This window comes from Streptomyces sp. NPDC060049 (assembly GCF_042736715.1).
Taxonomy (GTDB): domain Bacteria; phylum Actinomycetota; class Actinomycetes; order Streptomycetales; family Streptomycetaceae; genus Streptomyces.
In genome coordinates this window covers 252,918-310,588 of sequence record NZ_JBHWVV010000008.1, presented here as the reverse complement: position 1 = coordinate 310,588, position 57,671 = coordinate 252,918, and the positions used below count along the sequence as shown (strand labels likewise).

Below are 57,671 nucleotides of genomic sequence, written 5' to 3'. Positions count from 1 at the left end.
GGCTGGCTTGCGGGGCCCTGGACGTGCCCGTCCTGGAGGCCCTGTGCCTCTCCGCCGGGCGGTACTGGTCCTACTGCTGCCCGGACGAGCGGTGCTGTCCCGCCGAGGGAAGCGCGCTGGCCGCGCCCGGCACCTCGGTGATGGCCGCCGCGGCCACCTTCGCGGGGCTGCGGGTACGGGGCTCCCTACGGGAGATCGAGGGCAGGCTGACTCCGCTGCGCGGGAAGGTGGCCGAGGAGATGGAAGGAGCCCTGGACCGGGCGGCAGCGGCCCTGGTTCCGAAGATGCTCGACGGCGCCACCCGGGAAGAGGTCGGCGCGGAGACCGTCCTGCTCGCCCGGGCGCTGATGCGGCGCATGACCCTCGCCCCGCCGGTCGAAGGCGGCACCCGTGCCGACGACTGGGACGACGCGCTGCTCGGCCACGAGGAAGCCGCCACGCTCATCCTCGGACTCCAGGACCGGGAGATCCGGGACGTCGCCGCCGAGTGGATGGAGAACGACGAGGCGGCTCCCGCCCTACGCCTGTGGCGAGCGCTGGCAAGGCGGTGTGTCGGGGCTTACGGGGAGCACGCGGCGGCCCCGCTCACCCTGGCCGGCTGGGTCTCCTGGTCCACCGGGGACGAGCCGACCGCCCGGGTCGCGCTGGGGCTGGCGCTGCGTGCCGACGACGAGTACCGCTTCGCGCAGCTGCTCCACCACGCCTGCAACGAGGGGATCGATCCGGAAGGCCTGAGGCAGTGCCTGCGGGAGGAGCGGCGACGGCGCGAGCCGCGCCGGGGACGTCTCTCCGCCGGTTCCCGACGCGATGTCACCAGGCCGCCCGGCCGTCGGAGCCGGACGGCCCGCCGCGAGTCCGGCCGCACCGCGGGGAGCGGACAGTGAACCGGGGCGTTGGCCGACGCGGGTCCCCGTACCGGGATCACGACCAGGGCCGGGAGGGCGCCAGGGCAGGGTGGCCGAGGCGGTGGGCATGGGGTTCGGCGATCGCGTGCGCCTTCCCGGGCCGACGGCCGGCACGGCGGCCGTTCCCCCGACGGGCGCAGCCGCCGTCGAGGCCCGTGACCCGGGCGGGGCCATGGGCGTTGGCCTGGGAGGCGGTGAGGGCCCGGCCGCGCCGCCGCCCAGCCGACCCGACCGGAGCGCAGACAAGGCGACGCATGTTGCACCCCGTACCCCCCGCCCGCGTACCCCCCTCGCCTCCGCCCTCCCGCAGGCCCGACCTTCCGCCCGTGCACGGCGCCGTCGTCTGCGTCGCGGCGCCGTGCCTGGTCGTCTCGCCGGAGCACGGCCAGCTCACCGGGCGCGGCATCGACGGGGTGTACCGCTCCGGGCGCCGACTGCTGTCGCGTTGCGTGCTGCGCGTCGCCGGCCGGGACCCGGTCGCGGTGCAGGGCCGCAGCCTCGGCGCCGACCGGGCAGCCTTCACCGCGACCGTCCGGACCGGAGCCGAGGCCGGCCCCGACCCCGACGTGGGGGTGGAGCGGGTCCGGCACGCCGACGGCACCGAGCGGATCACCCTGCGCAGCTTCACCGCCCGGTTGCTGCGCTTTCCCGTGGAGATCCTGCTCGGCACCGATCTGGCGGAGCTGGCCGAAGTCGCCGCGGGCCGGGCGGGTCCCGAGCTGCCCGCCGCGGTGCACGCCGCCGGGCTGCGCTGGACCAGCGGCGGGGCCCAGGCCGTCACCGCGGCCGAGCCGCCTCCGGACGACGCGGTTGCCTCGGCCGGACTGCTGCGCTGGCAGCTCGAACTGCGTCCGGGCGAGACCCGCACCATCGAACTGCGGACCACGGGGGACCGCGGGGCGCGTGCCCCCGCCGGACAGGTGGCCAATCCGCTGGCCGACGACGCCCGCGCGGAGGGCGACGACCCGAGGGCCGGGGCCTGGTTCCGCACCAGCCTCCAGGACCTGGGGGCGCTCCTGCTCAGGGACGCGAAGGACCCGGCCGACGCCTATGCGGCGGCCGGGGCGCCGTGGCGGCTCGGACTGGCCCCGGCGGAATCCCTGTGGGCCGCCCGTATGGCACTCCCGCTCGGCACGGGGCTGGCCGCCTCGACCCTGCGCGTCCTGGGCCGCACCCAGACCGGTGGCCGGGGCGCCGACGCCGGAAAGATCCCGGGACCGCTGCGCGGGGCCGGGCCGCAGTTGCCCCCGGGCTGCACCGGGACCGAGGCCACACTCGCCTTCCCGGCGGTGCTCGCCGAAGCCCGGCGCTGGGGGATGCCCGAGGCGGAGGTGGCACAGCTGCTGCCGGCCGCCGAGCGGTGCCTGGAGTGGCTGCGGGGAGCCCTGGGGGAGGACGGCTTCCTCGCCGACCCCGAGCCGGGGCCGCGCCGCTGTGAAACCCAGGCACACGCCCACCGGGCCGCGCTGCTGGGCGCCGACCTGCTCGACGGGTGCGGGCGGCCCGGAGCCGAGGAGTGGCGGGACAGAGCGGCCTCCCTGCGGGAGCGGTTCGCAGCCCGGTTCTGGATCGACGGCCCGGACGGCGGCCGGCCCGCGGCGGCCCTGCATCCCGACGGACGGCCGCTGCCCCGGCTGACGGGGGCCGCAGCGCACCTGCTGGACACCGGGCTGCTCGGCGGGGGCCGGGTCGCGCCCGGACTGCTCGACCGGGTCCGCACCGAACAGCTGGCACGGCTGCTCGGGGCCCCCGCCATGGACTCCGGGTGGGGACTGAGGAGCATGGCGGTCCGTGAGCCGGGGCACAATCCGTTCGGCTACCGCTCGGGCGCGGTGCGGCCGTACGAGAGTGCGGTCGCGGTGGCAGGACTGGCCCAGGCAGGCTTCGAGAAGGAGGCCACCGGACTGCTCCGGGGGCTGGTGGACGCCGCTGAGGGCTTCGGGTACCGCCTTCCGGAGATGTATGCGGCCGAGCAGCGCACCACGGGCAGTGCTCCGCTTCCGCATCCCGCGGCCTGCCGTCCGGCGGCCGTCGCGGCCGCCGCCGCGATCCACGTCCTGACCGCCCTGGCCGGAATCCGGCCGGACGCACCGGGGGGCACGGTCGCACTCGCTCCGCTCGCAGGGGCTCCGCTCGGCGAGCTGCGCCTCTCCGGGCTGCGGGTCTCGGGGGAACCCTTCGCCGTCAGGGTCAGCCGGCTGGGTCTCGGCATGGTGGAGGAGGCGGCCGATGTGCTCCAACTGGGGGGCTAAGGGCTGTCCCGTAATCCCCGGCGGGCGCACGACGACAGCTACGGCACCTCGCCGCGTTGTCGGAACGCCCGAATACGCCCAGTGTGCGGACGCTCCTCCGCCTTGCGGGGCACCGCATCTGACGCCGCGCGCTGATCCACCGGGGATTACGGGACAGCCCGTAGGGGGAGCCCTGTGCCCAGGTGCGGGCCTCGCACTCCGGTCCGTGCGCCGGGCCGCGGCTTCCGGTTCGATGGCTCGAGGATCACCAAAGCTCTGTTTATCGTCAGGCAGACGACTATGATCGCGGCATGTCGCCCTACGACCCGTCGGCCTTCCCGCCCTTCGCCGTCACCGTCGACCTGGTCGTGCTCACCGTGCGGCGCCACGCGCTCTGCGCGCTGGTGGTCCGGCGGGGCGAGCAGCCCTTCCAGGGACGCTGGGCGCTGCCCGGCGGATTCGTGCGGGGCGACGAGGACCTCGCCGCGGCCGCGGCCCGCGAGCTGTCCGAAGAGACCGGCCTGTGCGCCCACGACCCGGCCGCACCCGATGTGGGCAACGGCGCGCATCTCGAACAGCTGGCGACCTACGGCGATCCGAAGCGCGATCCGCGCATGCGCGTGGTCAGCGTGGCGCACCTGGTGCTGGCTCCGGATCTGCCCGCGCCCCGGGCCGGCGGTGACGCCAACAGCGCGCGCTGGGCCCCCGTCGACGAACTCCTCTCCGCCGCCGGACAGGACGGCGGCGGACTCGCCTTCGACCACGAGACGATCCTCGCCGACGGAGTGGAGCGGGCCCGCTCGAAGATCGAGTACTCCTCCCTGGCCACGGCCTTCTGCCCGCCCGAGTTCACCGTCGGCGAGCTGCGCCGGGTCTACGAGGCGGTCTGGGGCGTTGCCCTCGACCCGCGCAACTTCCACCGCAAGGTCACCGGAACCCCCGGGTTCCTGGTGCCGGCCGGAGGGACGACGACCCGTCAGGGCGGCCGCCCCGCACAGCTTTTCCGGGCGGGCGGGGCCACGCTGCTCAACCCGCCGATGCTGCGCCCGGAGGTCTGACTCTCCGGCAAGTACGCCCGGGCCCAGGTGGGGAGCCGGGCCGGCCCGCTGCTCGGAGCCGACACGGACGATTCCCGACGGTAGGTGCGCTGAAAATCGGACATATCGCGTTATCTTGTTAGCGGTAATCACCCTGCCGCAGAGCGGTCTCACCCCCCGCGAGAGAAGCGATGCTCCAGGCCATCGGACTCACCAGCACCTCCCGTCGCGGCCTTCCACCCCTCGTGGACGACCTCACCTTCGAAGCCCATGCCGGGAGCGTGACCGCGCTGCTCGGCGACCCCGGCTCGGGCAAGACCACCGCGCTGCGGCTCATGCTCGAGCTCGAACCGGGCCGTGGAGTCACCTACTTCCGCGGGCGCCCCCTGCACCGGATCCCCCATCCGGGCCGCGAGGTCGGCGTACTCCTCGGCGACCTTCCCGGCAACCCGTCGCGCACCGTACGCAGTCAGCTGCGGATGCTCTGCGCCGCGGCCGGCGTGCCGGCCTCCCGGGCCGACACCATGCTGGAGGTCGTCGGCGTCGCCGGTCTGCGTGACGAGCGGCTCGGTTCGCTCTCGCTCGGCATGGAGCGCCGGGTCGCCCTGGCCGCCGCACTGCTCGCCGACCCCTGCACGGTGCTCCTGGACGAGCCCGCCGCCGGACTCTCCCCCCGCGAGAAGAGCTGGCTGCACGGGCTGCTGCGCGGCCATGCCTCCCTCGGTGGCGCGGTGCTCTTCACCACTGACGACGCCAAGGAGGCCGCGCGCAGCGCGGACCGGGTTGTCAGCATCGAGGCGGGTCGGCTCGTCGCGGACCAGGACGCCGCCGACTTCGCCCGGACGCGGTTGCGGCCGCGGGTGGCCGTGCGCACCCCGCACGCCGCCCGGCTGGCCGACGTACTGGGCCGCGAGGCCCGGGCGGCGCAGCGCGCGGTGGAGATCGTCGAGGAGAGCGGCAGCCGCCTGTCCGTGTACGGCAGCAACTGCGCCGAAGTGGGCGAGGCGGCCTTCCGGCACGGCGTGCTCGTCCACCAACTCGCCGACGAGACCGGCGACGCCGGCGCGCCGCCGTCGCTGCCGCGCGCCCGGGCCGCCTCGGGCGCCGACGCCGGGGTGGCGGACACCGAAGGGCCACCGGCCGAGTCCGGCGCCGGAGGCGACGGCCAGGGCCGCGATCGCACACGCTCCGTGCGGTCCCGGGCCCGGCGTCCCTCCTCCGCCGTGCGCCGGGTCGGCGGCCCCCTGCGGCCCCTGCGCTACGAACTGCACCGGGTCTTCGGCACCGCCGCCCCGGCCCTCACCGCGGCCTTCGTCCTCGTCGCGTCCGTGGTTACGGCGCTGGTGCTTGCCCGGGCCGGCCACACCGGGCAGAACCGTTTGCTCGCGGCCTGGCCGGAGTTGCTGCCCCTGCCGCCCGCGGCTCTGGGGGCCGGCCTGCTCGGCGCCCTGGCCTTCGGCGAGGAGTACCGCTACCCCGCGCTCGCCGCCGACCGCGGCACCGTTCCGCGTCGGCTCGGGCTGCTCATCGCGAAGCTCGGCGTCAGCGGGCTTCTCGCGCTCCTGTTCGGCGCCCTCGCCGTGACCGCCGACGCCGCCGCCCTGGCGCTGGTCTTCGGTGGCGGCCCGTTGCGCGCACCGGCGGAGTGGGTCTCCCCGGCCGCGAGTTGGGCGGGTCTGCTTATCGGCTGCGCCTGGTCCGGCGTGCTGGCCTCCGGAGTCTTCCGGTCCGCTGTCGCAGGCTTGGCCGCGGTGCTCGCCGTACCGGTGATGGTCGTACCGCTGGTGCGCAAGGCGCTGGACGGGCCGTCCGCGTACCCGGTGACCGGACTGGCCGAAAGGCTGCGCGGTCTCGCCTGGGCGCAGTGGCCTCCGGAGGCCGACCGCCTGGTCCTCGGGGTGCTTCGGGTGATGGCGCAACCGGTCGGCACGGCCCTGGTGTTGTCGCTGATGGTCCTGTTGTGCGCCTATGGGTTCACAGGACTGCGCGGCCGCGTTCGTTTGTGAAGGATCGTTGCTGATCGATCCGATGCAGGAGAAGTCCCAACGGGACCGATGCGGTTCACATCGCGCCTCGCGGATCGCAACTCCACGTAAAAGGCCCGGTTCTTTATGATAAGTCGTCAATTGCGTAGGTGGCACCGATCACCCTTTCGTGTGCTTTTCACCAAAGACCTCAAGGGTCGTGGAAGCACGGCCGACAAAGGATTCGTGAGTACCCTTGCGCACACCATGATGACCGCCGCCCGCCATGCCGATTCCGGCCTCGCCGGCCCGGGCGAACTCGACCGCTACCCCTACCCGGAGGCCTCCGGGGCCGACCGCGTGGGAGTGCCCCACTGGGACGGATCCGACGTCGAGTTGAGCCGCGTCGGCCGCCGCGCGGCAGGCAGCCGCGGCCGCGGACTGCACGGCCAACTCGTCCAGCAGCTCGGCCAGATGATCGTCTCGGGCGACCTCGGAGCGGACCGCCCGCTGGTCCCCGAGGAGATCGGCCAGCGGTTCGAAGTCTCCCGCACGGTCGTCCGCGAATCGCTGCGGGTCCTCGAGGCGAAGGGCCTCGTCAGCGCTCGCCCCAACGTCGGTACCCGGGTCCGTCCGGTCGCCGACTGGAACCTGCTCGACCCCGACATCATCGAATGGCGCGCCTTCGGCCCGCAACGCGACGACCAGCGCCGCGAACTGGGCGAACTCCGCTGGACCATCGAACCGCTCGCCGCCCGCCTCGCCGCCGGCCACGGCCGCCCGGACATCCAGCAGCGCCTCGCCGACATGGTCGAGATCATGGGCCACGCGCTCGGTCAGGGCGACTCGATCACCTTCGCGCGCGCGGACAACGAGTTCCACTCGCTCCTGATCCAGGTCGCGGGCAACCGCATGCTGGAGCACCTGTCCGGCATCGTCTCCGCCGCCCTTCAGGTGTCGGGCAACCCCTTCGTCGCCTGCGACCGCCCCAGCGAGACCTGCGTCGCGCACCACGCGCGCATGGTCGAGGCCATCGCCGCCGGTGACGCGATCGGCGCCGAGAACGCCATGCGGCAGCTCCTGACGGTGCATCCGGAGGTCGAGCGCGTGGTTCCCGCCCCGCGCGAGCACTGACGGGCGCGCACGGCGGCGCTCACGGAAGGGTGCTCACGCAAGAGCGTGCGGAGGCGTCGAGGTCGTCGGCCTCCGTCCGGCCCCTGGAGCCTCGGACGGGCCCCGGAGGGTCCGGGACGGAGGAGGGGGAGGGGCCCGGCGGCATCGGCGGCGCCCGCGTCCGGCCCTTCGCCCCGGGCCCCGCCCCGAGACCGCCGGGGCGCCGGTTTCGGGTAGTCGTCCGACTTGCCAAAACATGGCGTGTCCGGACACACCGGACGTACATAAATCGCGGTATGACCGGCATGGCATCAAAGGGGGTGTGACTCGGGCCACGAAGATTGGGCGTAACGCTCTGCGAGGTCACGCGATGACCTAAGAGGTGATGGCCGACGGAGGGAACACAGCAGCCCTTGCGGGTGCTGTGCAGCTCCCCGGCCCCTGCCCGCGCCCCCGGCCCATCCCCAGTCGGTGGTCGTCGGCTCCGGTCCAGCACCACCAGGCCCGGGGTCGGAAGCCGTTTCCATCGTTCCGAGAGGTTGTTCGTGTCGGCCAGCACATCCCGTACGCTCCCGCCGGAGATCGCCGATTCCGAGTCTGTGATGGCGCTCATCGAGCGAGGCAAGGCCGAGGGGCAGATCGCCGGCGATGACGTGCGTCGGGCCTTCGAGGCTGACCAGATTCCTGCGACCCAGTGGAAGAATGTTCTGCGCAGCCTCAACCAGATCCTCGAGGAAGAGGGTGTGACGCTGATGGTCAGTGCCGCGGAGTCGCCCAAGCGCGCCACCCGCAAGAGCGTCGCGGCGAAGAGCCCCGTCAAGCGGACGGCCACCGAGCCCGTAGCCAAGACGGCGGCCGCGACGACGGCGGCCGCGCCGGCCGCGGACGTGGCGGCCCCGGAGGCCGAGGCGCAGGCCCCGGAGACCGTGGACGCCCTCGCGGAGGGGACCGCGACCGAACCCCCCGCCAAGAAGGCGGCGGCGAAGAAGACCGCGGCCAAGAAGGCCGCGCCCGCCAAGAAGGCCGCGGCCAAGAAGACGGCGGCGAAGAAGACCGCCGCCAAGAAGGACTCCGACGACGGCGACGAGGAGACCGCGGGGGAGGGTCCCGCCGCCAAGGCCGAGTCCGAGGAGGAAGAGGAAGGCGCCGAGAGCAAGGGCTTCGTCATCTCGGACGACGAGGACGACGCCCCGGCCCAGCAGGTCGCCGTGGCCGGCGCCACCGCCGACCCCGTCAAGGACTACCTCAAGCAGATCGGCAAGGTCCCCCTTCTCAACGCCGAGCAGGAGGTGGAGCTCGCCAAGCGCATCGAGGCCGGACTCTTCGCAGAGGACAAGCTCGCCAACTCCGACAAGCTCGCGCCCAAGCTCAAGCGCGAGCTGGAGATCATCGCCGAGGACGGCCGCCGCGCCAAGAACCACCTGCTGGAGGCCAACCTCCGCCTCGTGGTCTCGCTGGCCAAGCGCTACACCGGCCGCGGCATGCTCTTCCTGGACCTGATCCAGGAGGGCAACCTGGGCCTGATCCGCGCCGTCGAGAAGTTCGACTACACCAAGGGCTACAAGTTCTCCACCTATGCCACGTGGTGGATCCGGCAGGCGATCACGCGCGCGATGGCCGACCAGGCCCGCACCATCCGCATCCCGGTGCACATGGTCGAGGTCATCAACAAGCTGGCCCGCGTCCAGCGCCAGATGCTCCAGGACCTGGGCCGCGAGCCCACTCCGGAGGAGCTGGCCAAGGAACTCGACATGACCCCCGAGAAGGTCATCGAGGTCCAGAAGTACGGCCGTGAGCCGATCTCCCTGCACACCCCGCTCGGCGAGGACGGCGACAGCGAGTTCGGTGACCTCATCGAGGACTCCGAGGCGGTCGTTCCGGCCGACGCCGTGAGCTTCACGCTGCTGCAGGAACAGCTCCACTCGGTGCTCGACACGCTGAGCGAGCGCGAGGCGGGCGTGGTCTCCATGCGGTTCGGCCTCACGGACGGCCAGCCCAAGACCCTCGACGAGATCGGCAAGGTCTACGGGGTCACCCGTGAGCGCATCCGCCAGATCGAGTCGAAGACCATGTCGAAGCTCCGTCACCCCTCCCGGTCCCAGGTGCTGCGCGACTACCTGGACTGACCCGCTCCGGCCGGCCGGGCGTTCCCCGCAGGTCGTCGCCGGTGGCCGCGCGGGTGCGCGCGGCCACCGGGCGACCCACTCTGGGTGGAGTAATGCACACTCGGAGTCAGGAGGCCTCATGCGTCGTCCCTTTGCCCGTGTCCTGGCGGGTGCGCTGACCCTGGTGGCGGGAGCGGCGGCGGCGCCGCTGAGTCAGGCGCCGCGAGCCGCGGCGGACAGCGTGGTGATCGGCGGAAAGCCGGTGAAGGTGGCCGATGCCCCGTGGGTGGTGGCCCTCGCGAGCCGTGACCGGTTCGGGGGTACGCGGGGCGGGCAGTTCTGCGGGGGTGTCCTCGTCGCTCCGACCAAGGTGCTGACCGCGGCGCACTGCCTGGCGCGCCAGGTGCTCGGCGGCCCGGTCGACTCCGTCCGCGACTTCCGGGTGATCACCGGTCGTACGGAGCTGCGCGCCGCGGAGGGACGGGAGATCGCGGTGCGTTCCGCCCGGGTGAATCCCGACTACGACCCGGGCAGCAACGCCGGCGACCTGGCCGTACTGGAACTGGACGAAGCCGTACCCGCGCAGTACGTGCTGGCGATGGCCGGCCCGGGACATCCGGCGTACGGCGCGGGGACGGACGCCGCCGTGTACGGCTGGGGCGACACGAGCGGATTCGGTGACTACGCGTACGCGCTGCGGGCGGCCAGGGTGACGGTGCTGTCGGACGAGGTGTGCGGACGGGCCTACCCGGGGGACGCGGACGGACAGTACCGGGCCGACTCCATGGTGTGCGCGGGGGACCGGGAGGGCGGCAAGGACGCCTGCCAGGGCGACAGCGGCGGGCCGCTGGTGGCCCAGGGGCGGCTCATCGGGCTGGTGTCCTGGGGGCGCGGCTGCGGGCGGGCCGACAGTCCGGGGGTGTACACGCGGATCGCCCCGCTGCTCGGCTTCGTCGCAGAGTTCACCCCTGGCCCACAGGCGGGCCGGGGGAGCCGCGCCCGTCCGGATGTCCACGCGGGCCTGGGGGAGGGCGTACGGCCCGCTCAGGGGCCCGGAAGGGGCCTTTCGCCGGACATCCGGCCGGAGCCGCGGCACTGAGCCTGATCCGCGTGCGGGCATGAGGACGGGCGGTGCCTCTGGGTCTCAGAGGCACCGCCCGTCGACCGGCCTGGCCGGTCCTGGCTCGTCGGATGCGAGGTATAGGCCTTGTGTCAGCGGTCCTCGGGTTCGGCGGCGGCGGCCGCCGGAGCGGACGTAAGCCGCTCGGTCTCATCCTGTATTTCCGCGGCGATCTTCTTGAGTTCCGGCTCGAACTTGCGCCCGTGGTGGGCACAGAAGAGCAGTTCACCGCCGCTGAGCAGGACGACGCGCAGATATGCCTGGGCGCCGCAACGGTCGCATCGGTCAGCGGCCGTCAGCGGGGTCGCGGGTGTCAGAACAGTAGTCACGTCGCCTCTTCTCTAGCTCGACGAGCTGTCGTACCAGGGTCAACATCCAACCAGGCCGAAAACGTTCCCGCTCGCGGCTTTTCCTCGAAACTTCCTTCCGAAGCTGGCCGGCTGTTGCCGGTTGGCGGCGAAGGAACCGTATGGCGTTGCTTTACGGTTTCGCGTTGTCAGGTCGTTCGCTTGTAGCAGTTCTGCCCTCTCCGGCTGAGTGCCGGTTGTTCATGAGGACGTGCCCGAACACTAAATGGTTCATGCGCGGAAGGGAACGTGATGTTTCCTTCACCCTCTCGGGGGATCGAACACCCGTGCGCATCTGGACTAGGCTGCGGAAGGGCGTGGGGTGGCGTTGCATCGGCTCTACCAGGCCTCGGTACCCTTCCAGCGGCAGCCGAGCCACCCCTGCGCCCGACCGGGCCAGACGAAGAAATTCAGCGAGGAGCGAACTGCGTGACCGCCGACACGTCCGTGCCTTCCAGCGCACTGCTGACCGGAGCAGACCGGGACGGCTCCAACTACACCGCGCGGCACCTGCTCGTCCTCGAAGGCCTCGAGGCCGTCCGCAAGCGCCCCGGCATGTATATCGGGTCCACCGACAGCCGTGGCCTCATGCACTGCCTCTGGGAGATCATCGACAATTCCGTCGACGAGGCCCTGGGCGGGTACTGCGACCACATCGAGGTGATCCTCCACGAGGACGCCTCCGTGGAGGTCCGGGACAACGGCCGCGGCATCCCCGTGGACGTCGAGCCCAAGACCGGCCTCTCGGGCGTCGAGGTCGTCATGACCAAGCTGCACGCCGGCGGAAAGTTCGGCGGTGGCTCCTACGCCGCCTCCGGCGGCCTGCACGGCGTCGGCGCCTCCGTGGTCAACGCGCTCTCCGCCCGCCTCGACGTCGAGGTCGACCGGGGCAGCTCCACGCACGCCATCAGCTTCCGCCGCGGCGTCCCCGGAATGTTCACCGAGCAGGGCCCCGACAGCCCCTTCGACCCCGCCAACGGCCTGCGCAAGGTCAAGCGGATCGCCAAGGGCAAGACCGGCACCCGGGTCCGGTACTGGGCCGACCGCCAGATCTTCCTCAAGGACGCGAAGCTCACGCTGGACACGCTGTACCAGCGCGCCCGCCAGACCGCCTTCCTCGTCCCCGGCCTGACCATCGTCGTCCGCGACGAGCGTGCCCTGGAGGGGTCGGGCAAGACCGAGGAGACCTTCCGCTTCGACGGGGGCATCAGCGAGTTCTGCGAGTACCTCGCCCAGGACAAGGCCGCCTGCGACGTCCTGCGCCTGACCGGCACGGGCACCTTCAAGGAGACCGTCCCGGTCCTCGACGACCGCGGCCACATGACCCCCACCGAGGTCACCCGCGATCTCGGCGTGGACATCGCCCTGCGCTGGGGCACGGGCTACGACACCAACGTCAAGTCGTTCGTGAACATCATCGCCACCCCCAAGGGCGGCACCCACATCTCCGGCTTCGAGCGCTCGATCACCAAGACGGTGAACGAGGTGCTGCGCTCCGCGAAGCTGCTGCGCGTGGCCGAGGACGACGTGGTCAAGGACGACGCGATGGAGGGCATGACGGCCGTCGTCACCGTCCGCCTCGCCGAGCCGCAGTTCGAGGGCCAGACCAAGGAGGTGCTCGGCACCTCCGCGGCGGCCCGGATCGTCGCGGCGGTCGTCGCCAAGGAGCTCAAGGCGTTCCTGACCTCCACCAAGCGCGACGACAAGCAGCAGGCCCGCGCCGTGATGGAGAAGATCGTCGCGGCGGCCCGGACCCGGATCGCCGCCCGCCAGCACAAGGAGGCGCAGCGCCGCAAGACCGCGCTGGAGACCTCCTCGCTGCCCGCCAAGCTGGCCGACTGCCGCAGCGATGACGTGGAGCGCAGCGAGCTCTTCATCGTCGAGGGCGACTCGGCGCTGGGCACCGCGAAGCTCGCGCGCAATTCGGAGTTCCAGGCGCTGCTGCCCATCCGCGGCAAGATCCTCAACGTCCAGAAGTCGTCGGTCTCGGACATGCTCAAGAACGCCGAGTGCGGGGCGATCATCCAGGTCATAGGAGCCGGCTCGGGGCGGACCTTCGACATCGACGCCGCCCGGTACGGGAAGATCGTGCTGCTCGTCGACGCCGATGTGGACGGCGCGCACATCCGCTGCCTGCTGCTCACGCTCTTCCAGCGGTACATGCGGCCCATGGTCGAGGCCGGCCGGGTCTTCGCCGCAGTGCCGCCGCTGCACCGGATCGAGCTCGTCCAGCCGAAGAAGGGCCAGGACAAGTACGTCTACACGTACTCGGACAACGAGCTGCGCACGACCCTGCTGGAGTACCAGCGCAAGAACATCCGCTACAAGGACTCGATCCAGCGCTACAAGGGCCTCGGCGAGATGGACGCGGACCAGCTGGCGGAGACCACCATGGATCCCCGCTTCCGCACCCTGCGCCGGATCAACATCGGCGACCTGGATTCGGCCGAGTCGGTCTTCGACCTGCTCATGGGCAACGAGGTGGCCCCGCGCAAGGAGTTCATCACCAGCTCCGCCGCCACCTTGGACCGCTCGCGGATCGACGCCTGACCCGAGGCCGGACCACGGGTGCCCTCCGGCGGCACCGCCGGATTCCTGGCACACCGGTGCTCTTCACTCCATCACCTGATGGAGTGAAGAGCACCGGTACACCAGTCCGGAAAGCGTCCCTCCCGCACATCCTTGTGGGCACGCGGCCAATGCGGCGGCGGACAAGGAGAGTTCGGTGGACAAGCACGAAGGTCGTGATGCCGGAACGATCCGGCTGGACGACCCCTGGTACGACGCGCTCGCCGTCGGATGGGGCGAGGGCGCGGGTGCCGGCGCAGGCGAAGGCTCCGGCGGATCGGCCGGTGAGGGCGCGGAAACGTCACCGCCGCGCTCCGGACCCGGCGGTCCGCACGCGCCCGGCGCCTCCGACATCTACCTCGAAGTGCAGCGCAGCGCCGCCTTCCAGGAGGTGCGCAGCCGCTACCGGAGGTTCGTCGTCCCCGCGACCGCCGGCTTCTTCCTCTGGTACGTCGCCTACGTGATCGCGGCCACCGCGGCGCCCGGGATGATGGCCCGGCCCGTGGCCGGTTCCGTCAACGTGGCCCTGCTGGCGGGCCTCGGGCAGTTCCTCAGCACCTTCCTGCTGACCTGGGCCTACGCCCGGCACGCACGGCTGCGGCGCGACCGCGCGGCCCTGGACCTGCGCTGGACGGTCTTCGAGCAGGAGCAGGTCCGCCGCGCCGACGCCGGGGAGCGCACCCGGGCGCGGGGGGCGGGCCGGTGACCACCGAGCACCAGACGCTGGCGCTGCTCCTGTTCGGCGTCTTCATCGCCGTCACGCTGGGCATCACCACGTGGGTGAGCCGCAACCGGCACGGTTCGGCGGAGGAGTTCTATGCGGGCGGGCGGCTCTTCTCCCCCATGGAGAACGGTTTTGCCATCGCCGGCGACTACATGTCCGCCGCCTCCTTCCTCGGCATCTCCGGCCTGATCGCGCTCTTCGGTTACGACGGCCTGCTGTACTCGGTGGGCTTCCTCGTCGCCTGGCTGGTGGTGCTCTTCCTCGTCGCCGAACTCGTCCGCAACTGCGGCCGCTTCACCCTCGCCGACGTGGTCGCCGCGCGCATGAGCGAGCGGCCGGTGCGGATCGCCGCGGGGACCTCCTCGGTCGTCGTCTCCGTGCTGTACCTCGTCGCGCAGATGGTCGGCGCGGGCAGCCTGGTCGGCCTGCTGCTCGCCGATTCGGGCCGGACCGCACGGACGCTGACGGTGATCGGGGTCGGCGCGCTCATGGTGATCTACGTGTCCTTCGGCGGCATGCGGGCCACCACCTGGATCCAGATCGTCAAGGCCGTGCTGCTGATGGGCGGTGCGATCACGCTGACCGTGCTGGTGCTGCTGCGCTTCCACGGGAACTTCGACCAGCTGCTCAGCACCGCCGCCGAGCGCAGCGGCCACGGGAGCCGATTCCTGGGCCCCGGGCTCAAGTACGGAGGCGACTGGACGGCCCGCTTCGACTTCATGAGCCTGGGACTGGCGCTGGTCCTCGGTACGGCCGGGTTGCCGCACATCCTGTCGCGCTTCTACACCGTGCCGACGGCGCGGGCGGCCCGCCGGTCGGTGGTGTGGGCGATCGCGCTGATCGGCGGTTTCTACCTGATGACCATCGTGCTGGGCTTCGGGGCGGCGGCGCTGCTCGGGCCGGAGCAGGTCAGGGCCTCCAACGCCTCGGGGAACACGGCGGTTCCCCTGCTCGCGGCGTTCCTGGGCGGAGGGGCCGAATCGACGGGTGGCGCCGTGCTGTTCGCTTTCGTGGCGGCCATCGCCTTCGCGACCATCCTCGCGGTGGTCGCGGGGATCACCCTGGCGTCCTCGGCCTCCGTCGCGCACGACCTGTACGCCTCCCTCAAACGCCGCCACGCCCGACAGCGCAGTGAGGTGGCGGTGGCCAGGGTGGCCGCCGTCGGGATCGGGGCGGTGGCGATCGCACTGGGGCTGCTGGCGCAGGACCTGAACGTGGCGTTCCTGGTGGGGCTGGCCTTCGCGGTGGCGGCCTCGGCGAACCTGCCGGTGCTGCTGTACTCGTTGTTCTGGCGAGGCTTCACCACGCGGGGTGCCGTCTGGTCGGTGTACGGCGGGCTCGTGCCGGCGGTACTGCTGGTGCTGTTCTCTCCGGTGGTCTCCGGCAGCCCCGAAGCGCTCTTCCCGGGGATGGACTTCCAGTTGTTCCCGCTCCAGAACCCGGGCCTCGTGTCGATCCCGCTGGGCTTCCTGGCGGGCTGGCTGGGCACGGTCACCTCGGCGGAGGAACCGGACGAGCGGCGGCACGCGGAGACGGAGGTCCGCTCCCTGACGGGGGCCGGGGCGGTATGACACCCGGGGTCACCCCGACGCCGGGGGCTGCCAGGAGTAGCGGTGCTCGGGGCGGCCCGTCTCTCCGTAGCGCAGGGCCAGGGTGACGCGGCCGGTGCGGTCGAGGAGCTTGAGGTAGCGCTGGGCGGTCTGACGGCTGATGCCCGCGCGATCGGCGATCTGCTGGGTGGAGAGGGGCCCTTCGGCGGCGCGCAGGATCCCGCGGACCAGCTCGGCGGTCGTGGGGGAGTGGCCCTTGGGCAGGTCGTTGGGGGCGCCGGCCGCGGCGAGGGCGCCGAAGATGCGGTCCACCTCCGCCTGTTCGGCCTCGCCGCCCGTGTCCAGGGTGCGGCGCAGGGCACCGTAGGCCTCCAGGCGGGTGCGCAGGCCCGCGAAGGTGAAGGGCTTGACCAGGTACTGGAGGGCGCCGAGACGCATCGCGGCCTGGACGGTGGCCAGGTCGCGGGCGGCCGTCACCATGATCACGTCGGTGAGCTGCCCGCGTTCGCGCAGGCGGCGCACCAGGTCCAGGCCGTTGCCGTCCGGGAGGTAGTGGTCCAGGAGGATCAGGTCCACCGGGCGGGAGTCGAGGAACGCGAGGGCCTCCGCCGTCGAATGGGCTCGGCCCGACACGCGGAAGCCGGGAACCTTCGCCACATAGGCCGCGTTGATCCGGGCAACACGCATGTCGTCGTCGACGACCAATACGTCGAAATCACCGCACGTGCCGGACATCCCGCTCCGGGCCTCGTTCATCGCAGGGCCTCCGGGAGCACGACGGAGAATTCCGCCCCTCCGTCCGCTGCCTCGCCGACCCGGACCGTGCCGCCCTGCCGCTCCGCCAGGCGCCGCACCAGCGCGAGACCGAGCCCGCGCTCACGGTGGGCCCGGGGCTGCTTGGTCGACCAGCCCTCGGTGAAGATCTCCTCGCGGCGCGCTTCCGGGACGCCGGGGCCGCTGTCGCGGACCAGCAGTACCGCCGTGCGGCCTTCCGCCCGGATGTCGACCTCGACCAGCGGCGCGAGCGAGCCCACGGCCGCGTCCAGGGCGTTGTCGACCAGGTTGCCGACGATGGTGACCAGCCCGCCCGGGTCGACGAGGCGGTCGGGCAGCAGGGCGCGGTCGGCCAGGCGCAGCGGGACGCCGCGTTCGGCCGCGACCGTGGCCTTGCCGACCAGCAGCGCGGCGAGCAGCGGGTCGTGGATCTTCTCGGTGACCTGTTCGGCGGTGCTGCGGTGCACCCCGACGACCTCCGTCACGAACTCCACCGCCTCCTCGTACAGGCCCAGCTCCAGCAGTCCGAGGAGGGTGTGGAGCCGGTTGGCGTGCTCGTGGTCCTGGGCCCGCAGGGCGTCGATCAGGCCCTTGGTGGAGTCGAGCTCGCGGCCCAGGTGCTCCAGCTCGGTGCGGTCGCGCAGGGTGGCCACGGCGCCGCCGTCCTCGGTGGGCATCCGGTTGGCGACCAGGACCCGTGGGCCCTGGACGGTGAGCAGGTCGTGGCCGGTGACGCGGCCCGCCAGGACGTCGGTGGTACGGCCCGCGCCCAGTACGTCGTCCAGCGCGCGCCCCGCGACGGCGCCGGCCGTGTCGGGCGCGAGGCCCAGCAGCCGGGCAGCCTCGTCGTTGACCAGCCGGACCCGGCCGTCCCGGTCGAGGGCGATCACGCCCTCGCGGATGGAGTGCAGCATCGCCTCGCGCTCGGCGAGGAGGCCCGCGATGTCGGAGAAGGCCAGGTCCCGGGTCTGGCGGTGGATCCGGCGGGAGAGCAGGTAGGCGGCGAGGGCCCCCGCCGCCAGGGCGCCGCCCGCGTACGCGAGCAGGCCCGGGATGGCGCCGAGCAGGCGGTCGCGGACGCTGTCGTAGGCGATGCCGACCGAGACGGCACCGACGATCTCGCCGTCGGCGGCGAGCAGCGGGACCTTGCCCCGCGCGGAGCGGCCCAGCGTGCCCTGGTCGATCTCCATGACCTCGCGGCCCGCCAGGGCGTCGCCCGGGTCGGTGGAGACGGGCCGGCCGATCCGGTCGGGGCTCGGGTGCGAGCGGCGGATCCCGGCCGGGTCGATGACGACCACGTACTGCGCGCCCGTGGCCCGGCGGATCCGTTCGGCCGAGGCCTGTACAGGGCCGTCCGGGGCCGGGCCGGAGCCGAGGAGGCCGGCGGCCAGCGCCGGGTCGGCCGCCGCGCTCTGGGCGATGGCCAGTGCACGCCGCATGGCCTGGTCGTCGAGCTGTGCGCTCAGAGGGGCCAGGAAGAGCCCGGTGGCCAGGGCGAGCACCCCGGCGGCGATGGCCAGCTGGGTCAGCAGGATTTGCGAGACGGCCCGTCTTGGCAGCCCGAGGCGCCGAGCGCTCATGTGGAGGAACCGCATGAGTAGGCACCGTAGGGCGCTTCGGGCGTAAGTGGAATTCACCTCCTCTACGCAAATGGCTTGCGTTATTTGCGGCCAGCTTGCGCAAGCGATGACAGCGGGAATGTGGTGTCAAAGCCGTAGACGACTCGGCAGAGCTCTGCAATTCTCGCGCTGCACACCGCAAATTTCTATCTCCCATGGTTCAGAAAGTTCATGTCGAGGGACGAGGACATATGAGAAGGCACACCTGGAGATGGCAGGCCCTGGCCGCCTTGATCAGCACGGCCTTGCTGATGCTGGGCTGGCCCGCTCTCGACGCCGCGGCCGCCGGCGGACCGAGCGCCTCGGCGGGCCGGCCCGCCACCGCGAGCAGTACCAACGGCGGCTACACGGCCGCCAACGTCACCGACGGCAACCAGTCCTCGTACTGGGAGAGCGCCGGGGGCGCCTTGCCACAGTGGGTGCAGACCGACCTCGGATCCACCACCCGGATCGACCAGGTGGTGCTCAAGCTCCCCGCCGCCTGGGAGAGCCGCAACCAGACCCTGTCCGTCCAGGGCAGCGCCGACGGCACCAGCTACAGCACCCTGGTGAGCTCGGCGACGTACACCTTCGGCCAGGGCGGAGGGAACGTGGTCACCATCGGCTTCCCCGCCTCCCAGACCCGGTACGTGCGGATCGACATCACCGCCAACACCGGCTGGCAGGCCGCCCAGCTCTCCGAGCTGGAGGTCCGCGCGCCCGGTGCGTCAGGAGCCAACCTGGCACTCGGCAAGACGCTGACCGCGAGCAGCAACACCCAGGCCTACGTGGCGGGCAACGCCAACGACGGCAACACGGCCAGCTACTGGGAGAGCGGCAACAATGCCATGCCCCAGTGGATCCAGGCCGATCTCGGCTCCTCCGTCCGCGTGGACCGGGTGGTCCTCAGGCTGCCCGAGAACTGGGGTGCCCGCACCCAGACCCTCACGATCCAGGGCAGTGCCAACGGCACGGACTACACGGACCTGACGGCGTCCAAGGCGTACGAGTTCAACGCCGCCGGCGCGAACGCGGTGACCATCGCCTTCGACGCCACCACCACCCGCTACCTGCGCGTGTGGATATCGCTGAACTCCGTACAACCCGGCGGACAGCTCTCCGAGCTGGAGGTCTACGGTCCGACGACCGGCGACACCCAGGCGCCGACCGCCCCCGCCGCGCTCGGCTACAGCGAACCCGCCACCGGTCAGATCAAGCTCACCTGGAACGCCTCCACCGACAACACCGGCGTCACCGGCTACGACGTCTACGCCAACAACCAGCTGCGCACCAGCGTCGCGGGCAACGCCACCACCTACACGGACACCCAGCCCGCCTCCGCGAGCGTCACGTACTACGTCCGGGCCAAGGACGCGGCCGGCAACCAGTCGGCGAACAGCAACAGCGTCACCCGCGCCGGCGAAGCCGGTGACACCCAGGCCCCGACGGCCCCGGGCTCCCTGGCCCTCACCGAGCCGGCGTCCGGCCAGATCAAGCTGACCTGGCAGGCCTCCACCGACAACGTCGGCGTCAGCGGCTACGAGGTGTTCGCCGACAACGTGCCGCTCACCACGGTCGCCGGCAGCGTCACCACCTACACCGACAGCCGGCCGGCCGGCGCCACCGTGAGCTATTTCGTCCGCGCCAAGGACGCGGCGGGCAACCGCTCCGGCGACAGCAACTCCGTGACCCGCAACGGCAGCGGGGGCGGCGGCTCCAACCTGGCCGTCGGCAAGCCCATCACCGGCTCCTCCGTGATCCACACCTTCGTCGCGGAGAACGCCAACGACAACAGCACCAGCACCTACTGGGAGGGCGCCGGCGGCGCCTACCCCAGCACCCTGACCGTCGCGCTCGGCGCTAACGCCGACGTGGACCGCCTGGTCCTCAAGCTCAACCCGGACAGCAGCTGGGGCGCCCGCACCCAGAACATCCAGGTCCTCGGCCGCGAGCAGAGCGCCCCGGGCGTCACCGGCCTGGTCGCCGCCAAGGACTACGTCTTCAACCCTGCCTCCGGCGCCAACACCGTCACCATCCCCGTGAACGCCCGCGTCGCCGACGTCCAACTGCGCTTCACCTCCAACACCGGCTCCTCCAACGGCCAGATCGCCGAGTTCCAGATCCTCGGCGTCCCGGCGCCCAATCCGGACCTCCAGGTCACGGCCCTCAGCGCCAGTCCGGCGTCGCCCGTCGAGTCGGACGCCGTCACCCTGTCCGCCACCGTCAAGAACAGCGGCCCGGCTCCGGCGCCCGCGACCGCCGTCTCCTTCCAGCTCGGTGGTTCCAAGACCGCCACCGCCAACGTGCCGGCGCTGGCCGCCGGCGCCACGGCGACCGTCACCGCCGGCATCGGCCCGCGCGACGCCGGCACCTACCCCCTGAGCGCGATCGTCGACGAGGCCGACACGGTCGTCGAGCAGAACGACACCAACAACACCTTCACCGGCTCCCCGCTCGTGGTCAGGCCGGTCGACAGTTCGGACCTGGTGGCCTCGGCCGTCGGCTGGTCACCGAGCGCCCCCTCCGCCGGCCAGTCGGTGGACTTCTCCGTCACGGTCAGGAACCAGGGCACGGTGGCGGCCGCCCCGGGCACGCACAACGTCACCCTCACCCTGCAGGACGCGGGCGGCGCCACCGTCCGTACGCTGACCGGCTCCTTCGGCGGAGCGCTCGCGGCCGGCGCCTCCACGGCCCCCGTCCCGCTCGGCAACTGGACGGCGGCCAACGGCAAGTACAGCGTCAAGGTGGTCCTCACCGACGACGCCAACGAACTGCCGGTCAAGCGCGGCAACAACACCTCCACCAAGCCCTTCTTCGTCGGCCGCGGGGCGAACATGCCCTTCGACACGTACGAGGCGGAGGACGGCGTCGTCGGTGGCGGGGCCAACGTCGTGGGACCCAACCGCACCATCGGCGACATCGCCGGCGAGGCCTCGGGCCGCAGGGCCGTGAACCTCGACGCGACGGGCGAGTACGTCGAGTTCACCACCCGCGCCGCCACCAACACCCTGGTCACCCGCTTCTCCATCCCGGACGCCCCGGGCGGCGGCGGCATCGACTCCACCATCAACGTCTACGTCAACGGCGTCCTCAAGAAGGCCCTGCCGCTGACCTCGAAGTACGCCTGGCTCTACGGCGCCGAGGCGGGCCCCGGCAACGCGCCGAGCGCCGGCGCCCCGCGGCACATCTACGACGAGGCCAACATCCTGCTCGGCGAGACCGTCCCGCAGGGCAGCCGGATCCGGCTCCAGAAGGACGCGGCCAACACCTCCACTTACGCGATCGACTTCGTGAGCCTGGAACAGGCCACGGTGATCCCCAACCCCGATCCGGCGACCTACACCGTGCCCGCCGGATTCACCCACCAGGACGTGCAGAACGCCCTGGACAAGGTCCGCATGGACACCACGGGCAAGCTCGTGGGCGTCTACATGCCGCCGGGCGACTACCAGACGGCCAGCAAGTTCCAGGTGTACGGCAAGGCCGTGCAGGTCGTCGGGGCCGGACCGTGGTTCACCCGCTTCCACGCCCCGGCCTCGCAGGACAACACCGACAACGGCTGGCGCGCCGAGGGCGCCGCGAAGGGTTCTTCCTTCTCGGGCTTCGCCCACTTCGGCAACTACACCTCGCGCATCGACGGCCCGGGCAAGGTCTTCGACTTCTCGGGCGTCACCGACATGACCATCGACAACATCTGGGACGAGCACACGGTGTGCCTCTACTGGGGCGCCAACACGGACCGGATCACCATCAAGAACTCCCGGATCCGCGACACCTTCGCCGACGGCATCAACATGACCAACGGCAGCACGGACAACCTCGTCGCCAACAACGAGGCGCGCTCCACGGGTGACGACAGCTTCGCGCTGTTCTCCGCGATCGACGCGGGCGGCGCGGACATGAAGAACAACCTCTACGAGAACCTGACCGCGATCCTGACCTGGCGCGCGGCCGGTGTCGCCGTCTACGGCGGCTTCAACAACACCTTCCGCAACGTCTACATCGCCGACACCCTCGTCTACTCGGGCATCACGATCAGTTCGCTGGACTTCGGGTACCCGATGAACGGTTTCGGAACCGATCCGACGACCTTCGAGAACATCTCGATCGTCCGCTCCGGAGGCCACTTCTGGGGAGCCCAGACCTTCCCCGGAATCTGGATCTTCTCGGCTTCCAAGGTGTTCCAGGGAATCCGGATCGACAACGTCGACATCATCGATCCGACGTACAGCGGCATCATGTTCCAGACGCAATACCTCGGAGGCCAGCCGGTCAATCCCATCAAGGACACCGTCCTCAAGGACATCACCATCACGGGGGCGAAGAAGAGCGGCGACGCCTTCGACGCCAAGTCCGGGTTCGGTCTCTGGGCGAACGAGATGCCGGAGACGGGGCAGGGTCCGGCGGTCGGTGAGGTCACCATCCAGAACCTGAGGATGAGCGACAACGCCGTGGACGTGCGGAACGCGACCTCGACGTTCAAGATCAACCGTCTGCCGTAGCGGGAGGCGGGTTCGAGAGCCGGACCGAGGACGCGGCGGGGCGAACCCTTCGGGACGCCCCGCCGCTGCTCGGCGTGGCCACCGAGCAGCCTGGTCGCAGGGGGTTCCGCGCCGGATCGCGATGGGCCAAACTGACCGTAATCGAGCTGCAAGGAACTTGCATTTCTTGCGCTACTCTTGCGCTCATGACGCGACGACTTGCTCAAGTAGCGAAGAAGGTGGGGGTCAGCGAGGCAACGGTCAGCCGGGTGCTCAACGGCAAGCCGGGCGTCTCGGACGCGACCCGCCAGTCCGTGCTCACCGCCCTGGACGTCCTCGGCTACGAGCGCCCCACCCAGCTGCGCGGCGAGCGCGCCCGGCTGGTCGGCCTGGTCCTGCCGGAACTCCAGAACCCGATCTTCCCGGCGTTCGCCGAGGTCATCGGCGGTGCGCTGGCCCAGCAGGGACTGACCCCCGTGCTCTGCACGCAGACCACCGGCGGAGTCTCCGAGGCCGACTACGTCGAGCTCCTGCTCCAGCAGCAGGTCTCGGGCGTCGTCTTCGCCGGCGGACTGTTCGCGCAGGCCGACGCCCCGCACGAGCACTACCGGCTGCTCCACGACCGCAAGGTCCCGGTGGTGCTGATCAACGCCTCGATAGAGGATCTCGGCTTCCCGTGCGTGTCCTGCGACGACGCCGTCGCGGTCGAGCAGGCCTGGCGCCACCTGGCCTCGCTCGGCCACGAGCGCATCGGCCTCGTGCTGGGTCCGCCCGACCACATCCCCTCCCTGCGCAAGCTCGTGGCCGCCCAGACGGTCGCCGCGGCGGCCGGTACCGAGCTGCCCGCCGAGCACGTGGAGCGGACGCTGTTCTCGCTGGAGGGCGGCCACGCGGCCACGTCGCGACTGCTGGACCGGGGAGTGACGGGCATCATCTGCGCGAGCGACCCGCTGGCCCTGGGTGCCATCCGGGCGGCCCGCCGCCGGGGGCTGTCCGTACCCGGAGAGGTCTCCGTCGTCGGGTACGACGACTCGGCCTTCATGAACTGCACCGAGCCTCCTCTGACCACCGTCCGGCAGCCCATCGAGGCCATGGGCCGGGCGGCCGTGGAGCTGCTCACCGCCCAGATCCAGGGGGCCGCCGTGCAACCCGGCGAGCTGCTCTTCGAGCCGGAACTCGTCGTGCGCGGATCCACGGCACAGGTGCCGCGCCCCCGGGGCGCGTAACTCGCACCCTCTCCCGGCGCTCGAACACAGGGCCCCGAAACGTCTTGCTGACGTTTCGGGGCCCTGTTTTGCGTTCTCTGCCGGACGTGTCCGTCGGCGCGTTGCCAATCCCTTGCGAAATATGCGCGGGATATTGCGTCCATCTGACGGTGGTGGTTGAGTGTGCCGCGCTCGCCCCGTACCGCCCCGACACCGCCCCACGCCTCCTGCTCGATGCTCGAAGGGGACCACCGATGAGAACCAACATCCGCCGCACCACCGCGGCCGCACTCGTCTCGGCGCTCGCCGTCACCGCCCTCGCGGCCTGCGGTACGAGCAGTGATGGAGACGACGCCCAGAACCAGCCGTCCGGCGGTTCCTCGGACGCCTCCGCGCCGCTCGACCCGAAGACCAAGGTCACCATCTCGATGGACTGCATGCCGCCCGCGGCGAAGGCGGCCGAGCTCAAGCAGTGGAAGGAGGACGTCGCGGCGTTCAACAAGACCTACCCGAACGTCACGATCGAGGGCCGTTCGACCCCCGGCCAGTGCCTGGAGCCCCCGCGCTTCACGGCGATGCTCAAGGCCAAGTCGCAGCCGGACGTGTTCTACGCCTACTTCACCGACCTCAAGCAGGTGCTGGACAACGACGGCGCCGAGGACATCTCGGCCTACGTCACCGCCGCGTCGGTTCCCGGCTTCGCCGACATCGACAAGCACGTCACCGACACCCTCAAGCAGGACGGCAAGCTCTACGCCCTGCCCACCAGCAACTACACGATGGGCCTGCTGATCAACCGCAGGCTCTTCCAGCAGGCGGGCCTCGACCCGGACCAGCCGCCGCGCACCTGGGACGAGGTCCGCGCGGCAGCCAAGAAGATCGCGGCGCTCGGCAACGGCACCGCCGGCTACGGCGAGTACAGCGTCGAGAACACCGGGGGCTGGCACTTCACCGCCGCGATGTACGGGCTGGGGGGCGACGTCGTCGGCGCCGACGGCAAGGCGGCCTTCAACAACCCGACCGGCAAGCAGGTCGTCGACAACCTCCACGCCATGCGCTGGGACGACGACAGCATGGGCAAGACGCAGCTGCTCAAGTGGGGCGACCTGCAGAAGCAGATGGCCTCGGACAAGCTCGGCATGTTCCTCGCCGCGCCCGACGACATCACCTACATGGTCCAGCAGCTCGCCGCCAAGTACGAGAACTTCGGCATGGGCCCCATCCCGGGCGGCGCCGCGACGCCGGCCGGCGGCAACGGCTACATGATCAAGAAGGGCAGTTCGCCCGACAAGATCAAGGCTGCCGTCGCCTGGCTGAACTTCAAGACGCTATCGGTCGGCAAGGGGCAGTTCGAGTACGACCGCAGCAAGGCCGACGGCCTGCCGGTCGGGCTTCCGCAGCCCGCCTTCTTCACCGGCGCCAGCAAAGCCGAGGACGACGCGCTCAAGGCCGCCAACGCCACCATGCCGGTCGTCAACTTCAAGCCCTTCCTGGACAACCCCGTGCCCGGCAAGGCCGAGCCGGTGAAGGCCCAGGAGGTCTACAAGGTCCTCGACAAGGTGATGTCGGGCGTCCTGACGAACAAGGACGCCGACTCTGCGCAGCTCCTCGCGGAGGCCGAGAAGGCCGTCAACCAGGTGCTGGCCAACCAGTAGCGGACCGGCCGGGGGAGTTCCGGGCGGCCTCCCCGGCCCGGACCCGCCCTGCCGCCCGTACCCGCATACTCGGCCCACGGCTTTCTGATCGGCGCCGTCCTCTGCTTCTCCTTCTTCTCCTGGTACCCGATGGTCCGGGAGTTCCTGCTGGCCTTCCAGAAGACCGAGGGCGGCACGGTCCGCTGGGTCGGCTGGGACAACTTCCGCTACGTCTTCGACGATCCGGCCTTCTGGCAGGCCTGGCGCAACACCCTGCTCTTCACCGGGCTCGCGCTGGTCCTCGGCTTCGTCGTCCCGTTCGTCGTCTCGATCGTGCTCAACGAGTTCCGGCACGCACAGGGTTATCTGCGGCTGCTGGTCTACCTGCCGGTGATGATGCCGCCCGTGGCCTCGATCCTGCTCTTCAAGTACTTCTACGATCCCGGCTACGGCGTCTTCAACAAAGCCCTGGAATTCCTGCACCTGCCGGCGCAAGACTGGCTGCAATCCACCGACACGGCGATGCTCTCCGTCGTCATCGCTTCCACGTGGATGAACATGGGCGGCGCGACCCTGATCTACCTGGCCGCCCTCCAGGGCGTCCCCGGCGAGCTCTACGAGGCCGCCGAGCTCGACGGGGCCGGAGTGCTGCAGAAGATCTGGCACGTCACCATCCCGCAGACCAAGCTGATCCTCTCGCTGATGCTGCTCATGCAGATCATCGCCACGATGCAGGTGTTCGTCGAACCCTTCATGCTGACCGGCGGCGCCGGCCCCGAGGGATCGACCACCACCGTCGTCGTCCTCATCTACCAGTACGCCTTCAGCTTCAACCAGTACGGCGGCGCCGCGGCCCTGGGCCTGTGCCTGCTCGTCCTGCTCGCCGGCTTCTCCGCCGTGTACGTCCGGCTGAGCCGCGACAACGAGAACTGACGGGAGCGCCTCACATGGCAGAGCGCACGCTGATATCACCGGCCCAACTCGGCCGCACCCGCGGCAAGATCCTCTACTGGACCGCCCTGGCCCTGGTCGTCGCCGGCTTCACGATCGTCTTCCTCGGGCCCCTCTACTGGATGGTCGCCAACGGCCTCAAGAGCACCCGGGAATTCACCCAGGTCCCCCCGACCCTGGTGCCGGACTCCCTGCACGCCGAGAACTACTCGGCGGCCTGGAAGGTCATGGACCTCGCCGAGCTGCTGTTCAACACCCTCTACTACGCCTTGGGCGCGCTGGCCTTCCAGCTCGTCCTCGACGTGGCCGCCGCGTATTCGCTGTCCAAGCTCCGGCCCGTCTTCGGCAAAGCCGTCCTCGGCATGATGCTGGCGACCTTGATGATCCCGGCAACCGTCCTCGTCGTACCGCAGTACCTGACGGTCCTGGACATGCCGATCATCGAGCGCAACCTGCTCAACACGCCCTGGGTGATCTGGCTGCCCTCCGTCACGAACGCCTTCAGCATCTTCCTGTTGAAACGATTCTTCGACTCCATCCCCGGCGAGATCCTCGACGCCGCCGCCATCGACGGGGCCTCCGCCCTGCGCACCCTGCGCTCCGTGGTCCTGCCGATGTCCCGGCCCGTTCTCGGCGTCGTATCGATCTTCGCCGTCGTCGGGGTCTGGAAAGACTTCCTCTGGCCCATGCTCACCCTCCCCGACCCGGCCCTTCAGACGCTCAACGTCGGCATCTACTCCCTGGCCAGGGGGGTACCGGAGAACCATCTCGTCGCCGCGCTCGCGATGGCCTCGGCGCCCACGCTCGTCATCTTCCTGATCTTCCAGCGCAACATCATGAGCGGCCTGACGGCAGGCTCCCTCAAGGGGTGACCACCGCCCCGAACCGCCGCCGTGCCCGGCCGCCCCCTGTGAAAGGACCCCTCCGTGGCTGACTTTCCCCTGCCCGAGAACGCCGCCGACTGGTGGCGCTCGGCCGCCATCTACCAGGTGTACGTACGGAGCTTCGCCGACGGCGACGGGGACGGCACCGGTGACCTCGCGGGCGTCCGGGCCCGCCTCCCCTACCTCTGCGAACTGGGCGTGGACGCCCTCTGGTTCACCCCCTGGTACCTCTCCCCGCTGGCCGACGGCGGCTACGACGTCGCCGACTACCGCGCCATCGACCCCGCCTTCGGCACCCTCGCCGAAGCCGAGAAGCTCATCGCCGAGGCCCGCGAACTGGGCATCCGCACCATTGTCGACATCGTCCCGAACCACGTGTCCGACCAGCACGCCTGGTTCAAAGCGGCTCTCGCCGCCGGTCCCGGCAGCCCGGAACGCGAACTCTTCCACTTCCGCCCCGGCCGCGGCGAGCACGGCGAACTGCCGCCCGGGGACTGGCCCTCGCAGTTCAACGGCGCCGCCACCTGGACGCGGGTACCGGACGGGGAGTGGTACCTGCACCTCTTCACCCCGCAACAGCCCGACCTCAACTGGGACCACCCCGCCGTCCGCCGGGAACACGAGGAAGTCCTGCGCTTCTGGTTCGAGCGGGGAGTGTCCGGCGTACGGATCGACTCCGCGGCCCTGCTCGCCAAGGACCCGGCCCTGCCCGACCTCGCCGGCCGTCCACCCGAACCATGGACCGGCGAGGTCCACCCCTACATCGACCGGGACGACCTGCACACGATCTACCGCTCCTGGCGCGCCCTCGCCGACGACTACGGGGCCATCTTCGTCGGGGAGGTCTGGCTGCCGGACTCCGAGCGGTTCGCCCGCTACCTGCGCCCCGACGAACTGCACACCGCCTTCAACTTCTCCTTCCTCAGCTGCCCCTGGGACGCGGACCGGCTGCGCACCTCCATCGAGGAGACCCTCGCCGAGCACGCCCCCGTCGGCGCCCCGGCCACCTGGGTGCTGTGCAACCACGACGTGACCCGTACGGTCACCCGCTACGGTCGCGCCGACACCGGATTCGACTTCGCCGCCAAGGCCTTCGGGATCCCGACCGACCTCGCGCTCGGCGCGCGCCGGGCGCGCGCCGCCGCGCTGCTGACCCTCGCCCTGCCCGGCGCCGTGTACGTCTACCAGGGCGAGGAACTGGGGCTGCCCGAAGCCGAAGTACCGCTCGGCCGCATCCAGGACCCCATGCACTTCCGCTCCGGCGGCACCGACCCCGGCCGCGACGGCTGCCGGGTCCCGCTGCCGTGGACGGCCGAGCCCTGGAACGACCCCTGGCTGCCCCAGCCCGCGGACTGGCCGGCGTACGCCGCGGACCGCCAGGACGGCGACCCGGACTCGATGCTCACCCTCTACCGAACCGCTCTCGCCCTGCGCCGCGCCGCCCGCGGCTTCGGCGGCGGATCGCTGGAGTGGCTGGACGCGCAGCCCGGTGTCCTGGCCTTCACCCGCCCCGACGGGCTGGTCTGCGCGGCGAACCTCTCGCACGAGCCGGTCGCGCTGCCGGCCCACACCAGCCTCCTGCTGAGCAGTTCCGCGCTGGACGACGGCGGACGGCTTCCGCAGGACACGGCGGTCTGGCTGCGGACCTGACGCCGCAGCCGGACCGCTTTCCCGCACCACGACCGCTTTCCCGCACCACGACCGGTTTTCCCGCCCCGCGCCTGCGCCTCGCCCGCCGGGTGGTGCCGGGCGTGCCGGCCCCGGGACACCCGCCCGTCAGGGCATCGGCCGGGGCGGGCGGGGGCCCTGGTACTGGCCGCTCGGCCGCATCCGCAGCGGGCGCTCCTGGTACTCCTCCAGCGCGTGCGCGATCCAGCCGGCCGTACGCGCCACCGCGAAGACCGTTTCCCCGGCCTCCGCCGGCATCGCGCACGACACCGTGAACACCGACAACGCCAGGTCAACATTGGGGTGGAGGCCACCTCCGTGACGGGCCATCACCCCCGCCACCTGACGCGCCGCGGCGAGCGCGGGGCCGGCCTGCGCCAGCCCTTCCAGTCGAGCGAACAGCGCCGTCGCGCGGGGGTCCTCGCCCTTGTACAGCCGGTGCCCCAGCCCGGGCACCCGGCGGCCCGCGCGCAGGTACTCGCTCACCACCGGCGCCGCGTCGCCGCGTTCGAGCACTTCCACCAGCATCCGGTGCGCGAGCCGCCCGGCCGAGCCGTGCAGGGGGCCTTCGAGCGCGCCGAGCCCGGCCGAGACCGCCGCGTACGGATGTGCGCGCGCGGAGGCGGCCACCCGTACGGCAAGGGTCGACGCGGCGAGGTCGTGGTCCGTGAGCAGCGACAGCGCCAGATCCAGCACGGCCAGCGCGTCGGGATCCGGGTCCTGGGCGCAGAGCCGGGGCCACAGCTGCCGGGCGAGGCGGCCGTCCCCGCTCCACTGCGGGGGGCCCACCTCGGGCAGGGCGCCGACCAGGGTGGGGATCAGGGAGCGCGCGGAGCCCAGTACGGACTGCTCGGACAGGTCGTAGCGCAGGGGGTCCGCGACCGCGGCGGCCGCCACGGCCACCCGCAGCCGGTCGACCGGACCACTGTGCTGCGGCAGCGAGGCGACCGCCCGCCGGGCCGCGGCGAGGGCTTCCGGGGGAGCGGTGAACCGCGCCCCGCGGACCAGGGTTCCCGTCCACAGCCACTCGGCGACTTCCTCGTAGCGATACCGAGAGGCCAGCTCCACGGCGTCCACGCCCCGGAAGTAGTACCGGTCGGACTCGATCAGCGTGAGGGAGGTGCGTACGGAGAGCTCCCCGGCGGAGCCGGGCGCCGCGGCGGCCTCGCGCCGGCTGCGCAGGGCGAGGGCCTCCACCTCGCGGGCGTCGAAGCTGCTGCCGCGTCCGACGGGGTCGCGGCGGCTGGTGAGCTGGCCGCGGCTGACGTACGCGTACACCGTCGCGGGCTTCACGCCCAGCAGCTGAGCCGCTTCCTGGGTGCTGAGCCTGCGCTCACCGGCCTCTTCGTTCATGCCGTCACCCTACATATATTGATTGAATCAATATTGACAGTGATTGAGTCCATCATCGATGGTCGATCCATGGACACCACCGACGCACCCGCCGTACCCGCCGTACCTCCCGAACCCGCCGAAGCGCCTCGCGGCCTGGCGGGAGTCGTGGTCACCGAGACGCAGCTCGGCGACGTCCGAGGTCGCGAGGGCTTCTACCACTACCGCCAGTACTCGGCCGTCGAACTCGCCGGGAGCCGCACCTTCGAGGACGTGTGGCACCTCATGTTCCGCGGCGCCCTACCGGCCGCCGCCGCCGAGCGCGCCGCCTTCGCCGCCGAGATCGCCCCCCTGCGCCGGCTCCCCGCCGAGGTGCGGGGCGCCCTGCCCGCCCTGGCCCGTGCCACCGCCCCGTCCGGCCCGCTCGCCGGGCTGCGCACCGCGCTCTCCCTGCTCGGCGCCTCCGCCGGCTTCCGCCCGGTCTACGACCTCACCCCCGACCGCCGGGCCGTCGACGCCATGGCCGCCTGCGCCGCCGTACCGACCCTGCTCACCTCGCTGCACCGGCTGGGTCAGGGTCTGGAGCCGGTCGAGCCGCGCGACGACCTCCCCTACGCCGCCAACTACCTCTACATGCTGACCGGGCAGGAGCCCGACCCGGCCGAGGCCCGAGCGGTCGAGCGGTACCTGGTCTCCACCGTCGACCACGGCTTCAACGCCTCCACCTTCACCGCCCGCGTGATCGCCTCCACCGGCGCCGACGTCGCGGCCTGCCTCACCGGGGCGATCGGCGCGCTCTCCGGCCCGCTGCACGGGGGCGCCCCGAGCCGGGCCCTGGACACGCTCGACGCCATCGGCACCGCGGACCGGATCGACCCGTGGATCCGTGAGCGGGTACGCGCCGGAGAGCGGATCATGGGCTTCGGGCACCCCGTCTACCGCACCGAGGACCCGCGCTCGCGGATGCTGCGCGAGATCGCCCTCGGGTTCGGCGGGCCGCTCGTGGACTTCGCCGTCGAGGTCGAGCGGCGCGTAGAGGAGATCCTCGCCGAGCTCAAGCCGGGCCGCGAGCTGCACACCAACGTGGAGTTCTACGCGGGCGTGGTCATGGAGCTGTGCGGGCTGCCGCGCGAGATGTTCACGCCGACCTTCTGCGCGGCCCGGGTGGTCGGCTGGAGCGCGAACATCCTCGAACAGGCCACCGATTCGAAGATCATCCGACCGGCCGCCCGGTACACCGGCCCTACCCCGCCTGAGCCGGTCCCCGCCCTCGGCTGACTACGATCGACCGGTGAACAGCATTCCTGTGGTCGTCCTGACCGGCTTCCTCGGATCCGGCAAGACGACCGTCCTCAACCACCTCCTCGCACACCGGGGCGGCACCCGGATCGGGGTCGTCGTCAACGACTTCGGCTCCATCGAGGTCGACGCGATGTCCGTGGCCGGCCAGGTCGGCGACTCGATGGTCTCCCTCGGCGGCGGCTGCCTGTGCTGCGCGGTCGACGGCAGCGAGCTGGACGCGTACCTGGAGAAGCTCGCCGATCCCGCTCACCGCATCGATGTGATCGTCATCGAGGCGAGCGGGCTGGCGGAGCCGCAGGAGATGGTCCGGATGCTCGTCGCCAACGAGAACCCCGCCGTCCGCTACGGCGGCATGGTGCAGATCGTCGACGCCGCGGAGTTCGACGCGACCCGGGCCCGGCACCCCGAGACCGACCGCCACCTGGCCGTCGCCGACCTGGTGGTGCTCAACAAGACCGACCGCGTCGACGCCGCGGAACGGGCCGGGATCGAGGGCGCTCTCGCCGGGCTCTGCGCGCCGGGGATCCCGGTCGTCGGCGCGGACCACGGGCGGGTCGACCCGGAGCTGCTCTTCGAGCGCCGGCCGTGGACCGAGACGCGCGGGCAGCTGTCCTTCGAGGACCTGCTGGCGCAGTCACACGGCCACGAACACGACCACGACCACGAACACGACCACGACCACGACCACGACCACGAGCACGGTGGTGATCGCGGCCGTGATCACGCGCGCCACGTGCACGCGGTCTACGACAGCACGGAGTTCGTGTCCGAGCAGGCCCTCAGCCCGCGCCGGTTCATCGACTTCCTCGACCGCCGCCCGGCCGGGCTCTACCGGATCAAGGGCTTCGTCTACTTCGGCGTGCCCGGCCACGAGGAGCGCTACGAGGTCCACGCCGTGGGCCGCTTCCTGCGCTTCGCCCCGCAGCCCTGGGGGCGGGGCGAAGCGCGCCTGACACAGCTCGTGCTGATCGGTGCGGGCACCGACGGCCCCGCCCTGCTCCGCGAACTGGAGGATTGCCGCGAAGCGGAACCGCAGCACGCCCGCCCGGAGAGCATGTGGGGCGTCCTGCGCTACGTACACCGGCCCGAGGAGCAGGAGCAGGAGCAGGAGCAGGAGCAGGAGCAGGAGCAGGAACGGGAGCAGGAGCGGGGGCCCGATCCGGAGTCCGAGGACTTCTGACGAGCCGACGGCGCCGGCTCAGTCGGGTCAGGAGACCTCGACGCCGAAGTCGCCGAGCAGGGGCTCCAGGCCGCCCGGGTACCCCTTGCCGCCGACGACGAAGTCCCAATCGCCGCTCGGACGGCGCCGGAACGAGCCCAGGACCAGGGCGGTCTCGCCGGCGCGGCCGTCGGAGACCTCCAGTCGGCCGAGCTCCTCGCCGCCCGGACCCAGGAGCCGGATCCGGGCGTCCGTGAAGCCCGCCAGGTCGGCGTGCGGATTGACCTCCGGGTCGATCGCGGCGACGAGGACCAGCCGGTCGGCGGGCTCCGGCAGGGCGTCGAAGGCGACCATCAGCGCGGCCTTGTCGGGCGCCGAGTGCGCGTGCGTCCGTACCGAACCGTCCGGGGTGCGGGGGTTGTTGAAGAAGACGAAGTGGTCCTCGCTCAGCACCCGGCCGCCCTCGCAGACCAGCGCGCACACGTCCAGCGCGACCGGTCCCGCCCAGGACATGCCGAGCACGTTCTGGTCGGCGGAGGGCTCCGGATCGGCCGTCCGCCGGGCCGCGACCGAGGCCGCCGGACCCCCGCCGAGGCGTCCGCGCAGTCCGTGCTGGTGCAGCAGGTCCACGAGTTCGCCCCCGGGAACCAACTCCAGCGGCTTGCCGTTGGCAAAGGTGTACGACCCCGGTCCGAACGTCGCGGTGGTGACCAGCACTCCCTTGTTCGCCCCCCGGTCCTGGACCGTGCCGTACAGGTCGCGGACGGCCGTCGGCGGCACCGTGTGCCGGTAGCGCTTGACCTGCACCACGATCCGCCCGCCCCGGATCGGGGCCGGGTCCAGCGCCTCGACGTCCACGCCGCCGTCGCCGGAGCGCTGCGTGGTCACCGCTTCCATGCCCATCGCCCGGAACAGCTCGGCCACCAGGTTCTCGAAGGCGATCGGGTCCATCGCGAACAGGTCCGGCTCCTCCTCGTCGCCGCCCGCGTGCCCGCCGTGGCTGACGACCGTGCCGACCTCCTGCGGGCGGCGCCCCGCCCGCACGGCCGTCAGCTGGTCGGGCCGCGCCGACAGCAGCCCGCGCAGGCCTTCGACCAGGCAGTCCACCGCGCTGACCTGCTCCAGCCGCAGCCCGGCGAAACTGCTGCGCGGCGCCGAGACCGTGGCGAGTACGAAGCGCGCCTCCTGCCCCGTCACCGGGTCGGGGCAGTCGACGAAGCCGTTCATCACGACCGAGTCCAGCACCCCGAACTCGTCCGCCGCGTACAGCTCGCGCGCCACCAGCAGCACGCACTGCGCCAGCAGGTCCCGGTACAGTGCCCGCCGCTCCGTGGCCGGGCGGGGCTTCACCTTGTCCTGGTCCGTGCTCGGCAGGTACTGGACCGACCTGGCTTCCGGCACCACCGCGTACGCGGGCAGCTCCCAGTCCAGCACCAACTGGCGCGCGGCGGGGTCGTACGCCGCCGCCACTTGTCTCGGCAGCGCCTCGGGCCATGCCGTCGAGGCGTAGAGGGCGGCCGAGAAGTACTCCACCACCGTCTCCGCGTCGCCGGCGCGCAACGCCGAGGTCAGCTCGGCGAGCCCGTTGTTGTGCGCCCGGACTCCGGCGAGCTGTTCGGCTGCCCACCGGTCGTACTGTTGCCGGTACGCCGCCAGTTGCTGCTGTCGCTGAGCCTCCGCGGCGTGCGCGGCCTGCCAGGCCTGCGTGTACCGGGTGTGAGCCTCTCGCTCTGCCTGGGCCCGCCCGCCCGAGCCGAGGGTCCAGCCGCTGCTCTGCTGCTGGAACTGCTCTATGCGCGGCATCGGTACGGGGTGCGCCAGGGTCCCGGGGTCGAACGGTTCCAGCTGCTCGGGCCGGACGAGGGCGGCCGTCCGGAACGCGGGTGCCCGGCACCCCGTGACCAACAGGCCCTGCAGGGCGGTGACCTCGGCGTCGATCTGCGCGGTCCGCCGCAGCGCCTCGGCCTCGCGGCGTTGCCGGTGGGCCGCTTGTTGCTCCCGCCGCCCCCGGGCCGCGTCGCGTTCGTAGGACCGCCGGCGGCGTTCCGCCTCGCGCTGCTGGATCAGCTGCGTCTGCTGCGTCCGGCGCTGGGCCTCGGCCCAGTCCCCGATCAATCCGCCCGACCGACGACTCATCAGCTCTGTGTCTCCCCGCGCCCAACCGACAGTGCCAAGAGGGAAAACACTAGTCGCCATTCGGGTGGTACGTCCCCCAGACGTACCACCCGAATGACCCCGTACCTCCTACAGCGCGGCCCCGGCCAGCGCCGTGACGGAGGCCGGCAGCGCGGTGCCCGAGCCGTCCCGGCGCGGGTCGACGGCGGGCAACTCGGCCGGGGTGCCGTTCGCCGCCGCCGCGCGGGCCGGCGAACCGCCCGCCCAGGCAAGGAGCAGCACGTCCTCGCCCTTCAGGAACCGCTGGCAGCGGACGCCGCCGGTGGCCCGGCCCTTGCGCGGGTACTGGTCGAACGGGGTGAGCTTCCCTGACTGCATCGAGTCGTCCAGGGTCCCGTGCGAGCCCGCCACCGTGAAGACCACGGCGTCGCGTGCCGGGTCGACGGCCGAGAAGTGGATCACCTTGGCGTTGTCGGAGAGCTTGATGCCGGCCATGCCGCCCGCCGGGCGGCCCTGCGGGCGCACCTGGTTCGCCGGGTAGCGCAGAAGCTGGGCGTCGTCGGTGATGAAGACCAGGTCCTCCTCGCCCGTGCGCAGCTCGACCGCGCCGATGATCCGGTCGCCGTCCTTGAGCGTGATGACCTCGAGCTCGTCCTTGTTGGCCGGGTAGTCCGGCACGACCCGCTTGACCACACCCTGTTCGGTGCCGAGCGCCAGGCCCTGCGAGGACTCGTCCAGCGAGGTCAGGCAGATCACCTTCTCGTCCGCCTCCAGGCCGGAGAGGAACTCCGATACCGGCGCCCCGCCCGCCAGGTTCGGCGCCGCGTGGGTGTCCGGCAGCTGCGGCAGGTCGATGACCGGCAGCCGCAGGAGCCGTCCGTACGACGTGACGACGCCGACCTCCGCCCGCGCGGTCGCCGCGACCTGCGAGACGATCAGGTCGTGCTTGGCGCGGGCGCCGCCCTCCGCCTCGGGCAGCGGTTCGCCGGTCACGGTGCGTGCCAGCAGGCCCGTCGAGGACAGCAGGACCAGGCACGGGTCGTCCGCGACCTCGAGCGGAACCGCGCCGACCGCCGTACCCGCCGACTCCAGCAGGACCGTACGCCGCTCCGTGCCGAACTTCTTCGAGACCGCTGCCAGTTCCGCCGAGACCAGCTTGCGCAGCTCGCTGTCGGAGTCCAGGATCCCGGTCAGCTCGTCGATCTCGCCGGTCAGACGGTCGCGCTCGGACTCCAGCTCGATGCGGTCGAAGCGGGTCAGTCGGCGCAGCGGCGTGTCCAGGATGTACTGCGTCTGGATCTCGCTCAGCGAGAAGCGCTCCATCAGGCGCTCCTTGGCCTGCGCGGAGTTGTCGCTGTCCCGGATGATCCGGATGACCTCGTCGATGTCGAGCAGCGCCACCAGCAGGCCCTCGACCAGGTGGAGCCGGTCGCGCCGCTTGCCCCGGCGGAACTCGCTGCGGCGGCGCACGACCTCGAAGCGGTGGTCGAGGTAGACCTCCAGCAGCTCCTTGAGGCCCAGCGTCAGCGGCTGCCCGTCGACCAGCGCGACGTTGTTGATGCCGAAGGTCTCCTCCATCGGCGTCAGCTTGTACAGCTGCTCCAGCACGGCCTCGGGGTGGAAGCCGTTCTTGATCTCGATGACCAGGCGCAGGCCGTGCGAGCGGTCGGTGAGGTCCTTGACGTCCGCGATGCCCTGGAGCTTCTTCGAGCCGACCAGGTCCTTGATCTTCGCGATGACCTTCTCGGGGCCGACCGTGAAGGGCAGTTCGGTGACGACCAGGCCCTTGCGGCGCGGGGTCACGTCCTCCAGCGTCACCGTGGCGCGGATCTTGAAGGTGCCGCGCCCGTTCTCGTAGGCGTCCTTGATGCCCGCGAGGCCCACGATCCGGCCGCCGGTGGGCAGGTCGGGACCCGGGACGAAGCGCATGAGCGCCTCCAGGTCCGCCTCCGGGTAGCGGATCAGGTGGCGCGCGGCGGCGATGACCTCGCCGAGGTTGTGCGGGGCCATGTTGGTGGCCATGCCCACCGCGATCCCGGACGCGCCGTTGACCAGCAGGTTCGGGTACGCCGCCGGCAGTACGACGGGTTCGCGCTCCTGGCCGTCGTAGTTCGCGGCGAAGTCGACGGTGTTCTCGTCGATCCCGTCCGTCATCAGCGACGCGGCGTCGGCCATCTTGGACTCGGTGTACCGCATGGCGGCCGGCGGGTCGTCGTTGCCGAGCGAGCCGAAGTTGCCGTGGCCGTCGACCAGCGGGAGCCGCATGGAGAAGGGCTGCGCCATGCGCACGAGGGCGTCGTAGATCGACGCGTCGCCGTGCGGGTGCAGCTTGCCCATGACCTCGCCGACGACGCGGGCGCACTTCACGTAGCCGCGGTCGGGGCGCAGGCCCATCTCGTTCATCTGGTAGACGATGCGCCGGTGCACCGGCTTCATGCCGTCGCGGGCGTCGGGCAGGGCGCGGGAGTAGATCACCGAGTACGCGTACTCGAGGAAGGAGCCCTGCATTTCGTCGACGACGTCGATGTCGAGGATCTTCTCCTCGAAATCCTCCGGCGGCGGGGTCTTCGTGCTGCGGCGGGCCATCGCTGCGCGGCTCCTTAACCAAGAATCGGGATGAGCTGAGCTCTCACGGGGTGGGGCTGGTGGTCGTACGCGGGTGGTGCTGGGGGTCCTGCGGGGGTGGTGCTGCGGCCTGGCCGGGTTTCGGACAGTGGGGTGACGCGGACCATTGTGGCCCGAGGCTCCGACAACGCCGACTCCGACCCAGGAGTGGGCCGGGAACTTCTCCGGTCGCCGACACGCTTGCATACAGTGGCAGGTCTGACAGGAATCTCTGCATCGCGATCGAAGGGACCACATGCCCATGGGTCACACGGCCACAGCTCAGGCCGGCTCCGGCGGCCTCACAGCAACCGAGCACCGGCTGGCCAACGGCCTGCGCGTGGTGCTGTCCGAGGACCACCTGACCCCGGTCGCCGCGGTCTGCCTCTGGTACGACGTCGGCTCGCGCCACGAAGTCAAGGGTCGCACCGGCCTGGCTCACCTCTTCGAGCACCTGATGTTCCAGGGCTCGAAGAACGTCTCCGGCAACGGGCACTTCGAGCTGGTCCAGGGAGCCGGCGGTTCCCTCAACGGCACCACCAGCTTCGAGCGCACCAACTACTTCGAGACGATGCCGACCCACCAGCTGGAGCTCGCGCTGTGGCTGGAAGCGGACCGGATGGGCTCGCTGCTGGCCGCCCTGGACGACGAGTCCATGGAGAACCAGCGCGACGTCGTCAAGAACGAGCGCCGCCAGCGCTACGACAACGTCCCCTACGGCACGGCCTTCGAGAAGCTCACGGCCCTGGCGTACCCCGAGGGCCACCCGTACCACCACACTCCGATCGGCTCCATGGCCGACCTGGACGCCGCGTCCCTGGAGGACGCGCGCGCCTTCTTCCGTACGTACTACGCGCCCAACAACGCGGTGCTGTCGGTCGTCGGCGACATCGACCCCGAGCGGACGCTCGCCTGGGTCGAGAAGTACTTCGGCACCATCCCCGGGCACGACGGCAAGCAGCCGCCGCGCGACGGCTCGCTGCCCGAGATCATGGGCGAGCAGCTGCGCGAGGAGATCGTCGAGGAGGTCCCGGCCCGCGCGCTGATGGCGGCCTACCGGCTCCCGCACGACGGCACCCGCGAGTGCGACGCCGCCGACGTGGCGCTGACCGTGCTGGGCAGCGGCGAGTCCTCCCGGCTGCACAACCGCCTGGTGCGGCGCGACCAGACCGCCGTCGCGGCGGGCTTCGGCATGCTGCGCCTGGCCGGCGCGCCGTCGCTGGGCTGGCTGGACGTGAAGACCTCCAGCGGCGTCGAGGTGCCCGCCATCGAGGCGGCCGTCGACGAGGAGCTCGCGCGGTTCGCCGCCGAGGGCCCGACGGCCGAGGAGATGGAGCGCGCCCAGGCCCAGCTGGAGCGCGAATGGCTGGACCGGCTGAGCACGGTGGCCGGCCGCGCCGACGAACTGTGCCGCTTCGCGGTGCTGTTCGGCGACCCGCAGCTGGCGCTGACCGCCGTCCAGCGCGTCCTCGACGTCACCGCCGAGGAAGTGCAGGCCGTGGCCGCGGCCCGACTGCGCCCGGACAACCGCGCGGTGCTCGTGTACGAGCCCGTCGCGGCCGACGAGAGCGCCCAGAGCGACGAGAACAGCGACGAGAACGAGGGGGCGGAGCAGTGAGCGACACCGCAGCCGTCACGATGACCTTCCACCCGCGCCCCGAGGCCGGCGAGCCGCAGCCGTGGGCCTTCCCGGCCCCCGAGCGCGGGGTACTGGGCAACGGCCTCACCCTGCTGCGCTGCCACCGCCCGGGCCAGCAGGTGGTGGCGGTCGAGATCAACCTCGCCGCCCCGCTGGACGCGGAGCCCGAGGGCCTCGACGGCGTGGCGACCATCATGTCCCGCGCCCTGTCCGAGGGCACCGACAAGCACTCCGCCGAGGAGTTCGCCGCCGAGCTGGAGCGCTGCGGCGCCACGCTCGACGCGCACGCCGACCACCCGGGCCTGCGGGTCTCCCTGGAGGTTCCGGCCTCCCGGCTGCACAAGGCGCTGGGCCTGATCGCCGAGGCGCTGCGCGCACCGGCCTTCGCCGACGCCGAGGTCGACCGTCTGGTGCGCAACCGGCTCGACGAGATCCCGCACGAGCTGGCCAACCCGCAGCGCCGCGCCGCCAAGGAGCTGTCCAAGGAGCTGTTCCCGGCTTCCCTGCGGATGTCCCGCCCGCGCCAGGGCACCGAGGAGACGGTCGCCCGCATCGACTCCGCGGCCGTACGCGCCTTCTACGAGGCCCACGTACGCCCCGCGACCGCCACCGCGGTGGTCGTCGGCGACCTTACCGGCATCGACCTCGACGCCGTCCTGGCCGACACCCTGGGCACCTGGACCGGAGACACCACCGCGCCGCGCCCCGTGCCGCCGATCACCGCCGACGACACGGGCCGCGTGGTCATCGTGGACCGGCCCGGCTCGGTCCAGACGCAGCTGCTGATCGGCCGCATCGGTCCGGACCGGCACGACCGGGTCTGGGCGCCCCAGGTGCTCGGCACGTACTGCCTGGGCGGCACCCTCACCTCCCGCCTGGACAAGGTGCTGCGCGAGGAGAAGGGGTACACGTACGGCGTGCGCGCCTTCGGCCAGGTGCTGCGCTCCACCGCCGACGGCAAGGGCGCCTCGATGCTCGCCATCAGCGGCTCGGTGGACACCCCGAACACCGGCCCGGCGCTGGACGACCTCTGGAAGGTGCTGCGCACCCTCGCGGAGGGCGGCCTGACCGACGCCGAACGGGACGTGGCCGTGCAGAACTTGGTGGGTGTGGCCCCGCTGAAGTTCGAGACGGCGGCCTCGGTCGCGGGCACGCTCGCCGACCAGGTCGAGCAGGAGCTCCCGGACGACTACCAGGCGCAGTTGTACGCGCGGCTGGCCGAGACCGGGACGGTGGAGGCCACTTCGGCGGTCGTGAGCGCCTTCCCGGTGAACCGCCTGGTCACGGTCCTGGTGGGCGACGCATCCCAGATCGAGGAGCCGGTACGGGCCCTCGGGATCGGTGACGTCACCGTCGTCACCAACTGACGGGCGACTCAGGGGACTCCGGCGGCTTGTCCGTCGGAGTCCTTTTTGTCTGGTTAGTCGCGTGGTTGCTTGTATGTGGTGTGGCGAACGCAACAAAAAGGCGTGTCTGTTTGGCGATTGACTGATGATCCGCCTAGCGTCGTCCCTGCTGTTCGTCAGTTGCACCCGCCGCGCCCGCGGCACCGGACAGCGATCGCCGAGTCCCCGTCAGGCGCGAGCCTGGGGAGCCGGGGACCCACATGTGTCCCTGGGGTGAATCGGACCGCCTCGCAAGAGGAGGCCCGTAGGAGACCTTCCTGCTCCGAACCCGTCAGCTAACCCGGTAGGCGAGAGGGAAGGAAAGGATCAGCCCCTTCATGGCGTTTGGCAGTCGTGTCGCCGGTAAGCACCGTGGTTCCAGCCGTATGAGCCGCAAGACCGCCGGCTACGCCGGCATAGCCGCCCTCGCCGCCACTGGCGTCGTCGGCTCCCTGGCCGGTCCCGCGTTCGCCGCGGACAACACACACTCCGCCGAGGACACCGGCCTGAACACCATCGTCGTGGCCGACGAACTCGCCGACGAGATCCAGGCCCAGGCCGACTCGCAGCAGCGCGCCGCGGAGGCCGCCGCCGTTAAGGCGCAGGCCGAGGCCGACGCCAAGCAGCGTGCCGCCGAAGCCAAGGCGAAGGCCGAAGCCCAGGCCAAGGCCGAGCGCGAGGCCGCCGAGCGCGTGGCCCGCGAGGAGGAGCGCAAGCGCCTCAACACCTTCGTGTCCCCGCTCTCGGACACCTACGTCAGCACGCAGTACCACGCGGGCGGCGGCATGTGGTCCTCCGGCAGCCACACCGGCATCGACTTCCACGCCTCCTCCGGCACCTCGGTGCACGCCGTGGGTCTGGGCACCGTGGTCGAGGCGGGCTGGGGCGGCGCGTACGGCAACAACGTCGTCATCAAGCACAACGACGGCACCTACACCCAGTACGGGCACATGTTGTCGCTGAACGTCTCCGTCGGCCAGCAGGTCACCCCGGGGCAGCAGATCGGCCTGTCGGGCAACTCCGGCAACTCCAGCGGCGCGCACCTGCACTTCGAGGCCCGTTCCGGCGCCGACTACGGCTCGGACATCGACCCGGTCGCGTACCTGCGGTCCCACGGCGTCGACGTCTGACGGGTACCGCACCCACCACGCTTCTTCCGAGAAGGCCCCGGCTCCCCGAGCCGGGGCCTTCTCGTTGTGTGAATGTTTCGGATTACCGGCCGTCCTCGGAAATTATCGTGTGTTGCAATAGAGTCGCAGCGCGCACAGTCATACGAAAATAGGCGGAGGTCCGGTCTTGCGTATTCCCGCGCACACGGTATGCACAGCAATTCGCGACGACATCGTCTCCGGGGTGTTCGGCCCCGGCAGCCGGCTGACCGAGGAGGTGCTGGCCCGCCGGTACGGCGTCTCGCGCGTCCCGGTGCGCGAGGCGCTGCGCACGCTGGAGTCCGAGGGGTTCGTGACCACCCGCCGGCACGCGGGCGCCTGCGTGGCCGAGCCGACGGAGCAGGAGGCCGTCGACCTCCTGGAAGTACGGATGCTGCTGGAGCCCCTCGCCGCCGCGCGGGCGGCCCGGCGGCGCACCGAAGCCCACCTCAAGGTGCTGCGCGGCCTGGTCAGGCTGGGCCAGGAGCGGGCCAGGAGGGGGCAGGGGGAGGATCTGCGCTCCCTGGGGGGCTGGTTCCACGAGACGCTCGCCCAGGCCTCCGCGAGCCCCGGGCTGATCGCGCTGCTCACCCAGACGCGGCACAAGGTGGCCTGGATGTACGTGGTGGAGGCCCCGGTCCGGCCCGCGGAGTCCTGGGCGGAGCACGGTGCGATCGTGGACGCCGTGGCCCGCGGGGACGCCGAGCGGGCCCGGGCGCTGACCGCGGTCCACGCGGACCGGGCGGCCGGGGCGCACCGCCTGCGCGTGAGGACTCTGCAACCTGCCGTAAACACGGTGAGCGGTCCGCTTTAACAATCGCCGTATACAACGGTGGGATATCCGCGCGGCATCACGTGATGGGGTGCCGGGTGATTCGCGCCGGACATTTCGATGTCGGGTGATTCGGCACCGACGATTCGGTGCCGCCCGACCGGATGTCGGGCGGCGAATTCCGGTCGATAACGGCCGGATGATTCGGCTGATTCTTTCGGTGGGCCGGCAATTCATTTCCGCGCGCCCGCCCGCAGTGGAATGCGGCGCGGCGCCCGGCCCGCAGCGGGACGCGGCGCGCGCATGACCGGCCGGCCCGGCGCTCCGAGGGCGGGGATCCGGCCGCGGTCCGAGAACCGGCGAAGCCGTTGCCCCCGGCCTCGGCCGGGGGCAACGGCTTCGCCGTGCGTGGTCCTGCGGGTCGAACCCGAAGGGTCAGACGGTCTCGGGGAGCTCCTCGAGACCCTCGGCGACCAGCTTCGCGAGGCGCTCCAGCGCGGCCTCGGCACCCTCGGCCTCGGACGCGAGGACGATCTCCTCGCCGCCCTGGGCGCCCAGGCCCAGAACCGCCAGCATGGAGGCGGCGTTGACGGGGTCGCCGCCCGCCTTCGCGATGGTCACCGGGACGCCGGAAGCGGTCGTCGCGCGGACGAAGATCGAGGCGGGACGAGCGTGCAGGCCCTCGGCCCACCCGACGTTGACGCGGCGCTCTGCCATGGTGATGCCCTTCAGGTTCTTACGGTTGTCTAGACCAGTCTCTCACGACGCCCGGAATGGTCGGACCGACCTTCGGCCCCGATCTGCCGCCGTTCGACCTACCCCAGCTTGCCCTGGTTCGCTCCGGCCTGCCCGATGCGCCGCGCCCGGGCCACTCGGCCCGTCCGAGCCTTAAGGTGGGCCCCATGACCACCGAGTCGGACCCCTCGTACCCGGACCACTGGGAAGCGGACGTCGTCCTGCGCGACGGCGGAACCGCCCGGATCCGGCCCATCACCACCGACGACGCGGGCCGGCTGGTCAGCTTCTACGAGCAGGTCTCGGACGAGTCCAAGTACTACCGCTTCTTCGCCCCCTACCCCCGGCTCTCCGACCGCGACGTCCACCGCTTCACGCACCACGACTACGTGGACCGGGTCGGCCTGGCCGCGACCATCGGCGGGGAGTTCATCGCCACCGTCCGCTTCGACCGGATCGACTCCGACGGCCGCCCGGCCACCGGGCCCTCCGACGAGGCGGAGGTCGCCTTCCTCGTCCAGGACGCCCACCAGGGCCGCGGCGTCGCCTCCGCCCTGCTCGAGCACATCGGCGCCGTGGCCCGCGAGCGCGGAATCCGCCGCTTCGCCGCCGAGGTGCTTCCCGCCAACACCAAGATGATCAAGGTGTTCACGGACGTCGGCTACCAGCAGAAGCGCAGCTTCGAGGACGGTTCCGTCCACCTCACCCTCGACCTCGAACCCACCGCCGAGTCACTCGCCGTCCAACGCGCCCGCGAACAGCGCGCCGAAGCCCGCTCCGTGCAGCGGCTGCTCGCCCCCGGATCGGTGGCGGTGATCGGAGTCAGCCGCTCCGGCGGGGGAGTGGGCGCGGCCGCCCTGCGCAACCTGCGCGACAGCGGCTTCCACGGCCACCTCTACGCCGTCAACGAAGCCCGCGCCCCCGGCATCGAGGGGGACCTGCTGGACGGCGTACGGGCCTACCGCGCCGTCGGCGACATCGGCGCCCCGGTCGACCTGGCGGTGATCGCGGTCCCCGCGGAGCGGGTCCCGCAGGCCGTGGCCGCCTGCGGTGAACACGGGGTGCAGGGACTGGTCGTGCTGTCCGCCGGATACGGCGAGAGCGGGACCGAGGGCCTGGACCGCCAGCGCGAACTGGTGCGCCAGGTGCGCTCGTACGGGATGCGCCTGATCGGGCCGAACGCCTTCGGAGTCATCAACACCGCGCCGGAGGTGGAGCTGAACGCCTCGCTCGCACCGGCGCCGGCCCCCGCGCGGGGACGGGTCGGCCTGTTCACCCAGTCCGGGGCGATCGGGATCGCACTGCTCTCCGGGCTGCTGCGGCGCGGGGAGGGGCTGTCCTCCTTCGTCTCGGCCGGGAACCGGGCGGACGTCTCGGGCAACGACATCCTCCAGTACTGGTACGACGACGAGGCGACCGACGTCGCGCTGATGTACCTGGAGACCCTGGGCAACCCGAGGAAGTTCACCCGGCTCGCCCGGCGCACGGCCGCCGTCAAGCCGGTGGTCGTCGCCAAGGGAGGCCGCCACACCCCCGCGGGACACCTCGTCCCCGGCACCCGCCTGCCCGACGCGACCGTCTCCGCGCTGCTGCGGCAGGCGGGCGTGATCAGGGTCGACACGGTGACGGAGCTCGTGGACGTCGGCCTGCTGCTGGCCTCGCAGCCGGTGCCCGCCGGCCCCCGGGTGGCGATCCTCGGCAACTCCGAGTCGCTCGGGGTGCTCACCTACGACGCCTGCCTGACGGAGGGACTGCGCCCGCTGGCGCCGCTGGACCTGACGACGGCGGCCTCGCCGGAGGACTTCCGCACGGCCGTGACCGCGGCGCTGGCCTCGCGGGACAACGACGCGGTGATCGTGACGGCGATCCCGTGGGTGAGCGAGCAGGCACTGGCCGATGACCTCGCCGACGCGCTGCGGCAGGCGGTGGCGGGTCATCCCGGCAAGCCCGTGGCCGTGGTCCACGTCGAGCTGGGCGCCCTCGCCGAAGCCCTCTCGGCCGCGACGGCCTCCTCGGCCCCCTCCCCGCCCGCGACGGCCCACCCGCCGTTCAGCCCGGAGCCCGCTTCCGGTGGGGCGCCGGGCGGGAGCCGACCCGCAACGGGCACCGCCACGCCACGGCCCGTCGCCGGCGACCCCGGCCCGGCTACGGGAGCGCCCCACCCGGACCCCGGCGCACCCGGCCCGTCCGAGCCGGCCGGCATCCCCGCCTACCCCGCCGCCGAGCGGGCCGTCAAAGCCGTCGCCGAAGCCGTGCGCTACGGGCAGTGGCGGCGGGCCAACGCCGTGGCCGGGCAAGTCCCCGAGTACGAGGACATCGACGAGAGCGGGGCCGCCGGGCAGCTCTCCCGCCTGCTGGCCGACGTGGCCGACCACGAAGTGCTGACCCTGACGGAGCCCGACGCGCGCGAGCTGCTGGCCCGGTACGCAATCCGCGTCCTGCCCACCCTCCCCGCTCCCAGCGCGGACGCCGCGGCACGCGCCGCCCGCGTCCTCGGATACCCGGTGGCACTCAAGACCACCGCCCCGCACCTGCGCCACCGCGCCGACCTCGGCGGCGTCCGCCTCGACCTCACCACCGAGGCCGAGCTGCGCCGCTCCTACGAGGAGCTCACCCACGCCCTCGGCAAACCGCAGGAGCTGCTCCCCGTCGTCCAGGCGATGGTGCCCCGGGGCGTCGACACCGTCGTCCGCTCCGTCATCGACCCCGCCGCCGGCGCCGTCCTGTCCTTCGGCCTGTCCGGTGTCGCCTCCGAGCTGCTCGGCGACACCGCCCACCGGCTCGTTCCGGCCACCGACCGGGACGCGGCGGGCCTGATCCGGTCCATCCGCACCGCCCCCCTGCTCTTCGGCTGGCGCGGCAGCGCCCCCGTCGACACCCCCGCCCTGGAGGAGCTGCTCCTGCGCCTCTCCCGCCTCGTCGACGACCACCCCGAGGTGGTCGGGGTGGTCCTGGAACCCGTCGTCGTCGCCACCGAGGGGCTCTCCGTGCTCAGCGCGGCCGTCCGCGTCGCGCACCCGCCCGCCCGCGGCGACCTCGGCCCCCGGACCCTGCCCAGCTACTGAGCCCCGCGGTCCCCGCCGGCTCCCGAGGTCCGGGGCGGCCGGGGTGCCCCGTACGGGCCTTAGGATGGACCTCATGGCGAAATCCGGTACGACGACCCAGGGGCTGCGCACGGCGATCGAGCGCAGCGGCTACTACCCGGCCCTCGTGGCCGAGGCCGTGGAGGCCGCGGTGGGCGGCGAGCCGATCTCGTCGTACCTGGTCCACCAGGAGACGACCTTCGACTCCAACGAGGTGCGCCGGCACGTCACCGTGCTGGTCCTGACCGGCAACCGCTTCATCGTCAGCCACACCGACGAGCAGGCCGCCGACGCGGGATCGCCCTCCCCGTACGCGACCACCTCCACCGAGTCGGTCAAACTGGCCGGCATCTCCTCCGTGGTGCTCAGCCGCGTCGTCGCCAATCCCGAGTCCTACACTCCGGGCACCCTGCCCCGCGAGGTCGTCCTGACCATCGGCTGGGGCGCGGTCTCGCGCATCGACCTGGAGCCCGCGGCCTGCGGCGACCCGAACTGCGACTCCGACCACGGGTACACCGGCAACTCCACCGCCGACGACCTCAGCCTGCGCGTGAGCGAGGCGGGGGACGGCCCGGAGGCGGTCCGCCAGACCCTCCTTTTCGCCCAGGCCCTCTCCGAGGCCACGGCGGCCACGTCTGCCGGCCCCGCCCGCTGATGGCGTACTCCACGGCGCCGAACTGGCAGGACGAGCCGGAGCTCCTGGACCTCGCCGGCGCCCCGGTACCGCAGTACGGCACCGGCTCGCTCGCCGACCTGCTGCCCACCCTCGTGGCCGGCCAGGGCGTACCCGGCTTCGAAGCCTCGATCACCGAGCTGACCCCGGCCGACCGCAACTGCGTCTTCCTGGTCGACGGCATGGGCTGGGAGCAGATCAAGGCCCACCCGGACGAGGCCCCGTACCTGACCTCCCTGCTCGGCAGCTCGCGCGGCGGCACCGGCCGCCCGATCACCGCGGGCTTCCCGGCGACGACGGCCACCTCGCTGGCTTCCGTCGGCACCGGCCTGCCGCCCGCGCGGCACGGCCTGCCCGGCTACACCGTGCGCAACCCGGCCACCGGCGAACTGATGAACCAGCTCCGCTGGCAGCCGTGGACCGCGCCCAAGCCCTGGCAGCCCTACCCGACGGTCTTCCAGCAGGCGGACGCGGCCGGGGTGGCCACCGCGCAGGTGTCCTCGCCCGCGTTCCAAACCACCCCGCTCACCAAGGTCGCGCTGAGCGGCGGCACCTTCCTCGGCCGGATGACCGGCGAGGAGCGCATGGACCTCGCGGCCGAGCGGCTCGCGGCCGGCGACCGCTCGCTCGTGTACACGTACTACAGCGAGCTCGACGGGGCCGGCCACCGGCACGGAGTCGACTCCGACGCCTGGCGCGGACAACTGATGTACGTCGACCGGCTCGTCCAGCGCCTCGCGGAGCAGCTGCCCCCCCGCACCGCGCTGTACGTGACCGCCGACCACGGCATGGTGGACATCCCCTTCGACGAGGACTCCCGGATCGACTACGACGAGGACTGGGAACTGGGCGCCGGCGTGGCCCTGCTGGGCGGTGAGGGCCGGGCCCGGCACGTGTACGCCGTACCGGGCGCCGAAACCGATGTCCTGACCGTGTGGCGCGAGGTCCTCGGCGACCGCTTCTGGATCGCGAGCCGCGAAGAAGCCCTGGAACTGGGCTGGTTCGGAGCTCCGGGGGAGTGCGACGAGCGGGTCCTCGGCCGGATCGGCGACGTCGTCGCGGCCGCGCAGGCCGATGTCGCGATCACCGCCTCCCGGGCCGAGCCCAACGAGTCGGCGCTCGCCGGAATGCACGGCTCCATGACCGCGGCCGAGCAGCTCGTCCCGCTGCTCGAGATCCGCTCCTGAACCGCCTCCCCCCATCCCCCAAGACTCGTCGAAAGGCCCTGTACTCCCCATGCCCGAGCTGGTGTTCTTCTCCGGAACGATGGACTGCGGAAAGAGCACTCTGGCTCTCCAGATCGCCCACAACCGCGACGCGCGGGGTCTTCAGGGTGTGATCTTCACCCGGGACGACCGGGCGGGGGAGGGCAAGCTGTCCTCCCGCCTCGGTCTGGTGACGGAGGCGGTGGAGGCGCCGGAGGGGATGGACCTGTACGCGTACCTGGTCGCGCAGCTTTCCCAGGGCGGCAAGGCGGACTACGTGATCGTGGACGAGGCGCAGTTCCTCGCGCCCGCACAGATCGACCAGTTGGCCCGCATCGTCGACGACCTCGGCCTGGACGTCTTCGCGTTCGGCATCACCACCGACTTCCGCACCAAGCTCTTCCCCGGTTCGCAGCGCCTGATCGAGCTGGCGGACCGCCTGGAGCAGCTCCAGGTCGAGGCTCTGTGCTGGTGCGGAGCGCGTGCCACGCACAACGCCCGTACGGTGGGCGGTGAGATGGTCGTCGAGGGCGCCCAGGTGGTGGTCGGTGACGTGAACCGCCCGGCCGGGGAGATCGGCTACGAGGTCCTCTGCCGCCGCCACCACCGCAAGCGGATGACGAGCGCCGCGGCCCACGCCGGAGCCCTCTCCCCGGACGTCCTCCCGGTCAACCACGCCTGACCCGCGCCGGACGGTCAGCTCCGCTGGAAGAACTCCACCTCCGCCAGGGCGATATGGCGGTCCGGGGCCGAGCCGGCCGGTGCGGCGAGGGTCAGACGGACGGTCGTCACGTCGCTGATGCCGGTGGGGAAGGTCTGCGGGCCGGGCTTGTCGCTCAGGGTGAGCTTCTTGCGGACCGTCCGGCCGTCCCGTGCCGTCACTTCCATGTCGATCTGCAGCGCCCGCCCCTGCTGCGCGTACTCCTCCGGTGACGACGAGGCGCCATTGGTGATGATGACGTCGACCAGGCGGAACGGTTTGGCGAAGGTGCAGGTCACCGAGGTGCCGGGGCCGGGCGCGCCCCAGTAGCGGTTGCTGAGCCCGTCCGTGGCGTGGCTCACCGGGTGTCCGGGCAGCTCGGCGCCGGCCTCCACGCGGGTCGGGGTCACAGCCTTGGCCCTGCCGAGTTTGTCCCGGGCGTCCTCGAGCAGGTGGCGTCCGGCCGGCAGCATCAGGAAGCCGGCCGCGCACAGGGCCAGCACCACGGTCAGGGTCACCAGGAAGCGCACCATCCGGCCCGAGCCCGCCCGTGTGCGGCGGCGGAACGGCCAGGTCGTGCGCCACCACGGCAGGGGAGCCGGTGCGGTGGTGGGTGTCAGCGGCGCCGCGCAGCGGCGACAGAAGCGGCGGTCGGGCGGGTTGGGCGCGCCGCAGGCGGGGCACGGCAGCCCGTCCGCGTCGTCGGTCCTCGCTGCGGGGCGTACGACCGGGCGCTGCGCCACGGCCTTCGCGGGCCGGACGGGCTGCGGCGGGGCGACCGGCGGGGCGACCGGGGGAGCGGCCGGCGGGGCGACCGGCGGGGCGGCCGGCGGGGCGGCCGCCTGATGAGCGGCTGCCTCCGGGGAGGCGGGAGGTGCGGCGGCGGGCGGTGCTTGCGGGGTGCTCCGCGCATCGCGCGTCCCGCGGGCGGACATGTCCTCCCCACCGGCCGGGCGGGCCCCCGGCGGCCGTCTCCGCGTGGCAGCGGGCTCCGGCGGGGACGGATCTGCGCCTGAGGGACCCGCGGGGTCGGGCTCCGCCTCGGCGGGTGGCCGGCCCACCGGCTCCGGGGTGCGGGGAGCAGCGCCCTGCGACCAGCCCAGGTAGGCGCCGCAGTTGCCGCAGAAGTCCTCCGTCACGCCGTTGGACGCCCCACACGCGGGACACGCACGCAACGCCGTCACCTCCCTTCACCTGCGGGCGGCCCGGAAAGGACCTCCACCCGACAGACCGTGTGGACGGGGCACAGGGTGCGGACGAGCGAACGCACCCGCTCCGCGTCCACCTCGTGCGCCTCCACCCCGCGGCGCGGCCACACCCGTACCAGGACCTCGTCGGGCGGGGGAGGAGGCGGCTCGGCACCGGCCGTACGGGACCAGGCGGCCCCGCCGTCCGCGCCGACCTCGGCGGACACGCCCAGCACCAGGCGCAGGGCCTCGATCAGACCGCGCCGCGTGCCGCGCCACCGGTGCAGTTCCACCGCGCGCGCCACCGCCTCGCGCCGCAGTTCGAGCGGCCACCGCGGGTCGTCGACGCCGCCGACCCACGAGGCCAGCCAGGACAGGAAGTCGGCCGGCGCCAGCCGCGGATCGAAGTAGGCGGGCAGGTTGTCGAGGGTCGTGAACACCGGCGCCAGGACCGTGTCCAGCCCCGCCGTGAACCGCTGGGCGAAGTCGTCGTCGGCGTACAGCGCGGGCAGCTGCTCGCCGATCGGGTGCCGGCTGGGCAGGCCGGGGACGGCGGCCCGGCTCATCCGCGCACCTGCGGCTCCGGCGCCGTCACGACCACCTGGTGCTGGTAGGAGAAGACCAGCGCGCCGGAGCCGATGTCGATCCGGTCGACCGGGGAGCCGCGTCGCCCCGTGATCGGGTCGGCGGCGAACAGCCGGATCTCCTCCACCAGCACGTCCCCGACGGCCCGTTGCAGCACGCCGAACACCTCGCCGTACTGCACGGGCCGCCCGAACGGCCAGCCGGCGCCGTCGGGCCCGCCGTGCAACGGGTCGAGGTGCCGGAACAGCGCGGCGAGCGCCGCATCGCGCACCAGGTCGGTGTCCTCCGCGCGGGCCGACAGCCGGGCGACCACGGTGACGCCCTGGTAGACGGGCGGCTCCACGACGAGCCGCGTGCCGATCAGGCGCCGTTCGTCGAGGGCCTCGGTGATCGTGGTGAGCACCTGGTCGGAGGGGATCAACTGCTCGAAGCGGAGCCGGTCGCCCTCGTCGGCCACGGCGTCCGGCACCACCAGGACCCGTACCGCGCCCGCGCCGCCCCCGCCGTCCGCGGCGGGCAGGCAGCGGACCCGGCGCACCGAGGGAGCCGCCTGGCGGGCGATGGTCTCGTAGTCCTCGGCTGTCACGGCGCGCTCCTGCATGCGCAGCGCCTGCGGCGCCCGCAGCTTGGCGTTGCCGATCGTCTCCCCGGCGACACCGCCGCGCGCCGCCTCCCGGTTGGCGACCCGGGCGACGTACGGGACGGAGCTGCGCAGTACGGAGATCGCGCCGCGGGAGACGTTGCCCGCCGGGCCGCCCCCGGTGCGGTAGCGGGCCACGCGGACCTGGGCGCCCTTGGGCGGTACGGCCCCGCAGGGGCGCAGGGTGCCGTCGGGCTCGCGCAGCACCGGCGGGAACGTGAACTCGCCGGTGCTCGCGTCCACGCGCACGTGCCGGTCGCCGGGCCCCGAGCGGCCGAAGTGCTCCACCACGTCCCAGCGCTGCCATCCCCCGGGGGAGGACACCTCCACCACCGGGGGTTCCCCGTCGAGCAGCACGGGTGGGCGGCCGAGCCGGAAGGTCTGCCCCGCCACTCCCTCCGACGCGCCGAGCGGTACGTCGCTCACCCTCTCGGCGTGCTCCACGGTCATCGTGCCGCCGACGGTGAAGACGGCGGCCTCGCGCACGGTCGGGGAATCGGAGTAGAACGGCTGGCCGGGCTCCGCCTCGGTGACCCGGCAGCGCAGCCAGCCCGCGCGGGTCCCGCCGATCAGCGACGCGGCGTGCCCGGCCGGTACGTACACGATGACCTCACCGGGCCGGTTCAGACCGCCGGTGCTGTCGGAGGCGGTCTCGCAGCGCTGCCACCGGCCGCCGTCCCACGCCTCCCACACCAGCGGGGGCTGGCGGGGGTCGACGCCCACGCCCTCGACGCGGCTGTCCAAGCGGACCGCGACCACGCAGCGCGGCGCCGCGGTCGGCAGGCCGAACAGCAGTGCGTCGCCGGGCTCGGGAGTCGTCTGGAAGCACGGTACGTCGCGGCCCTCGGCGAGGGCGCCGGTCCGGTCGGTCAGCTCACCGGTCCGGGGCGCGGTGACCAGCCGCGTCAACTCGCTCGGCACGATGCGCAGATCGTCGGTGGTGGCGAACACCACGGCGTCCTCGCTCTCGCCGGCCGCGGTCGTCACCTCGATGCCCGCGGGCAGCGTCACCGTGTCGGGCTGGGGCGCCGACAGCCAGAAGTCGACGTCGGCGGCGGCGGCCGAGGGCGGGTACAGCTGGATGCCCAACAGGTCGAGGAACGCCAGGTAGTTCTTGTCCGGGACCCGGTTCAGTCGGTACAGCAGCTGGTCCACGAGGTAGGCGAACGTCTCGATCAGGGTGACGCCCGGGTCGGACACGTTGTGGTCGGTCCACTCCGGGGCTCGCTGCTGCACGTACCGCTTCGCCTCGTCGACGAGCTGCTGGAACCGTCGGTCGTCCAGGTTGGGGGAGGGCAGGGCCATCAGTCCGCGACCATTTCCTCGGCCCCCTCCTCGGAGGGGATCGTGTAGAAGGGGAAGACCAGGTTGCGCCGGTCGTTGGTGGTGCGCACCGTGTAGTGCACATCGATGTAGAGGGTGCCCGCGTCCACGGAGTCGAAGGCCACGACGACCTCGTCCACCGCGATCCGGGGCTCCCACCGCTCCAGCGCCTCGCGCACCTGCTGGGCGACCCGCCCGGCGGTGTCGCCGTCGCCGGGGGCGAAGACGTACTCGTGGATGCCGCAGCCGAACTCGGGCCGCATCGGCCGTTCGCCGGGCGCGGTGCCCAGTACCAGCCGGATGGCCTCCTCCAGCTCCCGCTCCCGCTCGACCATGGCGATCCCGCCGGTCGGCCCGACCCGCAGGGGGAACGCCCAGCCGCGCCCGATGAACCGCTCGCTCATCACACACCCCCGATCAGGACGTTCGGGGCGCCGGTCAGGACCATCGCGCCGCAGGTGGTCTGGTCGCGCGCCCGCGCGGCGGGCAGCCCGCCGACGAGTACCGTGCCCGCGGCGAGCCCGGCCGGGTTGGGCACGATCACGTTGGCCGGTCCCAGCGCCGCGTGCGGCGGGACGGGGCAGACGTGCAGGCTGCCCACGACGGCGGCGGGCAGGCCGCCGATCAGCACCGTCGCCACCGCCGCGGCGGCGCCGGGCGGCGGCGTGGCGAGCCGGCCACCGTGGTTGGTGGGGTCGCCGGTACGGGCTGCGGCTGGCATCGGGTGCTCCTGGGGGAAGACGGTGGTGGTGCAAGGGCAAGTGACATGGAGGGGCTCTTAGTTAATCCTGATGAGTCGGGCCTTGAGGACGGCGAGCAGGCCGCCGTTGACGGTGACCTCCGAGGTTCCGGAGACCCGCACCGACCGGCCGCCGATGCTGACCCCGGCGGCGGCGTCGATGTCCACCTGACGGCCGGACACCTTCACGGTGCCCTGCCCGGCGTCCAGCGTGATGCCCTTCGCGTCCAGGAGGACGGAGGTCAGCGGACGGTTCCGCCCCCCGCGCACGGTGAGCTCGATCCGGTCCCGGCGGTCGTCCATCCGTACTTCCAGCCGCTCGTCCCCGGTCACCAGCCGCAGCCCGGAGGGGCCCGGCGCCGCCGCGTCCAGCAGCTCCACGCGGTGGCCGGAACGCGACACCACCGAACGGCGGTTGACCTTGCCGCTGGTCTTGTCGATCAGCGGTACGTCGTGCGGTGAGGGCTGGTCCACGCCGTTGTAGAGCCCGCCGATGACGTACGGACTGTCGAGCAGTCCCTGCTCGAACCCGACCAGCACCTCGTCGTTGACCTCGGGGCTCACCACGCCGCCGCCCCCCTTGCCGCCCCATTGGACGGTGCGCACCCAGTCGGTGACGTAGGAGTCGTCGAGCCAGGGGAACTTCAGGCGTACCGCGCCGCGTTGGGAGCCGTTCGGCTCGCGTACGTCCGTCACCACGCCGATCGCCAGACCGGGGATGCGCGGGCCGCGTCCCGGCGCGTTGGCGCCGGTCACCAGGCCGGTCAGGGAGCGGTCCGGGCTGGCGCTGACCCACACGGTGGTGCGGTACCCGCCGTGCGGCTCCAGGACGTGCTGCACGGCCGTGGCCGTGTACCGGCCGGAGAACGCCTGCCCCACGTTGCCGAGCGCCACCGGCTTGCCCGCCCGCAGTAGCGGGTTCCCCTCGGCCACCGCCTCCAGCTCGCCGAAACCGGCGCTGGTCCGGGCCGCCGCCGCCGCCGCGACCGCCGTCGTCTCGGCCTGCGTACGGTACGGAGTGTCCGTGACGGCCACGGCGGACTTTCCGAACCGGGCCGCGAACCGGGGGCTGAGACCCGGCACCACCGTGTCGCTGACCACGGAAGGCTGCTCGGCGACCAGCGGCCGCTTGGTGGCCACGTCCCAGCCGCGCACCTGCACCGTCGAGGCGCCGTCGGCGGCCGACAGCGAGGCCCGCAGCGCCAGCAGGTTCCGCCCGTACTCCAGGACCATCGGGTCGCGCGTGGCCGACGTGGACGGGGCGGGTGCCCCGGAGGCCTTCACGGGCATGGTGAACTGGAGCAACCCCTTGTCGTCGACGCGCACCTGCGCGCCGCTCTCGCCCGCGAGGAACTGCAGGAAGTCCCAGTCGGAGACGTTCGCCTGGGACAGCTGCTGGTACGTCACCGGCGCGGCCTCCACCTTCCCGACGGTCAGTCCGGCGCCGGCGGCCACCTTGCGGACGATGGCGGCGGCCGTCATGTTCCGGTACGCCACGACCCTGCGGCCGCGCTGGAGGCGGTGCGCCTTGGAGTAGGCGCGCACGACGGTGAACGAGCCGGTGCGGTCCCGGTCGATCTCCAGGGCCGTGACCTCGCCGTTGAACAGCCGCTCCCGCCCCTGCCCCTTCACGGTCATCACCGACACCCGCAGGGGGCTGCCGATGGTGACGCCGGTGGCGCGCAGGAACTCGTGGTCGGGGTCGCGGTAGGTGAGTACCGCGGTGTCCGGCAGGCCCACGTTCTCGTCCACCACACAGCTCACCAATTGGGCCGCCCAGATCTGCGGCAGTTCGCCGGGCGCCTCCACGATCGGGTCGGCCGCGAACGACCGGCCCCCGGATTCGGACGGGCTCACCGCTGCTCCTCCTCGCCGTCGCCGTATTGGTGTTCCTGCAGGGCCGGCACCACGAGTTCGCTGCCGGGGACGAGCGCCATGGGGTCGTCGATGCCGTTGCTCTCCGCGATGGCCCGCCAGGCCGTCGCGTCGCCGTACTCGCGCCAGGCCAGCATCGCCAGGCTGTCGCCCGCCACCACGATGTGCGTGCTCCGGGCGGTGCGTGCGCCGGAGGTCGGGTTCTGGCCGGCCGGATCGACGCTCGCCTCCTCGATGGACAGTGAGCAGGTGGCCCGCAACGGCTTGCCGTCCACGTCGAAGAGCGTGTACGACACCGACAGGTTCGACAGGACCCCGTCGAACGACGTCGTCCGCGCGCTGCCCCACTCGAAGCGCACCCAGGGGCTCGCCGGCTTCTTGCGGCCGAGGCTGGCCGGGGTCGGCACGCACGCCTTCATCAGCTTCTCCACTGCCTGCTCCACCGAGTTGTCGTGGGTGGCGGTGGCGTCCAGGAACACGTCCAGGCTCAGGGTGCGGGGACCGCTGCCCACGAACTCGGGCAGCGCCGACTGCCCCGCCATCCGGGACGGGGAACGCCGCCACTCGGTGGTCTTGCCCAGTTGCAGGGTCGACGGGTTGAACTGGAGATCGAGCTTGGCGATAGTCCCGCCGGGCCTGGCCCCCACCGAGGCGGGGGGCTCCTTGAGGGTGAGCTGGGCCCTGGCGCGGCTGGCGCGCGCGGATGAGGCCATGCTGTGGACTCCCTTCCGGAGCGGGGGACGACGAAGAGGACGAACAGGGGGGTGCCGGGCGGTCAGGAGGGCAGCAGCCCCGCGTGGGCGATCTCCAAGGTCTCCACCGCCGCCGCGGAGTTGGCGGGGTCGAAGGACGGTCCCTGCCAGCGGACCGGCACGATCCCGAACACCTGCCAGCTGATGATCCGGCTCAGGTCGGGCCGCAGGGCCACGATCTCGCCGTCTTTGGGCTCGACCCGCCGCAGCGTCTCGTCCAGCCAGCGGCCGATCTTCGCGGTGTCGGCGGTGACGGGCCGGGAGAGGGTGATGTTCGACCAGCTCACGCGGCCCGGCAGCTGCCAGGTGAAGCCGTTGTTGCCGCCCTCGGCGTAGCTCTCCATCTCGACTTCGGCGCCCATGCCGGAGCAGGTGTGGAAGGCGCCAAGGTCGTTGCCGCCGATCGCCAGCCGGAAGAACACGCTGGTCGCGAAGATGTTGTCCGTCATCGGTCCGTCGTCCGTTTCTCGTAAGTCCGTGTGCTGGGCGTGCTGGGCGTTCTCGGCGTGCTCAGCGGCGCCCGTCGAAGGGCCTGCCCGCGCGTTCCCGGCCGCGCCGCAACTCGGTGCGCAGCAGGCGGGCGACCGGATCGAGCAGACGGCGTGCCAGATCGTCCAGGTCGAGGTCGCCGCCCTGCTGCTGCGGCACCGCCTCGCGCGAACGCTCGTGCCGGCCGGCCGCCGTGGTGCCCGGGCCCGTGCGCGTGCCGGGGCCCGTGCCCGTGCCCGTGGCCGGGCGTCCGCCGCGTGTCGGCGGCGCGGCGGCCCGGACACTGCCCGGACCGGGGACGCCCCGGCTGCCACCGGTGTCGCGCTGCACCGGCGGCGTGCTCGCCGGTGCGGTGGTGCCCGTCGCCGCTGGGGAAACGGCGGGGGCCGAGGGTCCGGGCCGCACCACGGGCACGGGCACGGGCCGCGCCGCCGACGCGGCCGCCACGGACGGCTGGACCACCAGCGGCGGCGCGTGCACGCCGGTCACGGGCAAGGACGCGGCTGCGACCGGCGAGGGCGCCGGGCGCACGGTGTGCGCAGGACGCGGCGAGCGTCCCGGGGAGACGGAGCCGGAGGTACGCGCCGGTGTCGGCGCGGCCGTTCCTCGCGGCCCGTCGGAGGCTCGGTCGACCTGCCGCGGTGCGGTGGACGAGCCGGGCCAGCGTGCCGCGACCACGGGACGGCTTGCCGGGCGGGGAGCGGGGGCGGCCGCGCTTCCCATGTCACGGGTGCCGAGGGGCAGGGGGCGTGCGGCCAGGAGTTGGAGGGTGCGGGGCGCGAAGGGCGCAGCCGGGGTGGCGCGCTCGTGGTGCGGGGTTGCGCTCCGGTCCGTGACGGGTCGGGCGACGACGAGCGGGGGCGGGCCGGCGACGCGGGCCGGCGACGGCCTGTCGGTGCGTCGGGGCCTGGTGGGCGTGCCGGGCCTGGCCGGTGACGGAGCGGTGCTCATCGGGGTCGGGAGGTCCGGCGAGGTGGCGGTGGTCCGCCGGCCGAGCGGGGGAGCACCGGCCGCGCCGCCGGGGCCGGAGGCCGCGGAGGCCGCAATGGGTTCGCTGTTACGGCGGCCGCCGGGCCCGGAGGCCGCGGAGGGTTCGCCTGTCCGGCGCTGCGTGTCGCGCGCGCCCAGCAGGGGTGCGTGGACGGACGGTCCCTGGGGTCGCGCGGCGTCCGTGGGCGCGAGGGCGCGCCGGACGCCGGCGGGGGAGGCGGGCCGTGCCGATCGGGACGAGGGGGACGTGGGGACGGCGGCGCTCGGCGGCAGTGCGGGCAGGGGCGCCCCCAGGCCGGTGCGGACCCGTGGCGTGGAGTGTCCCGGGGCCGGCCGGTCTGCTCCGGGTTCTGCCTGGCGCTGGACCGTGGGCATCGCGG

General features: G+C 72.3%; 41 protein-coding genes, 1 pseudogene and 1 riboswitch (1 of these 43 only partly in view). Of the genes and pseudogenes, 26 read left to right on the top strand and 16 right to left on the bottom strand.

Annotation, left to right across the window (positions count from 1 at the left end):
• From ACFWBY_RS17715 to ACFWBY_RS17685, 7 genes are all read left to right on the top strand, one after another.
• A protein-coding gene (locus ACFWBY_RS17715) for a DUF4192 domain-containing protein (RefSeq protein WP_385340015.1) crosses the window boundary here: on the top strand, positions 1-884 show its 3' portion. 394 nt of this gene lie to the left of the window's left edge; only the last 884 of its 1,278 coding nucleotides appear in the window; the start codon falls outside the window, past its left edge; the stop codon is at positions 882-884.
• Between the two features lie 275 nt (positions 885-1,159).
• On the top strand, positions 1,160-3,157 hold the full coding sequence (locus tag ACFWBY_RS17710) for a glycogen debranching N-terminal domain-containing protein (protein WP_385340013.1): 1,998 nt from the start codon (positions 1,160-1,162) through the stop codon (positions 3,155-3,157).
• 290 nt (positions 3,158-3,447) lie between these two features.
• Complete coding sequence (locus ACFWBY_RS17705) at positions 3,448-4,194, top strand: NUDIX domain-containing protein (RefSeq protein ID WP_385340011.1); 747 nt, start codon at positions 3,448-3,450, stop codon at positions 4,192-4,194.
• Between the two features lie 170 nt (positions 4,195-4,364).
• Positions 4,365-6,179, top strand: a complete 1,815-nt coding sequence (locus tag ACFWBY_RS17700) for an ATP-binding cassette domain-containing protein (RefSeq protein WP_385340009.1) — start codon at positions 4,365-4,367, stop codon at positions 6,177-6,179.
• Positions 6,180-6,329: 150 nt separating this feature from the next.
• Entirely contained in the window at positions 6,330-7,271 is a 942-nt protein-coding gene (locus ACFWBY_RS17695; protein WP_385340008.1) for a FadR/GntR family transcriptional regulator, read from the top strand.
• A gap of 524 nt (positions 7,272-7,795) precedes the next feature.
• Positions 7,796-9,376, top strand: a complete 1,581-nt coding sequence (locus ACFWBY_RS17690) for an RNA polymerase sigma factor (protein WP_385340007.1) — start codon at positions 7,796-7,798, stop codon at positions 9,374-9,376.
• Between the two features lie 118 nt (positions 9,377-9,494).
• Positions 9,495-10,454: a S1 family peptidase gene (locus tag ACFWBY_RS17685; RefSeq protein ID WP_385342127.1), complete on the top strand. Its 960-nt coding sequence runs from the start codon at positions 9,495-9,497 to the stop codon at positions 10,452-10,454.
• 113 nt (positions 10,455-10,567) lie between these two features.
• On the opposite strand, the gene ACFWBY_RS17680 is transcribed toward ACFWBY_RS17685, so the two are convergent.
• Complete coding sequence (locus ACFWBY_RS17680) at positions 10,568-10,804, bottom strand: hypothetical protein (protein WP_267723820.1); 237 nt, start codon at positions 10,802-10,804, stop codon at positions 10,568-10,570.
• A 447-nt stretch (positions 10,805-11,251) separates the two neighbouring features.
• Between ACFWBY_RS17680 and ACFWBY_RS17675 the strand changes: the two genes are divergently transcribed.
• The 3 genes from ACFWBY_RS17675 (at position 11,252) to ACFWBY_RS17665 (ending at position 15,685) form a co-directional block, all read left to right on the top strand.
• Positions 11,252-13,372: a type IIA DNA topoisomerase subunit B gene (locus tag ACFWBY_RS17675; protein WP_385342125.1), complete on the top strand. Its 2,121-nt coding sequence runs from the start codon at positions 11,252-11,254 to the stop codon at positions 13,370-13,372.
• A 175-nt stretch (positions 13,373-13,547) separates the two neighbouring features.
• On the top strand, positions 13,548-14,096 hold the full coding sequence (locus tag ACFWBY_RS17670; RefSeq protein WP_385342123.1) for a DUF485 domain-containing protein: 549 nt from the start codon (positions 13,548-13,550) through the stop codon (positions 14,094-14,096).
• A complete protein-coding gene (locus ACFWBY_RS17665) occupies positions 14,093-15,685 on the top strand; it encodes a cation acetate symporter (RefSeq protein ID WP_385342121.1) in 1,593 nt (530 codons plus the stop codon). The genes ACFWBY_RS17670 and ACFWBY_RS17665 overlap by 4 nt, the downstream gene beginning before the upstream one ends.
• A 9-nt stretch (positions 15,686-15,694) precedes the next feature.
• Here the strand turns inward: ACFWBY_RS17665 and ACFWBY_RS17660 are convergent, their stop codons facing one another.
• Positions 15,695-16,420, bottom strand: coding sequence for a response regulator (locus ACFWBY_RS17660; RefSeq protein WP_385342119.1), 726 nt, complete (start codon positions 16,418-16,420; stop codon positions 15,695-15,697).
• The gene (locus ACFWBY_RS17655; RefSeq protein ID WP_385342117.1) at positions 16,417-18,018 is read right to left on the bottom strand and encodes an ATP-binding protein; all 1,602 of its coding nucleotides are present in this window, start codon (positions 18,016-18,018) and stop codon (positions 16,417-16,419) included. Before ACFWBY_RS17655 ends, ACFWBY_RS17660 begins: the two co-directional genes overlap by 4 nt.
• 230 nt (positions 18,019-18,248) lie before the next feature.
• Here ACFWBY_RS17655 and ACFWBY_RS17650 point away from each other — a divergent pair, with 230 nt between their 5' ends.
• From ACFWBY_RS17650 to ACFWBY_RS17625, 6 genes are all read left to right on the top strand, one after another.
• Positions 18,249-22,538 (top strand): discoidin domain-containing protein, encoded by a 4,290-nt coding sequence (locus tag ACFWBY_RS17650; protein WP_385342115.1) that lies wholly within the window; start codon positions 18,249-18,251, stop codon positions 22,536-22,538.
• A 185-nt stretch (positions 22,539-22,723) separates the two neighbouring features.
• Positions 22,724-23,743 carry a LacI family DNA-binding transcriptional regulator gene (locus ACFWBY_RS17645; RefSeq protein WP_385342113.1) on the top strand — a complete coding sequence of 340 codons (1,020 nt, stop codon included), beginning with the start codon at positions 22,724-22,726 and terminating at the stop codon, positions 23,741-23,743.
• 233 nt (positions 23,744-23,976) lie between these two features.
• On the top strand, positions 23,977-25,377 hold the full coding sequence (locus tag ACFWBY_RS17640; protein ID WP_385342111.1) for an ABC transporter substrate-binding protein: 1,401 nt from the start codon (positions 23,977-23,979) through the stop codon (positions 25,375-25,377).
• Positions 25,378-25,425: 48 nt separating this feature from the next.
• A complete protein-coding gene (locus ACFWBY_RS17635; RefSeq protein WP_385342131.1) occupies positions 25,426-26,289 on the top strand; it encodes a carbohydrate ABC transporter permease in 864 nt (287 codons plus the stop codon).
• A 14-nt stretch (positions 26,290-26,303) separates the two neighbouring features.
• A complete protein-coding gene (locus ACFWBY_RS17630; RefSeq protein WP_385342109.1) occupies positions 26,304-27,179 on the top strand; it encodes a carbohydrate ABC transporter permease in 876 nt (291 codons plus the stop codon).
• A gap of 54 nt (positions 27,180-27,233) precedes the next feature.
• Positions 27,234-28,841 (top strand): glycoside hydrolase family 13 protein, encoded by a 1,608-nt coding sequence (locus tag ACFWBY_RS17625; protein WP_385342107.1) that lies wholly within the window; start codon positions 27,234-27,236, stop codon positions 28,839-28,841.
• A 126-nt stretch (positions 28,842-28,967) separates the two neighbouring features.
• Here ACFWBY_RS17625 and ACFWBY_RS17620 read toward each other — a convergent pair whose 3' ends face one another.
• Positions 28,968-30,212 carry a citrate synthase gene (locus ACFWBY_RS17620; RefSeq protein WP_385342105.1) on the bottom strand — a complete coding sequence of 415 codons (1,245 nt, stop codon included), beginning with the start codon at positions 30,210-30,212 and terminating at the stop codon, positions 28,968-28,970.
• 69 nt (positions 30,213-30,281) lie between these two features.
• Between ACFWBY_RS17620 and ACFWBY_RS17615 the strand changes: the two genes are divergently transcribed.
• The gene (locus tag ACFWBY_RS17615) at positions 30,282-31,469 is read left to right on the top strand and encodes a citrate synthase (protein WP_385342103.1); all 1,188 of its coding nucleotides are present in this window, start codon (positions 30,282-30,284) and stop codon (positions 31,467-31,469) included.
• A 13-nt stretch (positions 31,470-31,482) separates the two neighbouring features.
• The gene (locus ACFWBY_RS17610) at positions 31,483-32,673 is read left to right on the top strand and encodes a CobW family GTP-binding protein (protein WP_385342101.1); all 1,191 of its coding nucleotides are present in this window, start codon (positions 31,483-31,485) and stop codon (positions 32,671-32,673) included.
• 27 nt (positions 32,674-32,700) lie between these two features.
• Here ACFWBY_RS17610 and ACFWBY_RS17605 read toward each other — a convergent pair whose 3' ends face one another.
• A complete protein-coding gene (locus tag ACFWBY_RS17605) occupies positions 32,701-34,788 on the bottom strand; it encodes a restriction endonuclease (protein ID WP_385342099.1) in 2,088 nt (695 codons plus the stop codon).
• Between the two features lie 108 nt (positions 34,789-34,896).
• Positions 34,897-37,353: a DNA topoisomerase (ATP-hydrolyzing) subunit A gene (locus ACFWBY_RS17600; RefSeq protein ID WP_385342097.1), complete on the bottom strand. Its 2,457-nt coding sequence runs from the start codon at positions 37,351-37,353 to the stop codon at positions 34,897-34,899.
• Positions 37,354-37,633: 280 nt separating this feature from the next.
• On the opposite strand from ACFWBY_RS17600, the gene ACFWBY_RS17595 reads away from it, so the two are divergent.
• From ACFWBY_RS17595 to ACFWBY_RS17580, 4 genes are all read left to right on the top strand, one after another.
• Complete coding sequence (locus ACFWBY_RS17595) at positions 37,634-38,989, top strand: M16 family metallopeptidase (RefSeq protein ID WP_385342095.1); 1,356 nt, start codon at positions 37,634-37,636, stop codon at positions 38,987-38,989.
• Positions 38,990-39,009: 20 nt separating this feature from the next.
• Complete coding sequence (locus ACFWBY_RS17590) at positions 39,010-40,377, top strand: M16 family metallopeptidase (protein ID WP_385342129.1); 1,368 nt, start codon at positions 39,010-39,012, stop codon at positions 40,375-40,377.
• A gap of 184 nt (positions 40,378-40,561) precedes the next feature.
• Positions 40,562-40,721, top strand: a riboswitch (cyclic di-AMP (ydaO/yuaA leader).
• Between the two features lie 12 nt (positions 40,722-40,733).
• Complete coding sequence (locus ACFWBY_RS17585; RefSeq protein WP_385342093.1) at positions 40,734-41,525, top strand: M23 family metallopeptidase; 792 nt, start codon at positions 40,734-40,736, stop codon at positions 41,523-41,525.
• A 166-nt stretch (positions 41,526-41,691) separates the two neighbouring features.
• Positions 41,692-42,357 carry a GntR family transcriptional regulator gene (locus ACFWBY_RS17580; RefSeq protein WP_385342091.1) on the top strand — a complete coding sequence of 222 codons (666 nt, stop codon included), beginning with the start codon at positions 41,692-41,694 and terminating at the stop codon, positions 42,355-42,357.
• A 393-nt stretch (positions 42,358-42,750) separates the two neighbouring features.
• Here ACFWBY_RS17580 and ACFWBY_RS17575 read toward each other — a convergent pair whose 3' ends face one another.
• Positions 42,751-43,032 carry an HPr family phosphocarrier protein gene (locus ACFWBY_RS17575; protein ID WP_214953200.1) on the bottom strand — a complete coding sequence of 94 codons (282 nt, stop codon included), beginning with the start codon at positions 43,030-43,032 and terminating at the stop codon, positions 42,751-42,753.
• A gap of 185 nt (positions 43,033-43,217) precedes the next feature.
• Between ACFWBY_RS17575 and ACFWBY_RS17570 the strand changes: the two genes are divergently transcribed.
• From ACFWBY_RS17570 to ACFWBY_RS17555, 4 genes are all read left to right on the top strand, one after another.
• The gene (locus ACFWBY_RS17570) at positions 43,218-46,115 is read left to right on the top strand and encodes a GNAT family N-acetyltransferase (RefSeq protein ID WP_385345009.1); all 2,898 of its coding nucleotides are present in this window, start codon (positions 43,218-43,220) and stop codon (positions 46,113-46,115) included.
• A gap of 73 nt (positions 46,116-46,188) precedes the next feature.
• Positions 46,189-46,788 carry a DUF5998 family protein gene (locus ACFWBY_RS17565; RefSeq protein ID WP_385345007.1) on the top strand — a complete coding sequence of 200 codons (600 nt, stop codon included), beginning with the start codon at positions 46,189-46,191 and terminating at the stop codon, positions 46,786-46,788.
• A complete protein-coding gene (locus ACFWBY_RS17560) occupies positions 46,788-47,993 on the top strand; it encodes an alkaline phosphatase family protein (RefSeq protein WP_385345004.1) in 1,206 nt (401 codons plus the stop codon). Before ACFWBY_RS17565 ends, ACFWBY_RS17560 begins: the two co-directional genes overlap by 1 nt.
• A 49-nt stretch (positions 47,994-48,042) precedes the next feature.
• Positions 48,043-48,693, top strand: a complete 651-nt coding sequence (locus ACFWBY_RS17555; protein ID WP_385345001.1) for a thymidine kinase — start codon at positions 48,043-48,045, stop codon at positions 48,691-48,693.
• A 14-nt stretch (positions 48,694-48,707) separates the two neighbouring features.
• Here the strand turns inward: ACFWBY_RS17555 and ACFWBY_RS17550 are convergent, their stop codons facing one another.
• From ACFWBY_RS17550 to ACFWBY_RS17510, 9 genes and pseudogenes are all read right to left on the bottom strand, one after another.
• Positions 48,708-49,646 carry a zinc ribbon domain-containing protein gene (locus ACFWBY_RS17550; RefSeq protein WP_385409671.1) on the bottom strand — a complete coding sequence of 313 codons (939 nt, stop codon included), beginning with the start codon at positions 49,644-49,646 and terminating at the stop codon, positions 48,708-48,710.
• Positions 49,647-49,891: 245 nt separating this feature from the next.
• Positions 49,892-50,464 carry a phage tail protein gene (locus ACFWBY_RS17545; RefSeq protein ID WP_385342133.1) on the bottom strand — a complete coding sequence of 191 codons (573 nt, stop codon included), beginning with the start codon at positions 50,462-50,464 and terminating at the stop codon, positions 49,892-49,894.
• The gene (locus ACFWBY_RS17540) at positions 50,461-52,428 is read right to left on the bottom strand and encodes a putative baseplate assembly protein (RefSeq protein ID WP_385342135.1); all 1,968 of its coding nucleotides are present in this window, start codon (positions 52,426-52,428) and stop codon (positions 50,461-50,463) included. The genes ACFWBY_RS17545 and ACFWBY_RS17540 overlap by 4 nt, the downstream gene beginning before the upstream one ends.
• The gene (locus ACFWBY_RS17535) at positions 52,428-52,850 is read right to left on the bottom strand and encodes a GPW/gp25 family protein (RefSeq protein WP_326587580.1); all 423 of its coding nucleotides are present in this window, start codon (positions 52,848-52,850) and stop codon (positions 52,428-52,430) included. The genes ACFWBY_RS17540 and ACFWBY_RS17535 overlap by 1 nt, the downstream gene beginning before the upstream one ends.
• Entirely contained in the window at positions 52,850-53,167 is a 318-nt protein-coding gene (locus ACFWBY_RS17530) for a PAAR domain-containing protein (RefSeq protein ID WP_385342137.1), read from the bottom strand. The genes ACFWBY_RS17535 and ACFWBY_RS17530 overlap by 1 nt, the downstream gene beginning before the upstream one ends.
• A gap of 57 nt (positions 53,168-53,224) precedes the next feature.
• Entirely contained in the window at positions 53,225-55,042 is a 1,818-nt protein-coding gene (locus tag ACFWBY_RS17525; RefSeq protein ID WP_385342139.1) for a VgrG-related protein, read from the bottom strand.
• A complete protein-coding gene (locus tag ACFWBY_RS17520) occupies positions 55,039-55,773 on the bottom strand; it encodes a LysM peptidoglycan-binding domain-containing protein (RefSeq protein ID WP_385342141.1) in 735 nt (244 codons plus the stop codon). The genes ACFWBY_RS17525 and ACFWBY_RS17520 overlap by 4 nt, the downstream gene beginning before the upstream one ends.
• A 62-nt stretch (positions 55,774-55,835) precedes the next feature.
• A complete protein-coding gene (locus ACFWBY_RS17515) occupies positions 55,836-56,261 on the bottom strand; it encodes a phage tail protein (protein ID WP_385342143.1) in 426 nt (141 codons plus the stop codon).
• A gap of 61 nt (positions 56,262-56,322) precedes the next feature.
• Positions 56,323-57,671 (bottom strand): annotated as a pseudogene (locus ACFWBY_RS17510) (hypothetical protein); the annotation flags it as partial.

Excerpts from the sequence above, each read along its gene's own strand:
- ACFWBY_RS17570 (WP_385345009.1), top strand. The coding sequence starts at position 43,218 with ATGACCACCGAGTCGGACCCCTCGTACCCGGACCACTGGGAAGCGGAC.
- ACFWBY_RS17575 (WP_214953200.1), bottom strand. The coding sequence starts at position 43,032 with ATGGCAGAGCGCCGCGTCAACGTCGGGTGGGCCGAGGGCCTGCACGCT.
- ACFWBY_RS17535 (WP_326587580.1), bottom strand. The coding sequence starts at position 52,850 with ATGAGCGAGCGGTTCATCGGGCGCGGCTGGGCGTTCCCCCTGCGGGTC.
- ACFWBY_RS17650 (WP_385342115.1), top strand. The coding sequence starts at position 18,249 with ATGAGAAGGCACACCTGGAGATGGCAGGCCCTGGCCGCCTTGATCAGC.
- ACFWBY_RS17590 (WP_385342129.1), top strand. The coding sequence starts at position 39,010 with ATGACCTTCCACCCGCGCCCCGAGGCCGGCGAGCCGCAGCCGTGGGCC.
- ACFWBY_RS17540 (WP_385342135.1), bottom strand. The coding sequence starts at position 52,428 with ATGGCCCTGCCCTCCCCCAACCTGGACGACCGACGGTTCCAGCAGCTC.
- ACFWBY_RS17655 (WP_385342117.1), bottom strand. The coding sequence starts at position 18,018 with ATGAGCGCTCGGCGCCTCGGGCTGCCAAGACGGGCCGTCTCGCAAATC.
- ACFWBY_RS17620 (WP_385342105.1), bottom strand. The coding sequence starts at position 30,212 with ATGAACGAAGAGGCCGGTGAGCGCAGGCTCAGCACCCAGGAAGCGGCT.
- ACFWBY_RS17710 (WP_385340013.1), top strand. The coding sequence starts at position 1,160 with ATGTTGCACCCCGTACCCCCCGCCCGCGTACCCCCCTCGCCTCCGCCC.
- ACFWBY_RS17705 (WP_385340011.1), top strand. The coding sequence starts at position 3,448 with ATGTCGCCCTACGACCCGTCGGCCTTCCCGCCCTTCGCCGTCACCGTC.
- ACFWBY_RS17545 (WP_385342133.1), bottom strand. The coding sequence starts at position 50,464 with ATGAGCCGGGCCGCCGTCCCCGGCCTGCCCAGCCGGCACCCGATCGGC.
- ACFWBY_RS17630 (WP_385342109.1), top strand. The coding sequence starts at position 26,304 with ATGGCAGAGCGCACGCTGATATCACCGGCCCAACTCGGCCGCACCCGC.
- ACFWBY_RS17585 (WP_385342093.1), top strand. The coding sequence starts at position 40,734 with ATGGCGTTTGGCAGTCGTGTCGCCGGTAAGCACCGTGGTTCCAGCCGT.
- ACFWBY_RS17595 (WP_385342095.1), top strand. The coding sequence starts at position 37,634 with ATGGGTCACACGGCCACAGCTCAGGCCGGCTCCGGCGGCCTCACAGCA.
- ACFWBY_RS17550 (WP_385409671.1), bottom strand. The coding sequence starts at position 49,646 with ATGTCCGCCCGCGGGACGCGCGATGCGCGGAGCACCCCGCAAGCACCG.
- ACFWBY_RS17530 (WP_385342137.1), bottom strand. The coding sequence starts at position 53,167 with ATGCCAGCCGCAGCCCGTACCGGCGACCCCACCAACCACGGTGGCCGG.
- ACFWBY_RS17520 (WP_385342141.1), bottom strand. The coding sequence starts at position 55,773 with ATGGCCTCATCCGCGCGCGCCAGCCGCGCCAGGGCCCAGCTCACCCTC.
- ACFWBY_RS17660 (WP_385342119.1), bottom strand. The coding sequence starts at position 16,420 with ATGAACGAGGCCCGGAGCGGGATGTCCGGCACGTGCGGTGATTTCGAC.
- ACFWBY_RS17645 (WP_385342113.1), top strand. The coding sequence starts at position 22,724 with ATGACGCGACGACTTGCTCAAGTAGCGAAGAAGGTGGGGGTCAGCGAG.
- ACFWBY_RS17555 (WP_385345001.1), top strand. The coding sequence starts at position 48,043 with ATGCCCGAGCTGGTGTTCTTCTCCGGAACGATGGACTGCGGAAAGAGC.
- ACFWBY_RS17605 (WP_385342099.1), bottom strand. The coding sequence starts at position 34,788 with ATGAGTCGTCGGTCGGGCGGATTGATCGGGGACTGGGCCGAGGCCCAG.
- ACFWBY_RS17615 (WP_385342103.1), top strand. The coding sequence starts at position 30,282 with ATGGACACCACCGACGCACCCGCCGTACCCGCCGTACCTCCCGAACCC.
- ACFWBY_RS17600 (WP_385342097.1), bottom strand. The coding sequence starts at position 37,353 with ATGGCCCGCCGCAGCACGAAGACCCCGCCGCCGGAGGATTTCGAGGAG.
- ACFWBY_RS17565 (WP_385345007.1), top strand. The coding sequence starts at position 46,189 with ATGGCGAAATCCGGTACGACGACCCAGGGGCTGCGCACGGCGATCGAG.
- ACFWBY_RS17700 (WP_385340009.1), top strand. The coding sequence starts at position 4,365 with ATGCTCCAGGCCATCGGACTCACCAGCACCTCCCGTCGCGGCCTTCCA.
- ACFWBY_RS17515 (WP_385342143.1), bottom strand. The coding sequence starts at position 56,261 with ATGACGGACAACATCTTCGCGACCAGCGTGTTCTTCCGGCTGGCGATC.
- ACFWBY_RS17560 (WP_385345004.1), top strand. The coding sequence starts at position 46,788 with ATGGCGTACTCCACGGCGCCGAACTGGCAGGACGAGCCGGAGCTCCTG.
- ACFWBY_RS17640 (WP_385342111.1), top strand. The coding sequence starts at position 23,977 with ATGAGAACCAACATCCGCCGCACCACCGCGGCCGCACTCGTCTCGGCG.
- ACFWBY_RS17685 (WP_385342127.1), top strand. The coding sequence starts at position 9,495 with ATGCGTCGTCCCTTTGCCCGTGTCCTGGCGGGTGCGCTGACCCTGGTG.